The organism is Variovorax sp. Root473, from assembly GCF_001426505.1.
In the GTDB taxonomy this organism is placed as follows: Bacteria; Pseudomonadota; Gammaproteobacteria; order Burkholderiales; family Burkholderiaceae_C; genus Variovorax.
The window spans coordinates 73,123-129,237 of sequence record NZ_LMEV01000014.1 but is presented as its reverse complement, the minus strand read 5'-3'; the positions used below and the strand labels follow the sequence as shown (position 1 = coordinate 129,237).

Genomic DNA, 56,115 nt, shown 5'->3' with positions numbered 1-56,115 from the left:
CGAGAATCCGCATGAAAAGGAAGCGTAAAGGCCTAAGCCTGGGTGAGAAAGGTCGAAGAAGCGGCGAATTCGTGCGGGATGCGTGGGCGTTCACGGGCAGAATCCGCCGTTTCTTGCATTCCGCCTCGCTTCGCGTGGGGCGCGCCACACAAGGAAGCGAAGGTGAATGTAGTCGAGTCCTCCGCACAGCAGCAACTCAAGCAACTGAACGACGCCCGGTCGCTGCTCGCGCGCCTGCAGCATCCCGCCGAACGCGCCGCTGCGAGCTTTCGCCAGGCGGAGTTGTTGAGCGACCTCGGCCGCCGCCGCGAGGCGATCGCCGCCTGCAGCCAGTTGATCGCCGAGTTCGGTGCGCTGCCCGACGCTGCCGTGGTCGTGCCCTGCTGCCAGGCGCTGCGCCTGCTCGCACACGTGCTGCGCCAATTGCATCGCCCGGCCGATGCGTTGGCCACCCTCGACCGCTTGGTCGCCGCGCACGGCCAGCGCAGCGAGCCCGAGATCCGCACGCACATCGCCCACGCGCTCTACCAGCGCGCCTGGCTCATCGACGATGCCGCGGCGCGTTGCGAAGCCTGCGATTTCATGAGCGAACAGCTCGATGCACAGGCCGACGCCGCGCTCGATGCATGGCGCCTCGACGCGCGCCTGCTGAAGGCCGAGATCGAACACCACCGCGGTTTGCCGCAAGACGCATTGGCCACGCTCGACGCAGCCATCGAACGTTTCGAGGGCGCCACCGATCCCGGCGTGGTCCTGCGCGTGGCGCGGGCCCGGCTGGCTGCGGTGCTCAACCTGCGCGAGCTGGCGCAGCACACGCAGGCGCAGGTGCTGTGCCTCCAGGTGGCCGACCCGATCGAGGCCGGCCTGGCCGATGCCGCGCCCGAGCTGCGGCTGGAAGGCGTGCGCGCGCTGGCCCTGTTCTTCGACGGCCTCGGGCTCGACGAGGTGGCGCGCCGCGCCGAGCTGGTCGGCTGGCTGCTCGACCGCTACGGCCACGACGCCTCGGCACAGGTGCGTCGCCTCGCGGCCGTGCGCGCCCACGACTGGGCCGTGGGGCTGCGCGACCAGGGCGACGGCGAGGCCGCGCTGGCCGCCTGCGAGCGCCTGCTCGCCACGTTCGCGCGCGATGGCGACGCCATGGTGCAGCGCACCGTGGCCACCACCTTGCTGCACAAAGGTTTCGTGCTGCTCGACCTGCTGGGGCGGCCCGAGGCCGCGCTCGCGGTGTACGAGCCGCTCGTCGCGGTGTCGCGCGACGGCGCCACGCCCGAAATGCGCGAGCTGCGCGTGAAGGCGATGGCTGGGCGCGAGGCCTGCCTGAAGCGGCTGCGCAAGACCGGCGGCCTCGAGGTCGGCGAGCTGCCGGCCGAACTCTTCGATGCGGCGTGTGACACCGTCCGCGAAGGCCGCAAGCTCGGCGACGCGGGCGCATCGCGCGAGGCCATCGCGCTGTTCGACGAGGTGCTCGCGGCATATGCCGCCTCGCCGCACCCGCTGATGCGCCGCCAGTGCGCGCGCGCCTTGTCGCACAAGACCTTCTGCCTGCTGGCGCTCGAACAGTTCGCCGAAGTTGTCGAGGCCGCCGACGCGATGGACGCGCGCTACGGCGCCGATGCGTCCACCGAGATGCAGTCGCAGGTGGCGCTGTGCCTGCAATACAAGAGCACCGCGCTCGACCGCCTCGCGCGGCCCGCGGACGAGATGCGCGTGCACGACGAGATCGTCGCGCGCTGGGGCAATTCCGAGCTGCCCGACCTGCGCGCGCGCGTGGCCGGCGCGTTGTTTCGCAAGGGCGCCGTGCTGCGCCGTGCGGGCCGGTTTGCCGAAGCCGTGGCCAGCTACGACGAGGTGATTGCGCGCACGGCGATGGCGCGGGACAGCGCCCTGCAGCTGTGGGCCGCCAAGTCGATGATCAACAAGGGCAAGGCCTTCGACAAGATGGACGACCTGCCGGGTCAGGCCAAGACCTACCGCGTGCTGATCGCGCGCTTCGGCGAGTCGGGCGACGCGGCCTTGCGCGGGCGCGTCGCCAATGCCTGCGAATGGCTGGCCGAGGCCGAGGGCCGGCAGGGGCGCGTGGTGGCGCAGCGCGAGGCGCTGGAGCTGGCACTCGGGCGTTTCGGCACCGCGCTGTCGGCCGAGCAGCGCACGCGGCTCACGCGCGAGCTTCAGGCGTTGAAGGCGAAGGCGCTGGGTCGGCGCGCGAAGCAGGCCTTCGACCGGGTGGTGCGACGCAAGGCCTGATCGCCCGCCGCTGGATTGCTTCAGACGTTGAAGTACCAGCGGATCGAATGAAAGAAGATCGGCGCCGCGAAGCACAGCGCATCGACGCGGTCGAGCAGCCCGTTGGCGCCGGTCACGCCCACGCCCTTCTGGCCCCAGTTCGGAATGCCGCGGTCGCGCTTGAGCGCTTTCATCACGAGGTGGCCCATCGAGCCCGCCACGCAGGCAATGATCGACACCGCGAGCGCCTGCCCGAACTTGAACGGCGTGATGAACGAGAACAGCGCGCCCACCAGGCTGGCCACCACGATGCCGATGCCCCAGCTGGTCCAGTTGAAGCTGCGGCTCACGTTCGGCGCAAACGGCGTGCGCTGCATGCGCCGCGAGATCAGGTGCTGCACCAGCACCGAGGTCTGCACCACGAACACCAGGAAGAACACGAGGAACGCGCTCTTGCCTTCGTAGCCCGGGAAGGTCAGCAGCAGCAGCGCAGGCACGTGGCTCATGCCGTAGACGCAGACCATGATGCCCCACTGCAGCTTGGCGTTGCGCTCGAGAAAGTGACTGGGGTCGTTCGCCAGCGCGCTCGCCACCGGAATGGCGAGGAACACGTAGACCGGGATGAACACCGTGAACAGGTCGAAGCGCGCGGTGGCCACCAGCCAGAACTGGATCGGCAGCACCACGAAGAACGCGAGGATCAGGCTGCGGTGGTCGCCGCGCCGCGTCGGCGAGAGCGTGATGAACTCGCGCAGCGCAAAGAACGCGATCAGCGCGAACAGCACGGTGGCCACCGTTTCGCCCAGCGCCCACCCGATCCAGAACACGACCACCATGAACCAGGTGGTGCCCAGCAGCGCGCGCACATGCGCCAGCTCGGCCTGCCACGATTCGTCGTGCACCGGGTTGCGCCGCTCCTTGAAGCTCAGGAAGAAGACCGTGGTGCTCACGATGAAGAGCAGGCCGAAGACGATCAGGAAAAGGGCGGCGACCTGCTGGGTCGGGCTGAGGTTGCGCAGGAACTGGTTCATACCTTCAGACGTCGCGCAAGGCGATCACCGCGGCGCGGGCGCGGTCGAGGAAAGGCCGACGCTCTTCGCCGTCCTCGACGCGGATCGGCGCGCCGAAGGTGACGGAGCACAGGATGGGCACGGGCACGATCTCGCCCTTGGGCATCACGCGCTGCACGTTGTCGATCCAGGCCGGCACGAGCACCACGTCGGGGAACATCGTCGCCAGCGCATACAGGCCCGACTTGAATTTCTGCGGCTCGCCGGTGTGGCCGCGCGTGCCTTCGGGGAAGATGATGATCGAGTCGCCGCTGCGCAGCGCGTCGATGAGCGGGGCGAGTGGATCGGCAGCGGGTGGCTCGGGCGCGGCGACTGGCGCTTCGGGTTCGATGGCCGGCGGCGGTGCGACCGGTGGCGGGGGCGCGGGAAGATCGAGCTGCCCCTGAATCTCCTGCGGAGCCGCGGCCACGGTGATCGTTTCGATCGGCAGCAACGGCTCCATCGACGGCTCGATGCGCTCGGCCGGAGCGATGGGCGCGACGGGCGGCGGTGCTTCCGGCGGCGGCGCAACCGGTGCAGCCCCCGTGGCCGCCCGCTCCACATACACCGCGTTGAACACCTCCGTCGTGATCCAGCGCTTGACCGGCGTGTTGGCCCAGTAGTCGCGCGCCGCGATCGGCCGCGTGATGCTGCGCAGTTCTTCAGGCAGCGCGGCCCAGATCATCACGAGGTCCGCGTGGCTCTGGTGGTTCGCGAAGTAGATGCGCTGCTCGGCTTTCGGCGGACACCCGTACCAGCGCGCCTGCGCGCCGGTGAGCAATCGGACGATTCCCAGCAGCAACCAACCTGTGAGCTTTGCCAGCATATGGAGGCGATGATACGGGCCATGCGATGGCGTTTCGATCTTCTTTCCCTGGCGTGGGCGGTGGCCCTCTTTGTGTTGCTCGTGCTGCTGGCCACCGTCGGCGCGCGCTGGGGCTGGGTGCGAAGTTTCTTCGGCGACGTGCTGGCCGTGGCGTGGGTGTACGTGGTGTTCAAGACCTTCGTCGCCGCGCGCGTGCTGCCGCTTGCGCTGGCCGCCTTCGGCGTGGGGCTGCTGGTGGAGCTGGGGCAGTTCCTTGCGTCGACATGGCACCTGCACATTCCGAACCGCGCGCTGCGCATCGTGCTCGGTGCCACCGCCGACTGGTGGGACGTGGTGGCCTACGCCATCGGCTTCGTCGCCGTGCTGGCGGTGGAAGGCGCGGTGCGCAGGCTCAGGGCAGGTCGACCGCCGGCATCCGCGCCACGATCGTCGATGCCCGCCCATTGATGTACGACGAGTTGGGTCGCCGCTCGAAGAACTTCGGGCTCGGCAGCATCACCGCCAGGCGCGCCGATTCGTAGGCGCTGAGGCGCGCGGCCGGCTTTCTGAAGTAGTACTGCGCCGCGGCCTCGGCGCCGAACACGCCTTCGCCCCATTCGACGTTGTTCAGGTAGATCTCGAGGATGCGCCGCTTGTCGAGCAGCACCTCGAGCAGCGTGGCGAGCACCAGTTCCTGGCCCTTGCGCAGCATGGTGCGTTCGCCCGACAGCAGCAGGTTCTTCGCGAGCTGCTGCGTGATGGTGGAGCCGCCGCGCAGCGGGGCCGGCTGCACCGGCTTGCCGCGTGCCGCCGCGCGCGCCATGCGCTTGGCGGCGAGCTGTTCGGCGCGGGCGTTGCGCTGGCGCGCACGCTCGATGGCTTCCCACTCCACGCCGTTGTGGTCGACGAAGCCGGCGTCTTCGCTGGCGATCACGGCGCGCTTGAGGGAGTCGTTGATCTGTGTGTACGGCACCCAGTCCTGGCGCCATCCGCCGTCGCGGCCCTGCGAGAGGGCGACACGCCAGGCTTCGGAGCGCTGGAAGGCCGTGCTCTGCGGATCGACGACCGCCATGGCCGCGATGCGCACCACGAAGAACAGTTCGAGCGCCAGCCCCGCCACCACGAGGCAGGCGACCAGGCGCAGCAGGCCCTTCATGCGCCGGTGGCGAGCGAAGCGCGCAGCTCGGCCAGCACCTGCGCCGACGGCGGGCGCACGCCGCGCCAGAACGCGAAGGCTTCGGCGGCCTGTTCCACCAGCATGCCGAGGCCGTCGCGCGCGACCGCGCCGTGCGCTTCGGCCCAGGCCATGAAGCCTGCGGCGGCGGGGCCGTACATCATGTCGACGGCCAGCGCGCCGGGGCGCAGCACCTGCGCGCGCACGGGCACCGCGTCGCCCGCGAGGCTGGAGGCGGTGGCGTTGACCACCACGTCGAAGTCGCCCGGCACGTCGTCGAGCGCCCAGGCCTCGAGCGTGGCGCCGTGGCGCAGCGCGAGCGCGGCGTGGCGCTGCACCAGCGCGATGGCCTTGTCGAGCGTGCGGTTGGCCACCACGATCCGGGCGGCGCCCGCGTCGAGCAGCGGGCCGAGCACGCCCGCGGCGGCACCACCGGCGCCGATCAGCAGCAGCGAGCGACCCGCCAGTGGCACACCGGCATTGCGCACGATGTCGTTGACCAGGCCGATGCCGTCGGTGTTGTCGGCATGGATGCTGCCGTCGGCCTCGAAGCGCAGCGTGTTCACGGCCTGGGCCAGCATGGCGCGCTCGCTCGTGTGCTGCGCGAGCGCGGCCGCGTCGAACTTGAAGGGCACGGTGACGTTGCAGCCGCGCGCGGTGTCGCCCTGCGCGGAGGCCTCGCTGCGGAAGGCGGCGAGGCCTTCGGCGAAGGCGCCGATCGGCACCAGGCGCCGGCCGTAGGCCATGGGCTGGCCGCAGAGTTCGGCAAAACGCGCGTGGATGCGGGGCGAGCGGCTGTGCTCGACGGGGTTGCCCATGACGCAGTACTGATCCATGGCCGGTGCTCCGTATTCTGCTGGGGGTGCTGTTGCTATTGGGACGACAGTTCGATGGTCTCGTCGCGCGTGAACTTGAAGCGCGACTGCAGCACGATCTGGTCGGTCTGCTTGCGCATCGCGTCGGTGAACTTGCCGAAGTTGCCGACGCTGCGCACGATGGCCTGGGCACGGCGGTCGAGCGTGGTGTTGCCCGAGCTTTCGTCGACCACGGTGTCGAGCACGCGCCCGTCGTGGTTGATGGTGATCGTCATCTTGAGTTCGCCGTAGAGCTTCTTGCCGGCCGCGGTCGGGAAGTTCTCGGTGCCCTTGACCTCGATGCGCCGGCGCAGCGTGTCGACGTACAGCGCGTAGGCGGCCTCGCGCGTGGCGGGGCTCAGGTAGCGCTTCTTGGGGCGCGCGTTTTCCTCGTTCACGCGGCGCTCGATTTCGGCGAGCAGCGCGACCATCTGGCGGCGCTTTTCTTCGCGCGCAGCGGACTCGGTGGGATCACCGGCCTGGCGCGGATCGGGCACGGGCATGGCGGCGAGCTCGCGCTTGAGCTGCGCCAGCATCTGCATCTGCTGGGCCTGCATGGCCTCGACCTGGCGGCGCGACTCCTCGAACGAGTCGCCCATGGTGGTGAAGCTCGACGGCGGCAGCGGGCTGGTGGCGCGGCCCTTGTCGAGGTCGCCGCCGCCCGCGAGCGTGGTCTGCGCCATCACGCGGGCCGCGGGGTCGGGCTTGTCGTTGGTCTTGCTGTTGACCAGGATCACCTCGAGCGGGGTTTCGCTGAAGACCCGGTTGAACGATTCGGGATCGACGAAGCGCACCGCGAGCAACGCGGCATGCGCGATGACCGACACGCCCAGAGCGATCTGCAGCGTGCTGAGGTCCTTGAGATTCATTCTCGAAACTCCTCCAGGGGGCGGCGCATGTCTCCGGTCGTTCGACCGGGGGTCATGCAGGCGCGGTCGTCGTCGGGTCGGGTGCGGCCTCGCTGTCGCTCAGGTCGACCGCGATAGCGATCGGGCCGGCGACTTCTTCCTCGTCGTCCTCCCCGCCGTCGGCGTCAACGACAGCCGCATCGGCCAGCGGCACGTCGAGGCGTTCGAGCACGGTGCCGCTCACGTCGAGTGCGATCTCGTCGATCTCGCCGAGCTTCACGCGCACGCGCGCGCCGCGCTCCTGCTGGCCGGCCACCGGGAACACCAGCGGCAGCGTGTCGGCACGCACCAGCGCGCCGTTGGGAATGTCCTTGATGACCGTGGCCTCGAGCTCGGTGATGCCCTGCTGCTGCAGGTACTTGAGCGTCCAGAAGCGCTCCATGCCGCCCTGGTAGGCGTTGTACGTGGCGTAGGCCGCGTCGAAGCCCGACAGGATGGAGAACAGGTCGGCGTCCTTCGGCTTGAAGGGTGCGGCCAGCGCGGCGGTCTTGCCGTGGCGCGCGGCCGCGATGATCTGCCACTGGTTCACGAGGTCGGTGTAGCGGCGCAGCGGCGAGGTGCTCCAGGCGTAGCTCTTCACGCCCAGGCCCGCGTGCGGCAGCGCGCGCGTGCCCATGCGCACCTTGATGCCGGGCGCCAGGCTGGCCTGGCTGCGGTACAGGCCCGGCACGCCGAGCTCGCCGAGCCAGCCGCCCCAGCTGCTGTTGGCCAGGATCATGGCCTCGGACACGATCAGGTCGAGCGGCGCGCCGCGCTGGCGCGTGCTGATCTGCACCTGCTCGTTGCCGGTGGGCTCCGCGCCGTCGTTGCCGACGAGGCGGAAGTTGTAGTCGGGCCGGCTGAAGTTCTCGGGCTTGCCGCGCACCACTTCGCGCTGCGCCTTCAGGTGCCTGGCCAGGCGGAACAGGAAGGACAGCGGCGCGCGCAGCTTCGCGGCGGCGTCGGGGGTATTTTCTGAATTGAAGGTGGCGTCTTCGAGCCAGGGCTGCGTGACGACGGCGTCGAGCTGGTCGTGGCGCAGGTTGGCGACGATCGGCACGCGTTCGAGTTTCGTCTCGGTGCCCTGCAGCTCGAGCGTGGCTTCGTCGAAGCGCGCATAGAGCGACACGGCCGGACGGTCGCCGCCTTCGAGCAGCGTGTAGGTGTCGACCACCTCGTCGGGCAGCATGGTGATCTTGTAGCCCGGCATGTACACGGTGGACATGCGCGCGCGCGCCACGGCGTCGATGGCGCTGCCCGGCGCGAGCGCCAGGCCCGGCGCCGCGATGTGGATGCCGACCGTGACGGTGCCGCTGCCCATGCCCTGCACCGACAGTGCGTCGTCGATTTCGGTGGTCTGCGAGTCGTCGATCGAGAAAGCCTGCACGCCTTCGGCCAGCGGCAGGTCGTCGGCGACAGCGGGCGCCGCGAGCGCGGGGAAGCCGGTGCCCTTGGGGAAGTTCTCGAACAGGAAACGGCGCCAGTGGAACTGGTAGGGCGAGTCGATCGCGCCGGCCCGCTCCAGCAGATCGAGCGGCGGGCGCTGCGTGGCGCGCGCGGCATCGACGACGGCCTTGTATTCGGGGGCGTTCTTGTCGGGCTTGAACAGGATCTTGTAGAGCTGCTCGCGGATCGCCGGCGGGCACACGCCCTCTGCCAGCTGGCCGGCCCATTCGACGATCTGCGCCTGGACGGCTTTCTTCTTCTCGATGGCGGCCAGCGCCTGCTGCACGATCTCGGCCGGGGCCTTTTTGAAGCGCCCCTTGCCCGCGCGGCGGAAGTAGTGCGGCGCCTCGAACAGCGCGAACAGCGCGGCGGCCTGCTGCGCCAGCGTGGGCTTGTCGCTGAAATAGTCGGCGGCCAGGTCGGCAAAGCCGAACTCGCCTTCGGCTGCGAATTCCCAGGCGAGGTCGAGGTCCATGGCGGCGGCGAGCGTGCGCGCCTCGGCGATCAGCTCGGCCGGGGACGGTTTCTCGAAACGCAGAACGATGTTGGCGCCCTTGACCTTGACGCGCTTGCCGGTCTCGAGCTCGACCTGTGCCGAGGCTTCGGCTTCCGACAGGATGCGGCCGCCGAGGTACTTGCCGGCTTCTTCAAACAATACAAACATCTGGCGATTCTCCCACGCGGGATCGGGTGGGCTCCCAGGCCAGGGATGCGGCGGAATCGGCTTTGCCGGGCCGCGGGCACGCAGTGCGCGAAGTCTGGGGGTGAGCTTTAGACGGGGTTGATGAACGCCATCACGTCGGCCAGGTGCGCTTTCTCGAAGTCGGAGAGCGCGTGGTCGCCGCCCTCGAGCAGCTTGATGCGGCTGTCGGGGTAGCGTGCCGACATCTCGTGCCAGTCAAGGGCCTCGTCGCCCTTGGCGATGATCGCGAACAGGCGCTCGGGCCGCGTGAGCGCACCGATTTCCATGGCGCGCAATTCCTGGATGAATTCGGGCTGGAAGTAGAAGTGCTCGGCCGGATCGTGCCAGGCGGTCTGGCTGCCGATGTAGCGCGTGAGGTCGCGCGCCGGATGCACCGCGGGGTTGAGCAGCACGGCGCGGCAGCGCGTCATGCCGGCCACGTAGGTGGCGTAGAAACCGCCCAGCGACGAACCGATCACCGCCATCGACTTGCGCGGCCAGTGCGCGATGCCCTTCATCACCATGTCGATGGCATCGTGCGGCGACGGCGGCAGTTGCGGGCACCACCACTCCAGGTTCGGGTGCTCGCGCGCCACATGCTTCGCCACCAGCCGCGCCTTGGTCGAGCGGGGCGACGAACGGAAGCCATGCAGGTACAACAGATGGGTGGTTTGCGGTTCCATGGGAGAAGGTGACCGGCGGCGCGCAGGTTGCGCCCCGTGGCCCGGTTCAGACAATTCTGCATGAGGTCTATGCCGCCGATGACCCGAGGACCCTACAAAGTCCTGCGAAAGGGGTGACAAGGACGTGTCTCGAATTCGAAAGTATTCACGGTGCGGCCACGCAGGGAGCCGGCGACGCGGGGCAGGAAAAAAGATGAGACAAATTTCGTGACGCATCTGGCAGGGGGCATCCCATGAATGAGGGAGGCGGCCCCTCGATGGCACCAGGTGTCGAGGCTTATGCTTCATCCCATGAATACCGAGGCTCAGGATGACGGGATGCCACGCCGCTGGGGCGTGCTCGTGGTCGAGGACGACAGCCGCGCACGCGCCTTCTTCGAGGCCAGCGTGCAGCGCAGCCCGCGCCTGTTCTGGCTCGGCAGCGCCGGCACGGTGCAGGAGGCTCGGGCCTGGCTGGCCGCCACCGCAACCATCCCCGACGTGCTGCTGGTCGACCTCGGCATGCCCGACGGCACCGGGCTCGACGTGATCCGTGACGCCGTTGCCCGCTTTCCCGGCTGCGAGCCGCTGGTGGTGTCGGTCTTCGGCGACGAGGAGAACGTGCTCGCCAGCATCGAGGCCGGCGCCGTGGGCTACATCCACAAGGATGCTGCGCCTGAAGACATCGCGCAGACCATCGTCGAGATGAAGGCCGGCGCCTCGCCGATCTCGCCCATGATCGCGCGCCGCGTGCTTGCCAAGTACCGCAGCCTGCAGGCGGCCGTGCCGGGCACGACCGACGCGGCGCCGGCAGAGTCGGGGCACGGCGAGAGTGACCGCGGCCTGCTTTCGGCGCGCGAGCACGAGGTGCTGACGCTGATCGCGCGCGGCTTCTCGTACGCGGAGATCGCGCGCCTCAAGGGCCTGAGCGTGCACACGGTGCAGACCCACATCAAGAACCTCTACGGCAAGCTCGCGGTGCATTCCAAGAGCGAAGCGGTGTTCGAGGCCACGCGCCTCGGCCTGCTGTCCCACCCGGGCTGAGGGCGGATGCTGCGGCGGCTGGCCTTCCTGTGCCTGCTGGGGCTGGCGGCGCTGCTCGCTGCCGCGGGTGCGGGCGCTGCCGAGGCGCAGGGCCCGATCGAGCTGCGCCATGCCATGGTGGCCACCACCATCGACGGTGTCGTGCAGACCGAAACCGTCGAGCTTTCGTACCACTGGGACCGCCGCCACCGAGGCCGAACCGGCTTTGCGAGCTTCGACCTGCCGTTCCGGGTCGAGACCCTGCCCGAGGTGCCCTGGGGCATCTTCATTCCCCGCGCCGGCAGCGTCTTCGAAGTGCAACTCAACGGCGCGCTGCTGCAGGCCTACGGCGACCTCAGCCAGGGCAACCGCGCCGACTACGCCAAGGCGCCCGTCTACGTGCCGGTGCCCGGACGGCTGCTGAAAGAGGGCGAGAACCTGCTGCAGATCCGCATCCGCGCCGACAGCGAACGGCGCGCCGGCCTGTCGCGCGTCACCATCGGGCCGGCGACGCCGGTGCGCACGGCGCTGTTCGAGCGCGCCTATGCCTGGCGCTTCACGGGGTCGGTGCTGCTGACGGCGTTCAGCCTGATCGTCGGCAGCATCGCGCTGGCGCTGTGGTTCACCCAGGTCGACACCGGTGCGACGGGCCGCAGCCAGCGCGACGCCCTCTATTTCTGGGCCGCAGTTGCCGAGTTCTGCTGGGCCATGCGCGTGGCCGACGCCATGATCCCAGAGCCGCCGCTGCCGTGGCAGCTCTGGGGCGTGCTGATGGCCGGCTGCTACGCAGGCTGGGCCGCCTCCGCCATGATGTTCTGCTATCACCTGGCCGACTGGGCGCAGAACCCGCGCCTGCGCTGGGCGCGCTGGCCGATGGCGGCCGTGGTGGCCGGCACCGTGGTGTTCACCTGGCTGGCGCTGAACCGCGAGGAGCCGCGCTTGCTCACGGGTTGGCTGGCGGTCGAGATCACGATCGTCGTCGGCTTCGTGGTCGCCTTTGCCGTGGCCACGGCGCGCCGGCCCAGTATCGAGCGGCTGCTGGTGGCCGGCGCCGCGCTGGTCACGGTGGCCTTCGGCACGCGCGACTGGCTGGTGATCCGCCTGAGCGATGCCTACGGCGAGACCACCTGGGTGCGCTATAGCTCGGTGCTGTTCGGCGTGGCGCTGCTGCTCATCGTGCTGCGGCGCTTTCACGTTGCCAGCGTGCAGGCGCGCGGCTGGGTCCAGACGCTGGCCGACCGGGTGGCCCAGCGCGAGCGCGAGCTGGCGTCCACCTATGCCGAGCTGGAAGCCGTGGCACGCGACCAGGCGCGCACCCATGAGCGCGAGCGCATCCTGCGCGACATGCACGACGGCGTGGGCTCGCACATCAGCTCGGCCATCCGCCAGCTGCAGTCGGGCCAGACCAGCCCTGACGAACTCCTGCGCACCCTGCGCGACTCGCTCGACCAGCTCAAGCTGTCGATCGACTCCATCCACCTGCCGCCCGGCGATGTCGGCGCGCTGCTGGCGGCGCTGCGCTACCGGCTGGAGCCCCGGCTGGCCGCCGCGGACATCGCCTTCGAATGGGGGGTGGACGAACTGCCGGCGGTGACGCAGCTCGACGCCCATGCCACGCGGCAGCTGCAGTTCCTGCTGTTCGAGGCCATCTCGAACGTGCTGCAGCACGCCCACGCGAGCGCGCTGCGCATCGAGGCCGACGCGCGCGGCGGCGCCGTGCACCTGCGCGTGATCGACAACGGTGTGGGTTTCGACGCCGCCGAGGTGCCGAAGGCGCTGTCCAAGCGCGCCGCCGCCATCGGGGCCCGCTTGACACTGGAAAGCCGACCGGGTCGCACGGTCGTTCAGCTCGGTTTCGGCTGAACGCACGGGCGGGGCGCGGATAATCCGCCCCCATGTCTGCCGTGTTCAATCAGCCCTCCCTGGCGCGTCGTATTGCGCCCATCTTCCAGGGCTTCGACGGCTTCCTGGCCTTTGCCGTGATGCTGCTCGCCTTTGCCGGGCTGCTCACCATGTATTCCTCCGGCTACGACCATGGCTCGCGCTTTCTCGACCACGGACGCAACATGCTGCTGGCCGGCGGCATCATGTTCGTGGTGGCGCAGGTGCCGCCGCAGCGGCTCATGGCATTCGCCGTGCCGCTCTATGCGGCGGGGGTGGCGCTGCTGATCGCGGTCGCGCTGTTCGGCATCACCAAGAAGGGCGCCCAGCGCTGGATCAATGTGGGCGTGGTGATCCAGCCCAGCGAAATCCTGAAAATCGCGATGCCGCTGATGCTGGCCTGGTGGTTCCAGCGCCGCGAAGGCCAGCTGCGCCCGCTTGACTTCGTGGTGGCGACCGTGCTGCTCGCCGTGCCGGTCGGGCTCATCATGAAGCAGCCCGACCTGGGCACCTCGCTGCTGGTGCTGGCGGCCGGGCTGGCGGTGATCTTCTTTGCCGGGCTGCCGTGGAAGCTGATCGTGCCGCCGGTGGTGATCGGCGCGGTGGCCATCACGCTGATCGTGGGCTTCGAGTCGCAGCTGTGCGTCGACGGCGTCGACTGGCGCGTGCTGCACGACTACCAGAAGCAGCGCGTGTGCACGCTGCTCGACCCCAGCAAGGATCCGCTGGGCAAGGGCTTCCACATCATCCAGGGGATGATCGCCATCGGCTCGGGCGGCGTGGGCGGCAAGGGCTTCATGCAGGGCACGCAGACGCACCTGGAGTTCATTCCCGAGCGCACCACCGACTTCATCTTCGCGGCGTACTCGGAAGAATTCGGCCTGATCGGCAACCTGGCGCTGATCGCGGCCTTCATCCTGCTGATCTTCCGCGGGCTGAACATCGCGCTGAACGCGCCCACGCTGTTCTCGCGCCTGCTCGCCGGGGCGGTGACCATGATCTTCTTCACCTACGCCTTCGTGAACATGGGCATGGTCAGCGGCATCCTGCCGGTGGTGGGCGTGCCGCTGCCGTTCATCAGCTACGGCGGCACCGCCATGGTCACGCTGGGGCTGGGGCTGGGCATCCTGATGTCGATCGCGCGAGCCCGGAAGCTGGCACAGAGCTAGAGCCCCCCGGGGCGGCACGGAAGGGGGCGGCTGCCTAGAATGGCAGTCATGATCTCTCGCGAACCCACCATCGAGCGCTTGGCTACAGCGCAACAGCTTCTGCTCACGCCGTTCGGCCTGGACGAATCGCACCTGAGCAAGGCACTGGCCGAGATCACCGCGCACCGCGTGGACGATGCCGACCTGTATTTCCAGTACACCCGCGCCGAGGGCTGGAGCCTCGAAGAAGGCATCGTCAAGACCGGCAGCTTCAGCATCGACCAGGGCGTTGGCGTGCGCGCCGTGAGCGGCGAAAAAACCGCCTTTGCCTACTCGGACGACATCTCCGAGGCGTCGCTGCTCGACGCGGCGCGCACGGTGCGCTCCATTTCCTCCGCCGGCCGCACGGCACGCGTGAAGACCGTGCCGCGCAAGATCGCCTCCAGCCGCTCGCTGTACGGCGGCATCGACCCCATTGCCACGCTCGACAGCACGGCCAAGGTGAAGCTGCTCGAGAAGGTCGAGAAGCTGGCCCGCTCGCGCGACCCGCGCGTGGCACAGGTCATGGCGGGCCTGGCCAGCGAGTACGACGTGGTGATGGTGGCGCGCGCCGACGGCACGCTGGCCGCCGACGTGCGGCCGCTGGTGCGGCTGTCGGTCACGGTGATCGCTGAACAGAACGGGCGCCGCGAGGTCGGGTCGGGCGGCGGCGGCGGGCGCTTTGGCCTGGCTTATTTCACCGACGAGCAGATCGCCGAATACGTCGACCACGCCGTGAAGGCCGCGCTGACCAACCTCGACGCCCGCCCGGCTCCGGCCGGCGAGATGACGGTCGTGCTCGGCTCGGGCTGGCCCGGCATCCTGCTGCACGAAGCCATCGGCCACGGCCTGGAGGGCGACTTCAACCGCAAGGGCTCGAGCGCGTTCGCCGGCCGCATCGGCCAGCGCGTGGCGGCCAAGGGCGTCACGGTGCTCGACGACGGCACCATCGCCGACCGCCGCGGCTCGCTCAACGTGGACGACGAGGGCCACGCCAGCCAGCGCAACGTGCTGATCGAGGACGGCATCCTCAAGGGCTACATCCAGGATTCGATGAACGCGCGCCTCATGAAGGTCAAGCCCACGGGCAACGGCCGCCGCGAGAGCTACGCCCACGTGCCGATGCCGCGCATGACCAACACCTACATGCTCGGCGGCGACAAGGACCCGGCGGAAATCGTCGCCAGCATCAAGAAGGGCCTGTACGCCACCAACTTCGGCGGCGGGCAGGTCGACATCACGAGCGGCAAGTTCGTGTTCTCGGCCAGTGAGGCCTTCTGGGTCGAGAACGGCAAGATCCAGTACCCGGTGAAGGGCGCGACCATCGTGGGCAACGGCCCCGACGCGCTCACCCGCGTGACCATGATCGGCAACGACATGGCGCTCGATTCGGGCGTCGGCACCTGCGGCAAGGAAGGCCAGAGCGTGCCGGTGGGCGTCGGCCAGCCGACCCTTCGCATCGATGGCCTGACGGTAGGTGGAACGGCTTAGGACTTTCGGCACTTGCCGGCTGTTTCCTTCGGTTGCTAAGCTGCGCTCCTTTTTTGCGAACGACGAATCAAGGAGCATTCAATGGGGAACAGGATCAATTCGCCCGCCGTGCTGTGGGCTGTGACCGCCGTGGTGGCGCTGGCCACCGCCGGTTGCGCCTCGCGCGGCGGTTCAGGCAGCCAGCCCGCCGCAGCACCGGCACCCGCTGCTGCAGCGCCCGCGGCGCCCAGCGGCTCCAAGGCCGGCATGGACGCCCGTGGCAGCGTGATCGACTCGTCCAAGGTCGAGGCCGGCAGCGGTCGCACCGTCAAGGGCCTGAACGGCTACGAGGGTGAGATCACCGGCAACCCGGCGCGCAACAGCAAGTTCACGCGGCTGCAGATCGGCATGAGCACCAAGCAGGTCACCGACCTCGCCGGCCAGCCCACCGACCAGGGCGCCTACATCACGGGCAAGGCCTGGATTCCGTTCTATTTCGGCAGCGACCGCCATCGCTTCGAGATGACCTACAAGGGCCAGGGCCGCCTGATCTTCGCGGGCGGCGGCATGGGCGATTTCAGCAGCGGCAATCTGATCTGGATCATCCACAACGCCAACGAATCGGGCTACCGGTAAAAACAACACCGACCCGGTCGCCTGGCCGGGTTTTTGTTTTCCGTGCTACATTCCGCCCACATGTCCGCCCTCCGCGCTTACTTTTTTGCCTACTTTTGGTTCCCGGTTTCCGGCGGACGAGAGGCGAGCGCGTAAAGCAAACGAACACCCTCCCAGAACCGCCGGTGGCTTCCAGCCCCCGGCGGTTTTTTTATGCCCTGACGATTTTTCATTCACACCAACAAGGAAGAGAACCATGAGCACGAACACCCCTCCCGCCGGCGACAGCTGGTATGCGAGCGTCGAAAAAACCAGCAAGACCGACGACGAACGCATCAAGGACATCAACGTGCTCCCCCCTCCCGAACATCTGATCCGCTTCTTCCCGATCCGCGGCACGCCGATCGAAGCGCTGATCTCCGGCACCCGCCGCGGCATTCACAACATCATGGCCGGCAAGGACGACCGGCTGCTGGTGGTCATGGGCCCGTGTTCGATCCACGACCCGGCCGCGGCGCTCGAGTACGCCCGCCGCCTCAAGGCCGAGCGCGACAAGTACGCCGGCACGTTGGAAATCGTGATGCGCGTGTACTTCGAGAAGCCGCGCACCACGGTCGGCTGGAAGGGGCTCATCAACGACCCGTACCTGGACGAGAGCTACCGCATCGACGAAGGCCTGCGCATCGCGCGCCAGCTGCTGATCGACATCAACCGCCTGGGCCTGCCGGCGGGCAGCGAATTCCTCGACGTGATCTCGCCGCAGTACATCGGCGACCTGATCGCCTGGGGCGCCATCGGCGCGCGCACCACCGAGAGCCAGGTGCATCGCGAGCTGGCCTCGGGCCTGTCGGCGCCCATCGGCTTCAAGAATGGTACCGACGGCAACATCCGCATCGCGACCGACGCCATCCAGGCGGCAGCGCGCGGCCACCACTTTCTGTCCGTGCACAAGAACGGCCAGGTCGCGATCGTGCAGACGAACGGCAACCGCGACTGCCACGTGATCCTGCGCGGCGGCAAGACGCCGAACTACGACGCCGCCAGCGTCGAGGCGGCCTGCAAGGACCTCGAAGCCGCCAAGCTGCCGCCCACGCTCATGGTCGACTGCAGCCACGCCAACAGCTCCAAGCAGCATCAGAAGCAGATCGACGTGGCCAAGGACATCGCCGGCCAGATCGCCGGCGGCTCCAATCGCGTGTTCGGCGTGATGATCGAAAGCCACCTGCAGGCGGGCGCACAGAAGTTCACGCCGGGCAAGGACCAGCTGTCGGGCCTCGAGTACGGCAAGAGCATCACCGATGCGTGCATCGGCTGGGACGATTCGGTGCAGGTGCTCGAGACCTTGTCTCAGGCCGTCAAGCAGCGCCGGGGCTGAATCGGTAGTTAGTTAGAGCATGCTGGCCAGGTCGGGCCAGTGGTGCCGCATCGACGCCGCCTCGTCGCTGCCCTGCGGCACCAGCGAGAAGTCCGCGAAGTCGAAGCCCGGCCCGACCATGCAGGCGACCAGCGTGTAGTCGCCGGCCGCATGGCCCTGGATCGGGCGCGCGGCCTGCCACTGGCCGGCGGGCACCACGTGCTGCGGCCGGGTGCCGTGCACATCGACCGGGCCCAGCTTCACGTGGGCCGGCGCGGTCCGCATCGCGGCGTCGCAGGTCCACAGCGCCAGCGGCACGCCTTCCAGGTGCACCCAGACTTCGTCCGACAGCACCCGGTGCCAGCGCGAATGCTGGTGGGCTTCGAGCAGGAAATAGATGCTGGTCAGCGCGCTGCGCGGCGCGCGGCCATCGCCGGGTGCCACGCTCGCGGCCGACCGGAACACCTCGCGGTACCAGCCGCCCTCGGGGTGGGGCTGGAGCTTCAGGGTGTCGATCAGTTGCTGTGCGCGCATGGCGCTCATCATCCGTGGGCGGCGCGCAGGGCGTCCAGCAGTTTTTCGTGCACGCCGCCGAAGCCGCCGTTGCTCATGCAGACGATGTGATCGCCGGGCCGCGCCGCGGCCACCACCTGCTGCACCAGCGGCTCGATGGCGCCGGCGACCTGGGCGCGTGTGCCCATCGGTGCCAGCGCGGCGGCCGCGTCCCAGTCGAGGCCGGCCGTGTGGCAGAACGACAGGTCGGCCGATTCCAGGCTCCAGGGGAGCTGCGCGGCCATCACGCCCAGCTTCATCGTGTTGCTGCGCGGCTCGAAGGCCGCGAGGATGCGCTCACTTTGCTTGCCGGCGTCGTCGAGTTTCTTGCGCAGCCCGTCGAGCGTGGTGCGGATCGCGGTGGGGTGGTGGGCGAAATCGTCGTAGACGGTGATCGCGCCGCCCTGGCCCTCGACCATGCCGCGCAGTTCCATGCGGCGGCGCACGTTGCGAAAGCGCCCGAGCGCGCGGGCCGCATCGGCCGGCGGCACGCCCACATGGTCTGCCGCCGCGATGGCGGCCAGCGCGTTCATCTGGTTATGCAGACCCGAAAGCTCCCACTCGACCCGGCCGACCACCTTGCCGCGGTGCAGCACATCGAAGGCGTCGTGCGTGCCGCGCGCCTGCCATTCCGTGGCCGGACCGCCGTCGCCGAAGCGTGCGAGTTCGCTCCAGCAGCCCTGGGCCAGCACGCGCTGCAGGCTTTCTTCGGTGGCGTTCACCACGAGGCGCCCGGTGCCAGGCACGGTGCGCACGAGGTGATGGAACTGGCGCTCGATGGCGGCCAGATCGTCAAAGATGTCGGCGTGATCGAACTCCAGGTTGTTCAGTACCGCAGTGCGAGGCCGGTAGTGGACGAACTTGCTGCGCTTGTCGAAGAAGGCCGTGTCGTACTCGTCGGCCTCGATCACGAAGGCCGGGCCGTCGCCCAACCGGGCCGACACGCCGAAGTCCAGCGGCACGCCGCCGACCAGGAAGCCGGGCGCCTTGCCGCCCTGTTGGAGCACCCAGGCCAGCATCGAGGTGGTGGTCGTCTTGCCGTGCGTGCCGGCCACGGCCAGCACATGCCGGCCCTGCAGCACGTGTTCGGCCAGCCACTGCGGGCCGCTGGTGTAGGGCTTGCCGGCGTCGAGGATGGCTTCCATCAGCGGGAATTTGGGGCTGCCGTCGGGCAGGCAGGCCCGCGAGACCACGTTGCCGACCACGAACATGTCGGGGGCGAGGTCCAGCTGGTCGGCGCCGAAGCCTTCGATCAGGTCGATGCCGAGCGCGCGCAGCTGGTCGCTCATCGGGGGGTACACGCCGGCGTCGCAGCCCGTGACCCGGTGGCCTGCTTCGCGTGCGAGGGCGGCCACACCACCCATGAACGTGCCGCAGATACCCAGAATATGAATGTGCATCGGCCAATTCTAGGGAGGCGCCGCAGGTGGCCCGGCGGCTTCGCCCCGGGCGCCGTACTGATGTTCATGTGAGGGGCGCGCGCAGCGGGCAAAATGCCCCGATGGACACGTCCAAGCGTGAAATCGCCGCCGTTGCCGCCCGACTCGTCGTCGAGGAGGGGCTCGAGTACGGCCCGGCCAAGCGCCGGGCGCTGCGCGAACTCGGCCTCCCCGCGCGCACCGCGCTGCCCAACAACGACGAGGTCGAGGCCGAGGTGCGCGACTACATCGCGCTTTTCTGTGCCGACACCCAACCCCGGGAACTGCACGCACTGCGCCTGCTCGCGCTCGAGTGGATGGAGCGCATGGCCGTGTTCCGGCCGCATGTGGGCGGCGCGGTCTGGCACGGCACGGCCACGCGTTTGTCAGACATTTATATTCAATTGTTCTGCGATGATTCCAAGTCGGCCGAAATCGCCCTGATCGATCACCATGTGGACTACGAGCCGCGCATGGTGACCGGCTTTCATGGCGAGCAGGTCGAAGCCCTCAGCGTCCACGCGCCGAGCCGGGCGCTGGGCGAGGAAATCGGGGTCCATCTGCTGGTGTACGACCTCGACGACCTGCGCGGCGCCCTCAAGCCCGACGCCCAGGGGCGCGCGCCGCGCGGCGACCTGAACGCGCTGCGCCGACGCATTGAACAAGAAAAGGACCAGTAATGACTTCAACGCCCACACGACGCGGCATGCTGTATGCCGGCGTGGCGGCAGTCGCTGCCGCGGCCGGCATTGCCGGCGCCTGGTGGCGGGAGCGCAATGACAGCGGCGTCGCGTCCACCGGCGGCGAAAAGCTCGATGCCGCCATGTTCTGGGACCAACGCTTCGAGCGCCCCGAGGGCGGCGAACTGGCCCTGACGAGCCTGCGCGGCAAGCCCGTGCTGCTCAACTTCTGGGCCACGTGGTGCCCGCCCTGCGTCGAAGAAATGCCGATGATCGACACCTTTTTCCGCGAACACGGCGCCAACGGCTGGCAAGTGGTGGGATTGGCCATCGATCAACCCAGTGCCGTGCGCAAGTTCCTGCAGCGCACGCCGGTCACCTACCCGACCGCGCTGGCGGGCTTGCAGGGCATGGAACTGGTGAAGAATCTGGGCAATACGGGGGGTGGCCTGCCGTTCACCTTGGTGCTCCATGCCGACGGTTCCGTGCTGGCTCGTAAAATGGGCAAGCTTGAAACGACCGACCTGGACGCGTGGCGACGCCAACTTGTTCACGGTTAGAATCAAAATACACAAGCTGGCGTTAGGCGCCAAACGCCGAAAATCGACGATTTTCGGTCAAGTTCTTTCCTAAAGACCGGCAAAGCTGGCACTGGAGTCCCATGGATCTGCGCAAACTCAAGACACTGATCGATCTGGTGTCCGAATCGAATATTTCCGAACTGGAAATCACCGAGACCGAAGGCAAGGTCCGCATCGTCAAGGGTGGTGGTGCCGCCCCCGTGCAGTACGTGCAGACCCTGGCCGCCGCGCCCGCTGTTGCGGCGCCCGCCGTGGCCGGTGCTGCCGCTCCGGCCGCCGCGGCCCCCGCCGTCGAAGCCGCACCGAGCGGCCATGCCGTGAAGTCGCCGATGGTCGGCACCTTCTACCGTTCGTCCAGCCCGGGCGCCGCGGCTTTCGTCGAAGTCGGCAGCAAGGTGAGCGAGGGCGACACGCTCTGCATCATCGAGGCGATGAAGATCCTCAACGAAATCGAGGCCGACAAGGCCGGCACGGTCACGCAGATCCTCGGCGAAAACGGCCAGGCGGTCGAATACGGCCAGCCGCTGTTCATCATCGAGTAAGCATGTTCAAGAAGATTCTGGTTGCCAATCGCGGCGAGATCGCCCTTCGGATCCAGCGCGCTTGCAGCGAGATGGGCATCAAGGCCGTGATGGTCTATTCCGAAGCCGATCGCGAAGCCAAGTACGTCAAGCTGGCACAGGAAGCCGTGTGCATCGGCCCGGCCCCGTCGGGCCTGAGCTACCTCAACATGCCGGCCATCATCTCGGCTGCCGAGGTGACCGATGCCGAAGCCATCCACCCCGGCTATGGTTTCCTGAGCGAGAACGCCAATTTCGCCGAACGCGTGGAGCAAAGCGGCTTCCAGTTCATCGGCCCGACGCCCGACAACATCCGCACGATGGGTGACAAGGTCTCGGCCAAGCAGGCCATGATCAAGGCCGGCGTGCCTTGCGTGCCCGGCTCGGAAGGCGAACTGTCCGACGACGCCGCCACCAACAAGCGCATCGCCCGCGCGATCGGCTACCCGGTCATCATCAAGGCGGCAGGCGGCGGCGGTGGCCGCGGCATGCGCGTGGTGCACACCGAGGCGGCGCTGGTCAATGCGATCCAGATGACCAAGGCGGAAGCCGGCGCGGCCTTCAACAATCCGGCCGTGTACATGGAGAAGTTTCTCCAGAACCCGCGCCACATCGAAATCCAGATCCTCGCGGACAAGCACAAGAACGCGGTCTACCTGGGCGAGCGCGACTGCTCCATGCAACGCCGCCACCAGAAGGTGATCGAGGAATCGCCGGCGCCCGGCATTCCGCGCAAGCTGATCGAGAAGATCGGCGAGCGCTGCGCGGCGGCCTGCAAGAAGATCGGCTACCGCGGCGCCGGCACCTTCGAGTTCCTGTACGAGAACGGCGAGTTCTACTTCATCGAGATGAACACGCGCGTGCAGGTGGAGCATCCGGTCACGGAGTTCACCACCGGCATCGACATCGTGAAGACGCAGATCATGGTCGCCGCCGGCGAGAAGCTGCCGTTCACGCAGCGCCAGATCGAGATGCGCGGCCACGCCATCGAGGTGCGCATCAACGCCGAAGACCCGTGGAAGTTCACGCCGTCGCCGGGTCGCATCACCATGTGGCACCCACCGGGCGGCCCGGGCGTTCGCGTCGACTCGCACGTGTACACCAACTACTTCGTGCCCCCGAACTACGACTCGATGATCGGCAAGATCATCGTGTATGGCGACACGCGCGAACAGGCGATGGCGCGCATGCGCACGGCGCTGAACGAAACCGTGATCGAAGGCATCCAGACCAACATGCCGCTGCACCGCGAGCTGATGGTCGACGCCAAGTTCATGAGCGGCGGCACCAACATCCATTACCTGGAAGAGTGGCTCGCGGCGCACAAGCGCTGAGTCCACGCGCACGCCCTGTATGTTTGAACTCCGCCTCATGGCGCCGGAAGACCGGGTCGAATGGCTCGGCGACGCGCTCGACGCCCTCGATGCGCTGAGCGTGTCGGTCGAAGACGCCGACGCGCAGACCGATGCCGAGCAGGCGCTGTTCGGCGAGCCCGGCATGCCGCCGCCCAAGGAAGGCTGGCAGCGCTCGCGCGTGATCGCGCTGTTCCCCGACGAAGCTGCCGCCAGCGAGGCCGCGTCGGTGCTCGCGCTGCAGGACCTCTTCGACGGCTGCGCGGTGCTTGGCGTGGGGCCGGTGCCTGACCAGGACTGGGTCCGGCTCACGCAATCGCAGTTCGCACCGGTCGAGATCACGCCCGAGTTCTGGATCGTGCCCACGTGGCACGAGCCGCCCGCGCAAGCCAAGCAGGTGATCCGGCTCGACCCGGGCCTGGCCTTCGGCACCGGCACGCACCCGACCACGCGCATGTGCCTGCGCTGGATCGCGACGCAGGGCGGGGGCGCCTTTGCCGACCAGCGCGTGCTCGACTACGGCTGCGGCTCCGGCATCCTCGCCATCGGCGCGGCCAAGTTCGGCGCGCGCACCATCGACGCCGTCGACATCGACGAGGCCGCGGTCTCCTCGACCCGCCTCAACGCCGAAGCCAACAGCGTGCAATTGAACGCAGGCCTGCCTGAAGCGGCCAAGGGTGAATACCAGACCGTGCTCGCCAACATCCTCGCGACGCCGCTCAAGGTGCTGGCGCCGCTGCTGCGCAGCCATGTGGCTGCCGGCGGTTCGCTGGTGCTGGCCGGCATCCTCGAGCGCCAGGCTGACGAGCTCAAGGCGGCCTATGCGCCGTATGCCGCGCTCGAAGTCAGCGACACCGAGGACGGCTGGATCCTCATGACCGCGCGCTGCTGACGCGCGCGGCCGGGTTCTCGCGCTGTGGGCGCTCCGGGCGCCCGCCTGCGCGGCGAGGGCCCAACCCTACAATCGCCCCGTCATGAGCCTCGTCACGCGTTGTCCCGCCTGCACCACCACCTTCAAGGTGGTGCGCGACCAGCTTCGCATCTCGGACGGCTGGGTGCGCTGCGGTCGATGCAGCCATGTGTTCGATGCCACGCTCGACCTGCAGGAGGCGCCCGATGGTGCCGTGTCCGCGCCTGCTGCGCCGGCACCAGCGCCGACGCCAGTGTCAGCGCCTTCCTCGATGTCATCGATGGCCGCACTGGTGGCCTCGTTCGACGAAGCGCGCATCGACCTGACGTCGGTGCCGCCAGCCGTCGAGGAAGCGGACTTTCTCGACGACGAGTCCGAGCCGCACGCATTGCCGGCTGCGCTCCCGGAAGAAGCTGGCGTGTCGACCGCCGTCGCCACCGTCGCGCCGGCCGCACCGCCACTGCCTTTCTCGCTGACGCTGCCCGCGCACGGGCTGTCTGCAGACGAGCCCTGGTCCGATCTCGATACCCGCGAGCCCGCATGGCGTCCGCCCGCGAGTTCGCTGCCGCCGTTTCCGAACATCGACCTGAACCTCGGCGCGCCGCCGCCCGCGTCGCCGCCGCCCGCGCCACCCTTGCCCGACTTGCCGCGCAGTTCCGCGCTGCGCGGGCTGGTTGCAGTGACCGGTGAGAACGACGACGGCGCGGCTGCGGAGCGCGAGCAGGAAGAGAAGGACCACGACCAGCTCCTGATCCAGAAGGCGCTGCGCCGTGCGCGCGCCAAGTCGGCCAAGATCGCGAATGCCAAGGCCCGCGATGCGCAGCACGAAGAGGCCGCCGCGCCGCTGCCGGGCCCCGGCATCCGTGCCGAAGGCGAGCCGGATTTCTCGCTCTCCGCGACCTTCGAAGCACCTGAAGACCATCCCTTCGCCGAGGAAGACGAGCCTGCCGAAAAAGCCGCCGGCTTCTTGCAACGCAAGGGCGTGCGTCGCCTGCTCGTGGTGCTGGCCGTGCTCTCGGCGTTGGTCCTCATCGTACAGATCGTCCGCCACGAGCGCGACGGCATCGTGGCGCGCCAGCCGAACCTGCGGCCGGCCCTGTCGGCGCTGTGCCAATACACCGGCTGCGAGCTCGCGGCGCTGCGCCAGATCGGCGACATCGTGATCGAAGGCGCGGCCTTTGCACGCGAGAAGAGCGGCGGCAACGACTACCGGCTGAGCTTCACCTTGCGCAATGCCGCGACCGTGCCGCTCGCGATGCCGGCCATCGAGCTGTCGCTGCTCGACACGCAAGAGCAGGCCGTCGTGCGGCGCGTGCTGACTCCTGCGGACTACGGCGCGCCGGGCGTGCTGGCGGCACGCGCCGACCGTGCGGCCTCGCTGCCATTGACCTTGACGGCCAGCGAAGCAGCGGCGCTGCCGCCGATCGCGGGCTACCGCGTCGAAGCTTTCTATCCCTGAGCGGAGCGCCGATACGCGCGCCGTTCGTTCCCTTTTTCATCCAACCTACAGTCCACCCATGGCAGCAGTGATTTGCGGTTCCCTCGCGTTCGACACCATCATGACTTTCGAGGGCCGGTTCGCCGACCAGATCCTGCCCGACCAGCTGCACATCCTGAATGTGTCGTTCCTGGTGCCGGGCCTGCGTCGTGACTTCGGCGGCTGCGCCGGCAACATCGCCTACAGCCTCAACGCGCTCGGCGGCGCGGCGCTGCCGATGGCCACGCTGGGCAGCGACGGTGCCGACTACGCCGAACGCATGCGCACGCTGGGCATCAGCACGGAGTTCGTGCGTCAGCTCGACGACACGTTCACCGCGCAGGCGATGATCATGAACGACACGGACAACAACCAGATCACGGCGTTCCACCCCGGCGCGATGCAGCAGGCGCACATCACGAAGGTGGTGGCGCGTGAGGACATCAGGCTCGGCATCATCGCGCCCGACGGCCGCGAGGCGATGCTGCAGCACGCCGAGCAATTCGCCGCCGCCGGCATTCCCTTCGTGTTCGATCCGGGCCAGGGCCTGCCCATGTTCGACGGCGATGCGCTGCGTCACTTCATCGAACTCGCGAGCTGGGTCGTGGTTAACGACTACGAAGGCAAGATGCTGTCGCAACGCACCGGCTGGAGCCTGGCCGAAATCTCGCACCGCGTGCGCGGCCTCGTGGTCACGCTGGCTGCTGAAGGCTGTGAAGTGTGGACGAACGGCGAGCGCGAACACGTGCCCGGCGTGGTGCCTACGGCGGTGATCGAGCCCACGGGTTGCGGCGACGCATGGCGCGGCGGCCTGCTGTACGGTCTGGAAAAGGAATGGCCGCTGGCCCGCTGCGCAGCCCTGGGCAATCGCATTGGCGCGCTCAAGATTGCGCAACGCGGCCCGCAGAACTATCAGATCGATCGCGCCACGCTCGACCTGTGATTCGCTGACGTGCCTGGCATCGCTTCGGCGATGCGCCAACAGCGGGCGCCCATGAAAAAAGCCCGGCACCTTGCGGTGCCGGGCTTTTTGCCCTTCAGGGCCGCTGAGAATTCACTCAGGGCTTGCTGGCCGTCGGAAACGGCCAGGCTGCCTGGGGATTCAGCGTCGTTTGCGCTGCAGGGGCAGGCGCTACGGCAGCCTTCGCAGGCGCGGCGGCCTTCTTGGCAGCAGGCTTCTTGGCGGCAGCGGCAGGCTTGGCAGCGGGCTTTTTCGCGGCTTTCTTGGCCGCAGCCTTTTTGGCGGGGGCCTTCTTGGCGGCAGCCTTCTTCGCCGGGGCCTTCTTGGCAGCAGCCTTCTTGGCAGGCGCCTTCTTCGCTACGGCCTTCTTGGCAGGCGCCTTCTTGGCGGCGGCCTTCTTAGCCGGAGCCTTCTTGGCAGCAGCCTTCTTTGCCGGTGCGGCCTTCTTCGCTACGACCTTCTTGGCTGCAACCTTCTTGGCCGCGACCTTCTTTGCCGGAGCCTTCTTCGCTACGACCTTCTTGGCGACGGCCTTCTTTGCCGGAGCCTTCTTGGCCGCGACCTTCTTTGCCGGAGCCTTCTTCGCGGCGACAGCCTTCTTAGCCGGAGCCTTCTTTGCAGCGGCCTTCTTGGCCGGCGCTTTCTTTGCAGTTGCCATTTCTATTTCTCCTTGATCAAGTTGAAAAAATCAACCTATTGAAGCACTCCACGCGCGTTGGGAGCGTGAAGTGATTCATGGCGTTGGAATCTGAGCTCCAGCACCATGAACACCTGAGCCCTCGTCCATGCCGCGCTCTTTGGCGCAATCGGTGGCAAGGGCAATTCTTGAATTCATGAATTGTTGTGTATCGAAAAATTCAATCCCAGGAGAGCGCGCCACCCGACTGGTACTCGATCACGCGGGTTTCGAAAAAGTTGCGCTCTTTCTTCAGGTCAATCATTTCGCTCATCCAGGGGAACGGGTTTTCCTCGTTCGGGAAGAGCGTTTCGAGGCCGATCTGCTGCGCACGCCGGTTGGCGATGTAGCGCAGGTAGCCCTTGAACATGGAGGCGTTCATGCCGAGCACGCCGCGCGGCATGGTGTCTTCGGCGTATTTGTATTCAAGCTCGACGGCGCGCATGAACAGCGCCTTGATCTCGGCCTTGAACTCGGCCGTCCACAGGCCGGGATTCTCGAGCTTGAGCTGGTTGATCAGGTCGATGCCGAAATTGCAGTGCATCGACTCGTCGCGCAGGATGTACTGGTACTGCTCGGCAGCGCCGGTCATCTTGTTCTGGCGGCCCAGCGCAAGGATCTGCGTGAAGCCGACGTAGAAGAAGAGGCCTTCCATCAGGCAGGCGAACACGATGAGCGACTTGAGCAGCGTCTGGTCGGTCTCGTGCGTGCCGGTCTTGAAGTTCGGATCGCTGATGGCGTCGATGAACGGGATCAGGAACTGGTCCTTCTCGCGGATCGATGCCACTTCGTTGTAGGCGTTGAAGATCTCGCTTTCGTCCAGGCCGAGCGACTCGACGATGTACTGGTACGCGTGCGTGTGGATCGCTTCCTCGAAGGCTTGGCGCAGCAGGAACTGGCGGCACTCGGGGGCCGTGATGTGGCGGTAGGTGCCCAGCACGATGTTGTTGGCAGCCAGCGAATCGGCGGTCACGAAGAAGCCGAGGTTGCGCTTGATGATGCGCCGCTCGTCATCGGTCAGGCCGTTCGGATCTTTCCAGAGCGCGATGTCGCGCGTCATGTTCACTTCCTGCGGCATCCAGTGGTTGGCGCAGGTGGCGAGATACTTTTCCCAGGCCCACTTGTACTTGAACGGCACCAGCTGATTGACGTCGGTCTGGCCGTTGATGATGCGCTTGTCGGAAGCCTTGACGCGCTGGCCTGCAGGCGCGGCCACCGATGCGGTGGCGGGTTGTGCAAGCGAAGAAGTCGAAGCGGCGACCACGCGACCGGCGGAAGAACCGCTGGTCGATGCGTGGTGCTGCTGCAATCCTTGTTGCATATCCTTTGGTAAGGAGGGCTTGACTTCTTCGTCCCAGGTCAACATAGAAAAATCCAATGCGCAATTATCGGAGCAACGATGTGAGTTGCAAAGTGCTCGTTCACATCGTGCGCCATTTATGGGGTTGTTATGTTGCTCGCATGCATCGCGCGACGTCAGTCAATGCCTTGATTGATTGAACGTCGCGCGCTTTTGCTTTTCGCTTTTGCGAGCACCTCGCTGATCGATCGAAGCGTCTCTTCAATGACGCTTCACTTGCACATCACTGGCAGGCTTCGCAGGTCGGATCGTCGACACCGCAGAACGCGATGTCGGTGGCGGGAATAGCGCTCATCTGTGCCTTCGCTGCTGCAGCGGCGGCTTCGAGTGCGCTCATGCCCGAGGGTGCGTCGTTGCCCGACGACACCGCGTTGAGACGGCCCGATTGCACCGTCGACTTTTCAGCGTGGGTTGCGCTCTGCGTGCGCAGGTAGTACGTGGTCTTCAGGCCGCGCAGCCAGGCAAGCTTGTAGGTGTCGTCGAGCTTCTTGCCCGAGGCGCCGGCCATGTAGATGTTGAGCGACTGCGCCTGGTCGATCCACTTCTGGCGACGCGCGGCGGCTTCGACCAGCCACGTGGTTTCGACTTCGAATGCGGTGGCGTACAGCGCCTTCACGTCCTGCGGCACGCGGTCGATGGGACGCAGCGAACCGTCGAAGTGCTTCAGGTCCATGACCATCACGTCGTCCCACAGGCCCAGGCGCTTCAGGTCGCGCACCAGGTAATGGTTGATCACGGTGAACTCGCCTGACAGGTTCGACTTGACCGAGAGATTGCCGAAGCAGGGCTCGATCGAGGCATCCACGCCGATGATGTTCGAGATGGTTGCGGTGGGGGCGATGGCCACGCAGTTGGAGTTGCGCATACCGTCGGCCTTGATCTTCTGGCGCAGCGTGTCCCAGTCGAGAGTGGACGAACGGTCCACTTCGACGTAGCCGCCGCGGGCCTTCTCGAGCAGGTCGAGCGAGTCGATCGGCAGGATGCCCTTGTCCCACAGCGAGCCCTTGTAGCTCGAGTACTTGCCGCGCTCGCGCGCCAGCTCGGTCGATGCCCAGTAGGCGTGGTAGCAGATGGCTTCCATCGATTCGTCGGCGAACTGCACGGCTTCCTGCGAGGCGTAGGGAATGCGCAGCTCGTACAGCGCATCCTGGAAGCCCATGAGGCCCAGGCCCACCGGACGGTGGCGCAGGTTGGAGTCGCGTGCCTTCTTCACGGCGTAGTAGTTGATGTCGATCACGTTGTCGAGCATGCGCATCGCGGTCGAGATCGTGCGCTTGAGCTTCTCCTGGTCGACCTTGCCGTCCTTCAGGTGCTGCAGCAGGTTCACCGAACCCAGGTTGCACACGGCGGTTTCGGTGTCGCTGGTGTTCAGCGTGATCTCGGTGCACAGGTTCGACGAGTGCACGACGCCGGCGTGCTGCTGCGGCGAGCGCACGTTGCAGGCGTCCTTGAACGTGATCCAGGGATGGCCGGTCTCGAACAGCATCGTGAGCATCTTGCGCCACAGGTCCGACGCCTGGATGGTGCGCGCGGGCTTGATCTCGCCGCGGGCGGCCTTCTCTTCGTAGGCGACGTAGGCCTTTTCGAAGTCGGCGCCGAACAGGTCGTGCAGGTCAGGCACGTTGGAGGGCGAGAACAGCGTCCAGGTGCCCTTTTCCATCACGCGGCGCATGAACAGGTCGGGGATCCAGTTGGCGGTGTTCATGTCGTGCGTGCGGCGGCGGTCGTCGCCGGTGTTCTTGCGCAGCTCCAGGAACTCCTCGATGTCGAGGTGCCAGGTTTCCAGGTACGTGCAGACCGCGCCCTTGCGCTTGCCGCCCTGGTTCACGGCCACGGCCGTGTCGTTCACCACCTTCAGGAACGGCACCACGCCCTGCGATTCGCCGTTGGTGCCCTTGATGTGGCTGCCGAGCGCGCGCACGCGGGTCCAGTCGTTGCCCAGGCCACCCGCGAACTTCGAGAGCAGCGCGTTTTCCTTGATCGACTCGTAGATGCCGTCCAGATCGTCGGGCACTGTGGTCAGGTAGCAGCTGGACAGCTGCGAGCGCAGCGTGCCGGCGTTGAAGAGCGTCGGCGTGCTCGACATGAAGTCAAACGACGACAGCACTTCGTAGAACTCGATGGCGCGCGCTTCGCGGTCGATCTCGCCCAGCGACAGGCCCATGGCCACGCGCATGAAGAAGGCCTGCGGCAGTTCGATGCGGGTCTTGCGCACATGCAGGAAGTAGCGGTCGTACAGCGTTTGCAGGCCCAGGTAGTCGAACTGGTTGTCGCGTTCGGCCTTGAGGGCCGCGCCCAGGCGGGGCAGGTCGTACTGCAGCAGCTTCTCGTCGAGCAGGTCGTTCTCCACGCCCTTCTTGATGAACTGCGGGAAGTAGTCGGCGTAGGCGGTGGCGCGGTCGACCGGCATCACTTCGCGGCCGATGATTTCCTTGAAGATCGTGTGCAGCAGCAGGCGCGCGGTGGCGAAGGTGTAGTCGGGATCTTTTTCGATCAGCGTGCGGGCTGCCAGGATCGAGGCCTTGTAGACCTCGTCGAGCGGCACGCCGTCGTACAGGTTGCGCATCGTCTCGGCGACGATCGGCGCGGCGGTGATGCTGTCGCCCAGGTTCTCGCAGGCCGATTCGATCAGGCCCTTGAGCTGGTTCAGGTCGAGCGCCACGCGTTCGCCGTTGTCCAGCACGTGCAGCGTCGGCGTGGCCGGTGCTTCCTGTTCGACCTGCTTGGAACGCTCCTGGGTGCGGCGTTCGCGGTACAGCACGTACGCACGTGCGATTTCGTGGTGGCCGCCGCGCATCAGGCCGAGCTCGACCTGGTCCTGCACGTCTTCGATGTGGAAGGTGCCGCCGCCCGGGCGCGAACGCACCATGGCGCGGATCACGCCTTGCGTCAGCGTGTCGACGGTCTCGCGCACGCTGGCGGAAGCCGCGCCCTGCGTGCCGTGCACGGCCAGGAAGGCCTTCATCATCGCGATGGCGATCTTGTTCGGCTCGAAGGGAACCACGGCGCCGTTGCGGCGAATGATCTGGTAGTGGGCGAGGTTCTGACCGGTGGGCGAGCCCGCAGTGTCTTGTTGCTGCTGCGGCGTCGCGGGGACGGCGCGGGGGGTCGACGGGGTGTTCAGTGCAGTTTGCATTCGCTTCCTCTCGGTTGTGCAATTCTTGTTCGGGGCAAGGGCCTCGCGGGCCTTGCGTCGGCGTTGTTGCCGAACGGGAAGACACTATATCTAGGGTGTCTGCGCCCCACAAGCCACTACAGGTAGTGTTTTTCTAGGAGTGCGTCCCCTGCGGGATTGCTCAGGACTCAGCGCATCACCGGCGATGCCGCATGAATACTGGTCCATGGTGGCGCAATCCACATGGGGCGCGGCTTGCAAGGCGATTTGGGCCTGCAGCCCGCATGGTTGCTACGTCGCCCGCCTCCGCTTGCGAGATTGCTGCGATGCGAGAGCGCCGCATCGCGAGGGGCCCCTCGATTGAAAAAATTAGCGCGCCACCACCTGCTCGGGAAACATATGTGGACTCCAGCCGAGCTGTTCGCGCAGCACGCGCCAGTCGAAACCAGCGCCGGGATCTTGCTTGCGGCCGGGCGCGATGTGCTCGTGGCCCGCGATGTGGGCGATGCGGTAGTGCTGCGCGAGCGCGGCGCAGAGGCTGGCCAGCGTTTCGTACTGCGCCTCTTCGAAGCGCTCGCCCTCGAGGCCTTCGAGTTCGATGCCGACCGAATCGTCGTTGCAGTTGCTGCGTCCGCGCCACGACGACACGCCGGCATGCCAGGCCCGGTCTTCGCAGCTCACGAACTGCCAGAGATCGCCGTTGCGGCGCACATAGAAATGCGAGGACACCTCGAGCCCGCGGATCGACTGGAAGTAGGGATGCGTGTCCCAGTCGAGCTGGTTGCTGAAGAGCTGCTGCACGGCGTCGCCGCCGTATTCGCCCGGCGGCAGGCTGATCGAGTGCAGCACGATCAGGTCGGTCTGCGCGCCGACGGGGCGCGGGCCGAAGTTGGGCGAGGGCAGGGCCTTGGCGAAGCGGTACCAGCCGGCGCGCCAGAGTCCGTCGTCGCCGGCCGGTGGGGTGACGGCGTCGTCAGTCGTCGGCATGCGCGGTGGTGCCGTCGTCGCCGTTGGGCGTGGAGATGCCCAGGCGCGCGATGCGGTAGCGGATCTGGCGCAGGCTCATGCCGAGCCGCGCGGCGGCGGCCGTGCGATTGAAGCCGCTTTCGTGCAGCGCGCGCACGAGGATCTCGCGCTCCTGCTGGTCGAGCCAGGCTTGCAGGTCGGACGGCAACGGCGGCGGTGCGGGCTTGGGCTCGGCGGCCGGTACCGTCGCAGGCGCCACCACGGGTGCGGTCGTGGGCTCGGTCGGTGCGGCGTCGCTGCGGGTCGCGGTCGGCAGCGTGCCCATCAGGTCGATGTGCAGCTCGTCGCCGTCGTTCAGCGCCACGGCGCGGTGCAGCAGGTTCTCGAGTTCGCGCACGTTGCCGTCGAGCGGATGCTGGGCCAGGCGCTGCAGCAGCGCGTCGGACAGGCGCGGCGCGGGCAGGCCACCGTCTTGCGCGATGCGCGCAAGCAGCGCGGTGCACAGCGCTGGCAGGTCTTCGCGGCGCTCGCGCAGCGCGGGCACCGCGATCTCGATCACATTGAGCCGATAGAACAGGTCTTGCCGGAAGCGGCCGGCCAGCACCTCGGCGTGCAGATCCTTGTGGGTGGCGCTCACGATGCGCACGTCGACCGCGTCTTCCTGCGTCGAGCCGATGGCGCGCACGCTGCGTTCCTGGATGGCGCGCAGCAGCTTCGACTGCATGGCCAAGGGCAGGTCGCCGATCTCGTCGAGGAACAGCGTGCCGTCGCGCGCCGCCTGGAAGTAGCCGTCGCGGTCTTGCGCCGAGCCGGTGTACGAGCCCTTCTTGGCGCCGAAGAACTCGGCTTCGAGCAGGTTCTCGGGAATCGCGCCGCAGTTCACCGCGACGAACGGGCCTTCGCTGCGCTGGCTGCAGCCGTGCACGGCGCGCGCGACCAGCTCCTTGCCGGTGCCCGACTCGCCGCGCACCAGCACGGGCGCCATGCCGCGCGCCACCTTGGCGATGCGCGACTTGACGAGGCGCATCGGCTCGGAGTCGCCGACCAGCCGGTCGAGCGCGGTGGCGCCGCTGCGCGTCACGGCCAGTGCGTCGGGGCGTTCGCCGCCGCGGCCAGCGGCTTGCGGCACCGGCTTCTGCGGCACGACCACCGCGGCGCGGTTGGCCTGCACGGCCGACGCGACCACGGCGCGGAACTGCTTCAGGTCGACCGGCTTCGTGAGGTAGTCGAAGGCGCCGGCCTTCAGCGCCTCGACCGCGTTCTCGGCCGAGCCGTAGGCGGTCATGACCACACAGCGCTCGCTGCGCTGGTCTTTCTGGATGCGATGGATGATCTCCATGCCTTCGCCGTCCGGCAGCCGCATGTCGGTGATCACGGCATCGAAGCGGCCGGCCTCCAGGTGCTGCCAGGCTTCGGACACGCTGCCCGCCGCCTCCACCCGGTAGCCCTCGCGCAGCAGCGTGAGTTCGTAGAGCGTGCGCAGGTCGGGCTCGTCGTCGATGACGAGGATCTGCGCGGGGCGCGGGGCGGCGGCGGAAGGCGGAAGGGAGCTCACGGCCACTATTGTGTCAGCCGGTTTTCGCTCGGTGCGAAGCTGACGAAGAATTCGTTGCCCTCGGGGCCGCCCGGCACCAGCGCGCGGCGTTCATAGCCGATCGTCGCGCCGTGGCGCCGGCACAGCTCGCGGCACAGGAACAGGCCCAGGCCGCTGGAGCGGCTCTCGGACGAGAAGAAGGGTTCGAACAGGTGGCGCTGCACCGCCGGCTCCAGCGGCGCGCCGTCGCTCCACACCAGCAACGCGGCACGCTGCACGCCGGCGCGTTGCAGCGTGGTGATGACCTGGATCGCGCCCTCGCGCTGGCTCGCGTAGCGCGCGGCGTTGTCCAGCAGGTTCACCAAGAGGCGGCGCAGGTGCTCGGCCTCGAAGCGCACCTCGCTGCCCGGCGCGTCGAGCGCAATGCGCACGCCCTTGCGCTGGGTCTGGCGCACCCATTCCTCGGCCAGGATCTGCGCGGCGGGGTCGAGCACCAGCTGTTCGCCCAGCGACAGCACGCGCTGCTGGCGCGCGCGCGAAACGTCGAGCACGTCGTCCACGATGCGCGCCAGGCGCTGCGCGTTGTGCTGCACCATGTCGGTCAGCTTGCGGTGCGCCGGATCGGTCAGGTCTTCGTTGAGCAGCGCGCTGGCCTGCGCGATGGCGGCCAGCGGGTTGCGGATTTCATGCGCCACCGCGGCCGACATGCGGCCCATCGCGGCGAGCTTTTCGGTGCGGATGCGGGCTTCGAGTTCGCGCAGGTCCTGCAGGAACATCACGCACAGGCTGTCGGCGCGGCGGTCGTCGGTGGGCGTGAGCCGGGTGCGCACGCGCACCTCGCGCGCCGCGCCGCGGGCCTGCGCCACCGGGATTTCTTCGGTCTGCGGCGCGCGCCGCGCGAAGGTCTGGCGCGCCAGCGCGGCCAGGGCATGCCAGGCCGGCTGGGTGTGCAGCGGGAACGGCAACGCCAACTGCGCCAGGCCCTGACCGAGGATCGCGTCGGCGGCCGGATTGGCTGCGTGCACCAGGCCCTCGGCGTCGATCACCAGCACGCCTTCGCTGAGGGTTTCGATGACCAGGTCGTTGACCTGCGCCTGCATCTGCGCGTGGCTGCGGCTGCGCTGCGCCACGGCCTCTTCGCGTGCCAGCCGGCGTGCCAGTTCGTGCGCGAGCAGCGCCACCACGAACAGCCCGGTGCCGGTGAGCGCCGCCTGCACGAAGCGCGCCGAAGGATCTCCGGGTTGCTGCAGCCAGTGCCAGCCGGCGTCGGCCAGCAGCAGCAGCGTCACGGTGGCCGTGGTGCCCAGGCCCACGAGCAGCGTGCCGAGCACCGCGCTCATCAGCACCGGCAGCGCGAACAGCGGCGTGTAGTTGACGCTGCCGCCCTGCAGCACCTGCAAGGCGCTGAAGATGCCCAGGTCGACGCCGATGGTCAGCAGCCAGAGGGTGGAGAAGCCGCGGATCGGCGGCTCGAAGTGCGCGTAGCGCATCTCCAGCCAGGCCAGCACGAAGTACCCGCCCGACAGCACGATCGGCAGCGGCTGCACGGCCTGTCCGATGGCGAAGGCCACGCCCTGCAGCAGGACCAGCACCAGCGCCACGAAACAGCGCGCCGCCATGAAGCCGCGCCACAGCCGCAGCAGCGCCGTGCTGTCGCCGGCGCCCAGGTCGAGCACGTCCCAGTCGGTGGCCGGCTCGCCGCGCGACCGGCGCAAAGAACTCATGAAGCGGTGCCGGCCTGGCGGTGCGCGGCGCTGCAGTACGCCGTGCCATCGGGCCCGGGAAGTGCGTCGGCCGCGGGCAGGTGCAGCCCGCAGTGGGCGCAGCGCACCATGGCCTGCGGCGGACCGACGGCCGGCGTGCGTTGCTGTGCCTTCCTGGCGCGTTCCTGTTGCGCGTCGCGCATCTCTTCGCGCCGGTTCTTGCGCCAGAGCCAGATCGCGACCCACACCACCGCAAAGACAAGCAGGTACTTCATGCGGGCAGGCGCGTCAGCACGACCTCGAGCACGAAGCGCGAGCCGACGTAGGCCAGCAGCAGCAGCGCCGCGCCCGCGTACAGCACGCGCCGCGCCGTGCGACCGCGCCAGCCGAAGCGCGCGCGGCCCGTCAGCAGCACGGCGAAGCTGAGCCAGGCGAGCACCGAGAAGATGGTCTTGTGGTCCCACTTCCAGGCGCGGCCGGCGGCGCCGTAGAGCTGTTCGCTGAACAGCAGGCCGGCCAGCAGCGTGGCCGACAGCAGCACGAAGCCTGCGGTGACGAAGCGGAAGGTAAGCCGTTCGAGCGTGAGCAGCGGCACGCCGGCCTGTGCATCGGCACTGGCCAGGCGAATCTGCTTTTCAGCCCGCGTGATCAGCCAGGCGTGCACCACGGCGGCGCCGAACAGACCGTACGAGGCGATGCCCAGCGCCAGGTGCAGCGGCAGCCAGGGCGAGGCGCTGACATGCAGCGGCGTGCCCGGAAACAGCAACGCCAGCAGCACCGCCGCCGCGCCCAGCCAGGCGAGCGCGCGGCGCGCCTTCAATTGCGGGTACAGGCGGCTTTCGACCGCGTAGACCGTGAGCACCAGCCACGCCGTGACCGACAGCGCCGGCGCGAAACCGAAGCGAGGGTCGCCGCCGATCAGCCCGTGGCCCAGCACTGCAGCATGCAGCAGCCATGCGATGCCGAGCGCCCATTGGGTGGTCTGGCGGCTGAGCCGCGCACCGGCGGCAGCGGCAAAGCCGTAGGCTGCCGCGGTGGCGATGCCCAGCGCCACGCCGAGTGGGGAGGGGATCGCTAAAATCATCGGTGGAGTGTATAGGCTCGCCCCCAGGCTTCGCGCACGTCGTGCCGCTTCGCCCACCCCTTGCCGGGGGCAGCATCCGCGGTCCGGCACAGCCGGTTGCGCGGGTTCCACGACAGAGCGAGCCCGCGTCCGCTTCCAGGTTTTCACGACTTTCTATCGGTCCGCTACCGCGGACAACAAGGTATTTCCTCCATGGCCACCGCCCTCACTGAAAAGTTCTCCCGCCTCGTCAAGACGATGAGCGGCCAGGCCCGCATCACCGAAAGCAATGTGCAGGACATGCTGCGCGAGGTGCGCATGGCGCTGCTGGAGGCCGACGTGGCGCTGCCCGTGGTGCGCGACTTCGTCGCCCGCGTGAAGGAGAAGGCGCTCGGCCAGGAAGTGCTGGGCTCGCTCAAGCCGGGCCAGGCGCTGGTCGGCATCGTCAACCGTGAACTCGCCGCGACCATGGGCGAGGGCGTGTCCGACATCAACCTCGCGGCCCAGCCGCCGGCGGTGATCCTCATGGCCGGCCTGCAGGGCGCCGGCAAGACCACCACCACCGCCAAGCTGGCCAAGCACCTGATCGAGAAGCGCAAGAAGAAGGTGCTCACCGTGTCGGGCGACGTGTACCGTCCGGCCGCCATCGAGCAGCTCAAGACGGTCACCAGGCAGGCCGGCGCCGAGTGGTTCCCGAGCACGCCCGACCAGAAGCCGCTGGACATCGCGCGCGCCGCGCTCGACCACGCCAGGCGCCACTATTTCGACGTGCTGCTGGTCGACACGGCCGGCCGCCTGGCCATCGACGAAGTGCTGATGACCGAAATCAAGCAGCTGCACGCGGCGCTCGACCCGGTCGAAACCCTGTTCGTGGTCGATGCCATGCAGGGCCAGGACGCGATCAACACCGCCAAGGCCTTCAAGGAAGCGCTGCCGCTGACCGGCATCATCCTGACCAAGACCGACGGCGACTCGCGCGGCGGTGCGGCGCTGTCGGTGCGCCAGGTCACGGGCGTGCCGATCAAGTTCGCCGGCACGAGCGAAAAGATCGACGGACTGGAGGTGTTCGATGCCGAGCGCCATGCGGGCCGCATCCTGGGCATGGGCGACATCGTCGCGCTGGTCGAGCAGGTCACGGCCGGCGTCGACGTCGAAGCGGCGCAGAAGCTCGCGGCCAAGGTCAAGAGCGGTGCGGGCTTCGACCTCAACGACTTCCTCGGCCAGCTGCAGCAGATGAAGCAGATGGGCGGCCTCTCCAGCCTGATGGACAAGCTGCCCCAGCAGATGGCCGCCAAGGCCAGCGAGGCCGACATGACCCGCGCCGAGCGCGACATCCGCCGCAAGGAGGGGATCATCCAGAGCATGACGCCGCTGGAGCGCCGCAAGCCCGAACTGCTCAAGGCCACGCGCAAGCGCCGCATCGCGGCCGGCGCGGGCGTGCAGGTTCAGGAAGTGAACCGCCTGCTCAACGAGTTCGAGCAGATGCAGGGGATGATGAAGAAGATGAAGGGCGGCGGCCTCATGAAGATGATGAAGAAGATGGGCGGCATGAAGGGCATGGGCGGAATGCCCGGCATGGGCGGAGGCGGCGGCAAGCTGCCGTTCTAGGCGAACGTTCCCGCTCTCTGCATATAAAGAAGGCCCGCCGGTGTGAACCCGCGGGCCTTCTTTCTTTTTCGGGCCCGACACGCGCCATGAAAAAAGCCGACCCGGAGGTCGGCTTCTTGCCGGTGCCTTGTCTTCAGCGCATCAGGCGGTGGCCAACGCAGCGGGACGCGCCAGGCGCAAGGCATGCATCCACGCACGACGCAGCACGGCGGGCGAACGCGATTCCTCGGGAATCAGCAGGAAGCCGCGGTCGCGCAGCGTGGTGCCCAGCGCGATCTGGCTGGTCAGCACGGTCAGCGGAATCGCCAGCAGCAGCGGCAGGCCGACAGGCATGAGCCAGACCAGCGCGCTCGGGTCGATCATGGCGACGCCGACGGCCAGCATGGCGATCACCAGCGTCATCGGGGCCAGCTGCGAAGCCGCGACCTTCCACGGCACGGCGGCGGCTTCACGCGGGGGCGACTTCCAGTCGAGCTTGATGCCGGTGAGGGCGACGAGCACGAACAGCGAGTGGGCCAGCATGCGCACCGGGGCTTGCACGATGGCCAGGCCGGCTTCGAGCACCGAGCTCTTCACGAGGCCCCAAGTGCCGCCGTACTGGCGTTGCTCGCCGCGCATCAGCACGGCGGCGATGCCCAGCACGCGCGGCAGGAACAGCAGGCACAGGGTCCAGAGCCACAGGCCGGCGAGTTCGGCGGGCAGCACGCTCCAGCTCGACACGAGGCTCGAGCCGCTCAGCCACAGGGCGGTGCCCAGTGTCAGGAATGCGAGCCACAGCGGGGCCGAGGCATACGCCATGGTGCCGGTCACGAACATCGCGCGGTGCACCGGGTGGATGCCGGGCTCGGCCATCAGGCGGGCGTTCTGCAGGTTGCCCTGGCACCAGCGGCGGTCGCGCTGCAGCTCGGCCAGCAGGTCCGGCGGTTGCTGTTCGTAGCTGCCAACCAGGTCGGACACCAGCCACACGTGGTAGCCGGCGCGGCGCATCAGCGCGGCTTCGACGAAGTCGTGCGACATGATGCCGCCCGACATGCCGCCGGTGCCCTTGATGGGGGCCAGCGCGCAGTGCTTCATGAAGGCTTCGACGCGGATGATCGCGTTGTGGCCCCAGTAGTGCGACTCGCCGAGTTGCCAGAACTGCATGCCCAGTGTGAACAGGCGGCCGGTGACGCGCGAGGCGAACTGCTGGGCGCGGGCGTGCAGCGTGACGTGGCCGATGGCCTGCGTCGCGGTCTGGATGATGCCGGCGGTGGGGTTGGCTTCCATCAGCTTGACCATCGAGGCCAGGCAGTCGCCGCTCATGACGGAGTCGGCGTCGAGCACGACCATGTAGCGGTAGTCCTTGCCCCAGCGGCGGCAGAAGTCGGCGACGTTGCCGGCCTTGCGGTGCGTGCGGCGGGTGCGCAGGCGGTAGTACACCTCGACCTGTGGCTGGTTCGGGCTCTCGGCCAGCGCGGCGCGCAGGTCTTCCCAGGCGGCGCGCTCGGCGGCGGCGGTCTCGGGGTTGTAGCTGTCGGACAGCACGAACACGTCGAACTGCTTGGCGTGGCCCGTGGAGGCGACCGATTCGCAGGTGGCGCGCAGGCCGGCGAACACGGTGGCCACGTCCTCGTTGCAGATCGGCATGATGATCGCGGTGCGTGCCTCGGGGTTCATCGGGTGGTGGGCCACCTGTTTTGCCGAGAGGGCGTGCTTGTCACCGCGCACGGACACATAGAAGCCCATGAGCGCGGTCACGAAGCCGGTCACGACCCAGCCCGAGAGCAGGCCGTACAGGCCGATCTGGCCATACTCGAGCCAGACGTTGTCGTAGTCGGGTTGCACGCTGGCGAACAGCGACGACGCGATCACGGTGCTCAGCAGCGTGAGCAGCATGAAGGCGAGGCGGCGCTGGCCGGCGGCGCGTTCCCAGGCCTGCGGGGCCGGGGCGGCTTGCGTGGCGGCGGGAGCGCGGCCGGCGCCCAGGCGCACGAGCAGGGCAGTGCCAATGCTGTTCCAGAAACCGCGCCAGGGACGCGGTGCCATGGAACCGCGGTTGACCGGCGGTGCCGTGACGGCGTTGGGGTGGCGTTCCTCGCGCAGCGCGCTGCGGCGCGCGAAATCGGATTCGGCGAGGACGTTGAGTTGGGAGAAGTCGTTCGGCTTCATCGTTTCATTCACCAACGTTGCTTGTCGAGGGGGGTGTCGCCAATGGCCGGAAGGCGCTTGAAGACGCAGTCCGTGGCGGCGCCGCCGACGCCCGGGAGCGCGGTCAGCGAATGGCCCGCGGCACGGGGCCGCGAGGAGGAAAACTGCTTTTGACGCAGGCCGTCGCGCTGCGGACGCAGTGCGAAAGATGGGCTGGTAAGTGCTGTCATGCCAGTACAGGGGCAAACCCTGTGCCAGCCTGGAAAAACGCTTTCAGATCAACGACTTGGAGAGACTTGGAACCGTTTTCCGTGGGGGATGGGCCTGCCGGGCCCCCGAAACCCCCATTTTTGTCGCCGAATCCCGACAAGCCGGGGAGGCCCTCGGGAAACAGCCTTTCAAATCAACGACTTAGGCCTGTCGCTACTCGGCGACAGGGTCGCCACCGGGAGCGACAACGTCGGCCTTGAAGTTGCCCGGCGTGAGCTCGTGCTTCTGGAGCAGGCGGTAGAACTCGGTGCGGTTGCGGTCGGCCAGACGGGCGGCGTCGGCCACGTTGCCGTCGGTCAGCTTGAGCAGGCCGACGAGGTAGTCGCGCTCGAAACGCTGCTTGGCCTCGGCATAGGTGAGCACCTCCACGCTCGGCACGCGCAGCGCGCGCTGCACCAGCGCCAGCGGGATCAGCGGCGAGCCCGACAGCGCGCAGACCTGCTCCACCACGTTGTAGAGCTGGCGCACGTTGCCCGGCCACGCGGCGGTGGTCAGCGCCTTCAGCGCCTCGGGCGCGAAGCCCGACAGCCGCTTGCCGTATTTGGTCGACAGCTTCTGCAGGAAGTGGTTGGCCAACAGCGGAATGTCCTCGCGCCGCGCCGACAGCGGCGGCAGCGTGAGCGTCACCACGTTCAGGCGGTAATACAGGTCTTCGCGGAACTGGCCGGCTTCCATCGCGGCGTCCAGGTCGCGGTGGGTGGCCGAAACGATGCGCACGTCGACCTCGATCGACTGGCTCGCGCCCAGCGGGCGTACCGCGCGCTCCTGCAGCACGCGCAGCAGCTTGACCTGCAGCGCGGGGGGCATGTCCCCGATTTCGTCGAGCAGCAGCGTGCCGCCGTCGGCCTGCTGGAACAGGCCCTTGTGGTTCGCGTGGGCGTCGGTGAAGGCGCCCTTCATGTGGCCGAACAGCTCGGATTCGAGCAGCGCCTCGGGAATGGCGCCGCAGTTGACCGCCACGAAGGGCCTGTCGGCGCGCGCGCTGGCCTTGTGGATCGCGCGTGCCAGCAGTTCCTTGCCGGCGCCGGAGTCGCCGCGCAGCAGCACGGACGCGTCCGACTTCGCGACCATGCGCGCCTCGGCCAGCAGCTCGGCCATGCGGTTGCTGCGGCTCACGATTTCCGAACGCCAGCTGTCGTCGCCGGTCTTGCTCGGCGTGGCCGCCGGGGCGCCGAGCGCCAGCGCCTGCGAGATCTTCTCGAGCAGTTCGCGCGCGTCGTAGGGCTTGGTGAGGTAGGTGAACACGCCGCGCGCCGTGGCCTCGACCGCGTCGGGGATGGTGCCGTGCGCGGTCAGCAGGATGACTGGCAGCGTCGGGTGGCGCTTGCGGATCTCGTCGAACAGCTGCAGGCCGTCGCGCCCGGGCAGGCGCACGTCGCTGAGCACCAGCTGCGGGTGCTCGATCTCGAGCTGGGTGAGCGCGGTCTCGGCCGACGTGACGGCCGTGACCTGGTAGCCCGCCGACACCAGCCGCATCGAGAGCAGCCGCAGCATGTCCGGGTCGTCATCGACCACGAGGAGGCGGGCGCCCGCTGTACTCATCGATGTACCTCCGTGCTTCGCACGTCGGTGCGAGCTTGTCTGTGGCGGCGCGGCACGGTGTTCATGGATTCGTTCTGCCCCCGCTGGGGGCAGTGACGGGTGCTGACGAGTTGGGCCGGGCGAAGCTGCGCTCGATGGCGCGCAGCGCCTCGATGCGCTCGTTGAGCTGGTCGATGCGGCGCTGGCTGTCGCGCAGCTGCTGCACCTGCTTGTCGCGGTCGTCCTCGACGCGGCGCTGCTCGATGTAGCGCGCCGCCAGCGCCCGCGCGAGCGGATGCAGCGGCTGGGCCTCGGGCGCGGGGTTGCCGATCACGCGCTGCAGCAGGCCCAGCGCGCGCGCCAGGTCGGCCGGCACGCGGGTCTGCGCGAGCAGGATCGCGAGCTGCATCTGCGCCGCGGGCGTGTCGCCCTGTTCGCCGACGCGCGAAATTTCTGCGCTCAGGTCGGCGCCGCCCAGCGGGCGCACCTTGTCGGCATAGGCCAGCATGGCCGTGAGGGGGCCCTGCGTGAGCTGCGTGAAGAGCGAGGCCGGCTGCGTGGCGGGCGCGCGAGGCTCGGCCTCGACCGGCACCACGCGCGGCGCGGCCACGGGCGGCGGCAGCGCGTCGGCTTCGGCCGGCGGCTTGGGCTGGGAGGCGCAGGCTGCCAGCAGCAGGATGCATGGCACGGCCATGGCCCCGGCGAAGGTGGATCTGCGGACGAACGAAAGGAACATGGGTCGAAAAGGCGCGGGGCGGTGTGGGTGGGGGTGTCCGGGGTCAGGTCGTGCGCGGCAGTTCGATGCGAAAGCGTGCACCGGGGCCGTCCGGCAGCAGGGCGATGCGGCCCCCATGGGCTGCAATGTACTCCTGCACGATGGAAAGTCCGATGCCGGTGCCTTTCACCGTGTGCTCGGGCTGGCGCTCGCCGCGGAAGAAGGGTTCGAAGATGCGGTCGCGGTCGCCCGTGGCAATGCCGGGACCGGCATCGCACACGTCGATGTGCACCGCCTCGGGCGTGCCCGACACGGCCAGGGTGATGACGCCGCCCGCGGCCGAGAAGCGGATCGCGTTCGACAGCAGGTTGGCGATGGCGGTGCCGAGCTTGGTGCGGTCGACCGTGAGGGCGATCGGCTCGCCCTCGGCGCGCACGCGCAGGCCGTGTGCCTGCCACTGCAGGCGCTGGGCCTCGATCTGCTCTTCGATCAGCGGCAGCAGCTCTGTGCGCTCGCGGCGCAGCTCGCGCGCCTCGAAAGCGGCGGCGTTGAAGCGCAACAGCGCCTCGATCTGGTTCTGCAGCGACACGGTGTTCTGCTGCAGGATCTGCGCCACCTCGAGCTGCGCCGGGTTCAGTGGCCCGGTCACGCCGTCCTCGAGCAGCGAGACGCCTTCGCGCAGCGCCGCCAGCGGCGTCTTCAGCTCGTGCGACACGTGGCGCAGGAAGCGCGCCTTGTCGGCGTCGAGTTCGGTCAGCCGCAGCCGCAGCCATTCGAGCTGCTGAGACACACGCCGCACGTCGGCGGGGCCGCGAATGTCGATCGGTTCGTCGAGCCGGTTCTGGCCCAGGCCGACGATGGCGTTTTCCATCCGCTTGAAGGGGCGCGCCAGCCAGATGCCGAAGGCCAGCGCCAGCGACACGGCCAGCACGCTGGCGGCCACCACCTCGCGCATCAGTCGGCGGCGCGCGTTCTCGATGCGCTTGGCCAGCGCGTCGTTCTGCGTTTCGATCAGGAACTGCGCCTGCTGGGCGATGTTGGTGTTGAGCGCGTCGAGTTCGCGGAACTGCATCGCCATCGTGCTTTCGCGCGCCAGGGCGCTGTCGGGGCTGCCGCTGAGCAGCCCTTCGATCACGCCGAGCTGGCCGCGCCACATGTCGATGCCGGCGGCCGGCAGGCCGTTGCGCTCCAGGCGCTCCAGCACCTGATGTGCTTCGCGCGCGGCCTCGTCGAAGCGCCGGCGCAGCACGGCGTCGTTGAGCACGAGCGACTGGCGACCCGCACGTTCCATGGCCGCGCTGCGCTCGGCCAGCGACTGCGAGGCGCCCGACAGGCGCAGCGCGCGCGCCGCGGCGTCGCGGCTTTGCGTGACGAGCGCGTCGTACTGCAGCACCGAGCGCAGCGCCACGCCCACCAGCAGCGCGGTGATGAGCAAAAAGGCAAACAGCAGGAGCTGCTGGAACGAGCCCCGGACGGAGGGACGTTTCGCCATCAGTGGGCGAGCGTCGTGGCGGCGGCCGCCAGGGCCGATTCGCGCGTGACCACCTCGCCGCGCAGCGTGTACGCCAGCGAGCGGGTGATGCGCAGGTCGGCCATCTGGCCCACGAGGCGGGCGTCGCCCTCGAAGTTGACGACACGGTTGCAGGCGGTGCGGCCCATGAGCTCGTTCGCGTCCTTGCGCGAGGCGCCCTCGACCAGCACGCGCTGCGTGCTGCCCACGAGCGCGTCGCCGAAGCGGCGCACGTTGCCGTCGATCACGCGCTGCAGCGTCTGCAGGCGCGCCAGCTTCACCTCGTGCGGCGTGTCGTCGGCCAGCGCGGCGGCGGGCGTGCCGGGACGCGGGCTGAAGATGAAGCTGAAGCTGTTGTCGAACTGGCAGTCGTCGATGAGCTTCATCATCTTGTCGAAGTCGGCGTCGGTCTCGCCGGGGAAGCCGACGATGAAGTCGCTGCTGAGCGCCAGGTCGGGGCGGATGGCGCGCAGCTTGCGCACCGTGCTCTTGTATTCCATGGCCGTGTAGCCGCGCTTCATCGCCATGAGGATGCGGTCGCTGCCGTGCTGCACCGGCAGGTGCAAATGCGAGACGAGCTGCGGCACCTTGGCATAGGCCTCGATGAGCCGGGGCGTGAACTCGTTCGGGTGGCTGGTGGTGTAGCGGATGCGCTCGATGCCGGGGATCTCGGCCACGTACTCGATGAGCAGCGCGAAGTCGGCAATTTCGGCGGTCTCGCCCATCTTGCCGCGGTAGGCGTTCACGTTCTGGCCCAGCAGCGTGATCTCGCGCACGCCCTGGTCGGCCAGGCCGGCGATCTCGACCAGCACGTCGTCCAGCGGGCGGTTCACTTCCTCGCCGCGGGTGTAGGGCACCACGCAGTAGCTGCAGTACTTGGAGCAGCCTTCCATGATCGACACGAAAGCGGTCGCGCCTTCGACGCGCGCCGGCGGCAGGTGGTCGAACTTCTCGATCTCGGGGAAGCTGATGTCGACCTGCGGGCGGTCCAGGCGCTCGCGGTCGTTCAGCATCTCGGGCAGGCGGTGCAGCGTCTGTGGGCCGAACACGATGTCGACATACGGTGCGCGCGCGATGATGGCCTGGCCTTCCTGGCTGGCCACGCAGCCGCCCACGCCGATCTTCACGCCCTTGGCCTTCAGGTGCTTCACGCGACCGAGGTCGGAGAACACCTTCTCCTGCGCCTTCTCGCGCACCGAGCAGGTGTTGAACAGGATGAGGTCGGCCTCGTCCACGTTCTGCGTGGGCTCGTAGCCCTGCGCGGCGTGGAGCACGTCGGCCATCTTGTCCGAGTCGTACTCGTTCATCTGGCAGCCGAAGGTCTTGATGAATACTTTTTTCATGGGGGAGCTCTCTGTGCCCTTCGAAAGGAGGAAGGGCTGCGGGGCGCGCGTGGCGCCCGCGGATTCTTGCTTGCTTGCGGCGTGGCCGCGTTACTGCGTGTTCACCGTGTCGTTCGAGACGAACGGCCAGATGTTCAGGAACGGCTTGTTCAGCGATTCGCGGCTGGCCAGGGCCTCGTCGGGTGTCAGGATCCAGACCTCGCGCAGCAGCCCGGCGGCGTCGCGCGTGTAGTTCACAAGGTACTTCTGGCCGACGATGGCGCCGGGCATCACCAGCATGTTCTGCGGGCTGCGGATGCGCGCACCGGCGCCCAGGCGGTCGGCCCGGCCGTCGAGCTCGACGTCGGGGGCGCTGGTCACCATGAACTTGCCGCGCAGCGTGCCGACCGGGAAGTTGCGCCCGCCATTGAGCGACTCGTTCTGGGTCTGCGGACGGGGCACCTCGTCCTGGGCGCTGGCGTGGAGGGAGAAAAGACCTGCGGCGCCGGCAAGGGCGGCGCAGAGGGCGAGGGAAGTGAGCGTTTTCGTGGGTGCCTTGCAGCGGTTCATGGGGTATATCCAGAGGCTGTGGACCGGCGATTTTAGCGAGGGGGTGTTTTCCCTCATGCCGGGGCAGCGGGTGGTGAAGGGCTTTTCGGCGGGCCTGCTTTACATTTCTTTACGGCGCCCATGAACACTGCGCGTCGGCCACTGCTGCAATAGTTGCTGTCAGCCCAAAGTGCACAAGAACCCATGAAGAAAACTGCCGCCTTCGCCCTCGCGGGCGTGTTGATCGTAGCCGTCGCGGGCGGTTGGTGGCGCATGTCGGGCGATCGGCCCGTCACGAAAGACGCCAAGTCCCCGAGCGCCGGGCCGGCCGCCGCGCTGGTCACGCTGGCCACGGCCGAAAGGCAGGACGTGCCGGTCACCGTGCAGGTCAATGGCAGCGTGGTGTCGCTCAACAGCGTCGATCTTCGCCCGCAGGTCACGAACACGGTGAGCGCGGTGCACGTGAAGGAAGGCCAGTTCGTGAAGGAAGGGCAGCTGCTCTTCACGCTCGACGACCGCAACGACCAGGCGAACCTCGCCCGCGCCCGGGCCCAGCAGAAGAAGGACGAGGCCACGCTGGCCGACCTGGAGCGCCAGTACCGGCGCAGCCAGGAGCTGCTCGCGCAGAACTTCATTTCCAAGAGCGCGAGCGACGCCACGCTGTCGCAGTTCGAAGCGCAGCGCGCCGCCGTGGCGGCCGACCGCGCGGCAGTGCAATCGGCGCAGGTGGCGTTGGGCTATGCCACGCTGCGCGCGCCCATCGCCGGGCGCATCGGCGCCGTCAACATCTACCCGGGCACGCTGGTGCAGCCCACGCTGTCGCTGGTCACCATCACCCAGCTCGACCCCATCGCCGTGAGCTTTCCGGTGCCCGAAGGCAACTTGCAGGACTTGCTGGCCGCGGCACGCACGCGCGCCAAGGTCGAGGCGCTGGTCACGGGCCGGCGCGAGCCGCTGTTCGGCACGCTCGACTTCGTCGACAACACGGTCGACCCGCAGATCGGCACGGTGCGCGCCAAGGCCGTGTTCGCCAACGCCGACCAGAGCCTGTGGCCGGGCCAGTTCGTCAACACGCGCATCACGGTGCGCATGCTGGGCGGCGTCACCGTGGTGCCGGCCGCGGCGCTCATGATGCTGTCCGACGGCGCCACGTTGTACGTGGTCGATGCCGAGCGCAACGCGGCGCGCCGCCAGGTCAAGGTGCTCCACACCTTCGGCACGAAGGTCGCCGTGAGCGGCGTGACGCCCGGCGAGCAGGTCGTGATCGAAGGCAGCCAGAACGTGCGCCCGGGCGGCAAGGTGCGCGTCGACGTGAAAGCGCCAGCCGGACCGGCTGGCCCGGGTGGGGCGCCCGCCAACGGCACCACGGGCGTCACGCCCGGCAGCGCGGCCTCGTCGGACGTCCAGCCGGCGCGGGAACGCGCATGAACATTTCAGAGCTCTGCATCCGCCGTCCGGCGATGACGGTGCTGCTGTCGGCGGCCGTCGTGGTCATTGGCATCTTTGCGTACTTCAGCATCCCGGTCGCGGCGCTGCCGAGCTACAACACGCCGGTCATCAACGTCAACGCGCAGCTGCCGGGCGCGAGCCCCGACACCATGGCGAGTTCGGTCGCGCTGCCGCTCGAAAAGCAGTTCTCGACGATTCCCGGCCTGCAGACCATCAGCTCGGTGAACACCCAGGGCGTGACCTCGCTCACGCTTGAATTCGTCAGCAGCCGCGACATCGATGCCGCTGCCGTCGACGTGCAGGCCGCGCTGCTGCGCGCCCAGCGCCAGCTGCCGCAGGAGCTGACGCAGCTGCCCTCGTACCGCAAGGTGAATCCGGCCGACGCGCCGGTGCTGTTCATCGCGCTGATCTCGCCGTCGATGAACCCGTCGGAGCTCAACGACTACGCCGAGAACCTCATTTCGCCCACGCTCTCGACCATCGACGGCGTGGCCCAGGTGGGCGTGTACGGGCGCAAGGCCTTCGCGGTGCGCATCAAGGCCAACGCCGACCTGCTCAACGCGCGCAACATCACGCTCGACGAGCTGGCCAAGGCCGTGAACTCGGCCAACGCCAACACGCCGGTCGGCACGCTCGACGGCCCGCGCCAGACGCTCACCATCCAGGCCAACCGCCAGCTCATGAAGGCGGCCGATTTCGCCAAGCTCATCATTGCGCAGCGCAATGGCGCGCCGGTGCGGCTCGATGAAGTGGCCACGCTGGAAGACAGCTTCGAGTCGGTCAAGACCGCCAGCAGCTTCAACGGCCAGGACTCGATTTCGCTCGCCGTGCAGCGCCAGCCCAATGCCAATACCGTGCAGGTGGTGGACGCCGTGCGCGCGCTCATTCCGCGCTTCAAGGCCGAGTTGCCGCAGTCGGTCGAGATCCACATGGTCAACGACCGCTCGCTCTCGATCCGCGAGGCGGTGCACGACGTGCAGCTCACCTTGCTGGGCACCATCGCGCTGGTGGTGCTGGTGATCTTCCTGTTCCTGCACCGGCTGGTGGCCACGCTGATTCCGGCAGCCACCATTCCGATCTCGCTGATTGGCGCCGTGGCGCTGCTGTACGCCTTCGGCTACAGCCTGGACAACGTCTCGCTGCTGGGCATCACGCTGGCCGTGGGCCTGGTGGTGGACGACGCCATCGTGGTGCTCGAGAACATCATGCGCTACGTCGAGAAGGGCATGGAGCCGATGGCCGCCGCGCTGCGCGGTGCGCGCGAGGTGGGCTTCACCATCGTGTCGATCTCGATCTCGCTGGTGGCCGTGTTCATCCCGATCTTCTTCATGCCGGGCGTGATCGGCCTGCTGTTCCACGAGTTCGCCGTGGTGGTGGCGCTGGCCGTGCTGGTGTCGGCGGTGGTGTCGCTCACGCTGGTGCCGATGCTGGCGAGCCGGCTGCTCAGGCACGTGCCGCGCAAGGAAGGCGCAGGCCACCTCGACCACGAGGAAGAACACCCTGAGCCCGGCACGGCCATCGGCCGGGCCTTCGAGCGCGGCTACCGCGCGGTGCACGGCACCTACATGCGCACGCTCGACTGGACGCTCGCGCACCGTGCGCTGATGCTGGCCATGGCGGGGCTGACCTTCGTCGTCACGGCGTGGCTCTTCATCAGCATCCCCAAGGGCTTCTTCCCCGAGGAAGACATCGGCCAGATCCAGATCACCACCGAAGCGGCCGAAGACATTTCCTTCACCGCCATGAAGGCGCTGCAGGCGCGCGTGGCGGCCGCGCTGCAGGCCGATCCGAGCGTGGCCTATGTGAGTTCCTTCGTCGGCGTGGGCGGCCCGACCGCCACGCAGAACTCGGGCCGGCTGTTCGCGGTGCTCAAGCCGCGCAGCGAGCGTCCCAAGATGTCGAAGGTGCTCGAGTTGCTGCGCCAGCGTTTCCGCGAAATCCCGGGCGTGGCCGTCTACATGCAGCCGGTGCAGAACCTGCGCCTGGGCGGGCGCCAGAGCAAGGCGCGCTTTCAGTACACGCTGCAGAGCGTGAACGCCGGCGAGATGGTGCCGTGGTCGACGAAGCTCATGGAGCGCATGCGTGCCGACCCCGACTTCCGCGACGTGACGAGCGATTCGCAGAACCGCGGCCTGCAGGCCACGCTGGAGATCGACCGCGACAAGGCCGGCGTGCTCGGCGTGGCCGTCGGCGACCTGCGCACCGCGCTGTACAACGCGTACGGCGACCGCCAGATCGGCAGCATCTACGGCGCGAGCAACACCTACCAGGTGATCCTGTCGGCGGCCGACAGCGACCGCCAGTTCGAGGAAGACGTGGCGCGGCTGTCGGTGCGCAGCACCACCGGCAAGCTCGTGCCGCTGTCGGCCTTCTCGACCGTCAAGCGCACCGTGGGGCCGACCTCGGTCAACCACCAGGGGCAGCTGCAGGCGGTGACGGTGTCGTTCAACCTCGGGCCCGAGGTGCCGCTGGGCAACGCGACCGCGAAGATCGACCGCTTCAAGGAAGAGCTGAAGATGCCGCAGTCGATCATCACCACCTACGGCGGTGATGCGGCGGTGTTCCAGAGTTCGCAGTCGAGCCAGGCCGTGCTGCTGGTGCTCGCGGTGCTGGTCATCTACGTGCTGCTGGGCGTGCTGTACGAGAGCTACATCCACCCGATCACCATCCTGGCGGGCCTGCCCTCGGCGGCGGTGGGGGCGCTGCTTTCGCTGAAGATCTTCGGCTTCGACCTCACGCTGATCGCCACCATCGGCATCCTGCTGCTGATCGGCATCGTGAAGAAGAACGCGATCATGATGATCGACTTCGCCCTCGACGCGCAGCGCACCGAGGGCATGAAGCCGGTCGACGCGATCCGCGAGGCCTGCCGGCTGCGCTTCCGCCCGATTCTCATGACCACGCTGGCCGCACTGATGGGCGCGCTGCCGCTCGCGCTGGGCCTGGGCGCGGGCGCCGAGCTGCGCCAGCCGCTGGGCGTGGCGGTGGTGGGGGGGCTGATCTTCTCGCAGGTGATCACGCTGTACATCACGCCCGCGATCTACCTGGCGCTCGACCGCTACAGCGGCAGCGGGCCGATGGTGGAGTTGCCAGGGGAGGCGAAGGCCGAGGCGGCAGCTGGGCATGCCGCGTCGCACGCCTGACGGCGATTCAAAAGATGCCGGATGGTCACGCGCGTGAACCATCCGGCCTGAAAGAACTTTTGCAGTCCTGCGAAACGTCACACCCGGGCAATCGCCCATTGAAGGCGCTCTGGCCTTCTCTTTGACGCCCCTGCGTTTTCTCCTCCTACCCTCGTCCCGTCCATGTGTGTGACGGGCTGAATGATCGCGAGGGGGGGGCGGTCTTGACGGTATCCAGCGATACAGGAAGCGGGTTTTTCTTACGATGATGTATCGCGGAAACGACGCAGGGCCGGTGCGTCAGGAATGCTGACTTGCCGGGCCCGCGTTTCGATGAGCCCGTGTCCCGCCAGCGAATTCAACGTGCGGGTGACGGTGACGCGGCTCAATGCCGTCATGGCGCCGATTTGCTCATGCGTCAGGTCGACCGTGCATTGTTTCGACGCCTGCGCCGACGGCAGGCGCGCTACGCGCAGCAGCAGATCGATGATCCGCTCCTTGGGCGCCGACGAGGCCACGCCGGCCAGCTTGGCGACGATCATGTGGTTCTTGAATCCGAGCAGCTGGATCAAGGAGGTCGCGAGCTCGGGGAGCGCCGAGAACTGCTGCGCGACATCTGCTGGGCGATAGCGGCTGAGGACGGCTGGCGCAACAACGCGCGTCGTCGTCGGCCGGGGGCTGTCGGCGAATGCGGGACCTTCGCCAAAGATCGCCCCGGGTCCAAAGATCTCGAGCAGGAACTCCGAACCGTTGCTTCGGTGGATCGTGGAATGAACGAAACCTGACCGCAACAGATAGAAGTAGTCATGCCGTTCGCCTTCGCGCGCGATGGTGTCGCCGGCCTCCAGGGTGACAAAGCTTCCCAGCTGCGTGGCTTGAATCCACGGCGCAGACAGCGTCTGGGAGGCATCCCAGCTGGCGTACGCCGAGGGGGTCGAGTGGGTTCGTTTCATGGGGGCGTCTTGCCCGGAACGGAGAAAGGCAAGCAGCCCATCGCGCCTTGTCCTTCGCGCTAGGTCGTGGACTCGTCGAGCGGTGTGTCCGCGGCCAGGTGGCTGATGTCGCTCCAGCCGACGAGGCTGAAGCCCTCGGGTGTCCACAGCATGCGGTTGATTGCCGCGTTGCCGAGCTGCCAGGTGCGCGGTGCCTGCAGCTCCTGGCGCGTGGCGGCGCGGTAGAGCACATCCATCACGCCGCCGTGGGCCACCAGCACCACCAACTCGCCCGGATGGCGCGCGGCGATGGCCGAGGCGGTGCGGGTCACGCGGTCGCGAAAGGTCAGCAGGCTCTCGCCGCCGCCCTCGGGTTCGAACTCGGGATCGCGCTCGCGCCAGCGGCGGGCGTCCTCGGGCAAGGTGGCCTCGATCTCGGCGAAGCTCATGCCCTCGAAGCGGCCGAAGGCACGCTCGCGCAGGCCCAGGTCGGGCTGCACGTCGAGGCCGTGGGGCGCGGCGATGGCCTGGGCGGTCTGCCAGGCGCGCGAGAGGTCGCTGGCGTACACCGCCGCAATCGGCTCGTCGGCCAGCGCCCGTCCGGCGCGCTGCGCCTGCCACAGGCCCGTAGCGTTGAGGCCGATGTCGAGGTGGCCCTGGATGCGGGTGTCGACGTTCCAGGCGGTTTCGCCGTGGCGCACGGCGATCAGGCGGGTGAGGTGGACTTCCATCCGTCCGAATTCTAGAAGTGCATCATTTCCTGGCAGCCGGCGCGAGCTCGATGTTCACGCGGCGCTCGCCCGGCGGCGGGTTCGGAAAGCCCTGCAGCGCGGCCTCGAACATCACCGGCAGGATCGCCGCGCTCGCGCTGTAGGGGCCGTCGTTGCGCGCGCGGGTCTCGTACACCACGCGGTGGCTTCCGCCCGCCTCGCGCAGCACGACGCTCACCTCGCGCTGGTACCAGGGGTTGGCCGGCGGCGTGAACATCGGGCCACCGTACCAGCCCCCGCCATGCCAGCGGTGGCCGTAGTAGCCGCCGTAGCCGTAGCCCCACGGGCCGGGCCCGTACAGCCACGGATCGGCCCAGGGCGACAGCGCCGCCGTGACGCGCGCGCCGATCTGCGCCGTGTACTGCGGCCTGGTGTCGTCGCGGCGCAGGCCGACCTTGTCGAACGCGGCCGCGGCCATGGCCTCCAGGCCGTCCTGGCGCGCCGTGTCGGCCTGCTGCGAAGGCAGGCGCTCGAAGCGGTAGGTGGCGCCAGGCGGCACGGTCGTGCCCGGCGTGGCAAAGCTCTTGACGTTGCTGTCGACCACCCAGGAGGTGGCGCAGCTGCTCAGGGCTGCTGCTAAAAATAGAGCTGAAAACGCACGATACATAAGGGTCTCCGGGCCAAGTGCCCTAAATTCCCCTGGGTTGCCCGAGTCAGCCTTGAACGATGCGCAGGGCCGAGGGTGCCTGGGAGAGCAGGTCGAAAGCGGGCGTGTCGAAGGCCTTGTCGCCGTTCTCGTCGGCCACGCCCGTCGCCTTCAGACCCTGGAAGTCGTGCAGCGTTCCGTCGAGCAGGTGCGAAGGCACGACGTTCTGCAGTGCGGTGAACATGTTTTCGACGCGGCCGGGGTACTTCTTGTCCCACTCGCGCAACATCTCGCCGACCTGCTTGCGCTGCAGGTTTTCCTGGCTGCCGCACAGCGTGCAGGGAATGATGGGGAACTCGCGGTGCTGCGCCCAGCGCACCGTGTCTTTTTCGGCCACGTACGCCAGCGGGCGGATCACGATGTGCTTGCCGTCGTCGCTCACCAGCTTGGGCGGCATGCTCTTCAACTTGCCGCCGAAGAACATGTTGAGGAAGAAGGTCTGCAGCATGTCGTCACGGTGGTGGCCCAGCGCGACTTTGGTGGCGCCCAGCTCGTCGGCCACGCGGTACAGGATGCCGCGGCGCAGCCGGCTGCACAGGCCGCAGGTGGTCTTGCCCTCGGGGATCACGCGCTTGACGATGCTGTAGGTGTCCTGGTTCTCGATGTGGAAGGCCACGCCCAGGTCGCTCAGGTACTTGGGCAGCACTTCTTCGGGAAAGCCGGGCTGCTTCTGGTCGAGGTTGACCGCGACGATGTCGAAATGGATGGGCGCGCGTGCCTTCATCTTGAGCAGGATGTCCAGCAGCGCGTAGCTGTCCTTGCCGCCCGAGACGCACACCATGACCTTGTCGCCCTCTTCGATCATGTTGTAGTCGACGATGGCCTGCCCGACCTGGCGGCACAGGCGCTTCTCGAGCTTGTGCGTTTCGCGCTCGATCTTCAGCGAGTTGGGGGGCGCGCCGGCTTCGGGCGTTTCGTCGATCCAGACGGCGTTCATTGGGTGGCTACTTCGGGCAAATCGGGGGAAAGACCCCCGATTTTGCCTTGGATCACCATTCCCCGGCTTCGATGCGGATGGCGACCTCGCAGTCGTCGAAGATTTCGAGCTTGGCGATCTTCACGCGCACGCCCCGCACGCCGGGCAGTTGCAGCAGGCGCTGTGCGAGCTTGCCGATGAGGCTTTCGAGCAGGTTGACGTGCTCGGCGGTGCACTCGTCGATGATGATGCGGCGCACCTTGCGGTAGTCCAGCACGTGGAAGATGTCGTCGTCCTGCGGCAGCAGCGGCTGCGGGCCGAGGTTGAGCTCGGCGTCTACCAGAATCGGCTGCGGCGCGGTTTTTTCCTGCTCCAGGATGCCCAGGTTGGCGTCGAAGCGCAGGCCCTGGAGGGTGAGTGTCTGGTGGCCGTGCGGTGTGTTCGTGGACATGGTGGTGGTGCTCGTCACATGAGCGAGAAATCGCGCTCGAATTTCATCAGGTGCTGGCCGCCGTCCACCAGCAGCGTGGTGCCGGTGATCGAGCGGTTTTCCAGTGCGAATTTCACCGTGGCGGCCACGTCCTCGGAGGTGGACGAGCGGCCCAGCGGCGACAGCTTGTGCAACTGCGCGAACCTGTCGTCGTCGAGCATGTGGCTCGCCAGCGTGAGGCCGGGCGCCACGCCCACCACGCGCACGCGCGGTGCGAGCGCCAGCGCGAGCATGGGGGTGGCGGCTTCGAGCGCGGCCTTGGAGAGCGTGTAGCTCAGGAAGTCCGGGTTCGGGTTCCAGAGCTTCTGGTCGAGCAGGTGCACCACGGCGCCCTGTGCGTCGCGCCGGGCCAGGTGCTCGTGCAGTGCCTGCGCCAGCAGGATGGCCGCACCCGTGTTGCTGCGCGCGTGGCGCTCCATGAGCGCGTAGCTGAAGCTGGCGGCATCGTCGTGCTCGAAGAGGGCGGCGCTGTGCACCACCGCATCCACCGTGCGAAAGCGTGCCGCCACGCGCGGCAGCAGGGCGCGCGTGGCCTGCTCGTCGGCCAGGTCGGCCTCGAACAGCGCCGAGTCGCCCGAGCGCGCGGCGCAGTCGGCCACGGTCTGCTCGGCTTCGGCGCGCGAGCTGCGGTAGTGCACCGCCACCTGCCAGCCGCCCGTCGCCAGCGCCAGCGCGATCTCGCGGCCCAGCCGGCGGCCCGCACCTGTGACGAGGACGGTGCGGCGGCGATCGGGGGAGGAGGGTGGGATGGCACGCATGCGAGGGAAGAAAACGAGGAGGAAGAGGACAATGGCGCCGTGACGACGCCAACCACAAACAGTTTACCCATCGCCCTTGACCATCTGATTGCCCGTTCCGTCGAACGCGCGGGCGGATGGATCGGCTTCGACCGCTTCATGGCCCTGGCCTTGTATGCGCCGGGGCTCGGCTATTACGCCAACACTTCGGCCAAGTTCGGCCACATGCCTTCATCCGGCAGCGACTTCGTGACCGCGCCCGAGTTGACGCCGATGTTCGGCCACACGCTCGCGGTGCAGGTGCTCGAAGCGCTGGAGAAAACCGGCACCGACACGGTGTGGGAATTCGGCGCGGGCTCGGGGGCGCTGGCGGTGCAGCTGCTGCATGCGCTGGGCGAGATGGGACGCAGGGATGTGCGCTATCGCATCGTCGACCTGTCGGGCACCCTGCGCGAGCGGCAGCAGCAGGCGCTCGCGGGGCATGCGGGGCGGGTCGAATGGCTCGGGGAATTGCCTGAGGCGATGGAGGGCGTGGTGGTCGGCAACGAGGTGCTCGATGCGATGCCGGTGCAGCTGCTGGCGCGGGTGAAGGGGGCGTGGTTCGAGCGCGGCGTGGTGCGCAATCCGGCGGGGGACGGGTGGACGTGGGTGGACCGGCCGACTGATCTTCGGCCGCCGGTCGAGGTGCCTGGGGTGCATGACTACCTCACGGAAGTGCATCCGCAGGCGCAGGCGTTCATTGCGACGCTGGCGGACCGGCTCGAGAAGGGCGCGGCGTTTCTCATCGACTACGGATTTCCCGAGGGCGAGTACTACCACCCGCAGCGGCACATGGGGACGGTGATGTGCCATCGGGGGCACCAGGCGGATGGCGATCCGCTGTCGGAGGTGGGCTACAAGGACATCACGGCGCATGTGGACTTCACCGGGATTGCCGTGGCGGGGCAGGAGGCGGGGCTTGCTGTTCTTGGCTACACGAGCCAGGCGCGGTTTCTTCTGAACTGCGGGATGTTGGGGTTGATGGAACGCGGGACTGTGGCGCAGCGAGGGATGGCGGCTCGGTTGATTCATGAGCATGAGATGGGGGAGTTGTTCAAGGTGGTGGGGTTTGCTGTGGGTGAACCTTGGGACGCTGTCGGGTTCGCTGAGGGGGATCGGAGTCACACCCTCTGAGGGGTTGCTTCCCGAGGCCGGGTCTCGCCCCGGCGGGC

At 68.1% G+C, this 56,115-nt stretch carries 49 protein-coding genes (1 of these 49 only partly in view); 19 read left to right on the top strand and 30 right to left on the bottom strand.

What is annotated here, in order from left to right; genetic code table 11:
- Positions 1 to 13 carry the 5' end (the start) of a crossover junction endodeoxyribonuclease RuvC gene (ruvC, locus tag ASD34_RS08515; protein WP_056575671.1) on the bottom strand. It extends 536 nt beyond the left edge of the window, so the window shows 13 of its 549 coding nt (coding positions 1-13); its start codon is at positions 11 to 13; its stop codon lies beyond the left edge, outside the window.
- Between the two features lie 149 nt (positions 14 to 162).
- On the opposite strand from ruvC, the gene ASD34_RS08510 reads away from it, so the two are divergent.
- Positions 163 to 2,244 carry a hypothetical protein gene (locus ASD34_RS08510; protein WP_056575667.1) on the top strand — a complete coding sequence of 694 codons (2,082 nt, stop codon included), beginning with the start codon at positions 163 to 165 and terminating at the stop codon, positions 2,242 to 2,244.
- 20 nt (positions 2,245 to 2,264) lie between these two features.
- Here the strand turns inward: ASD34_RS08510 and ASD34_RS08505 are convergent, their stop codons facing one another.
- Together ASD34_RS08505 and ASD34_RS08500 are read right to left on the bottom strand one after the other, a co-directional pair.
- Positions 2,265 to 3,254: a phosphatidate cytidylyltransferase gene (locus tag ASD34_RS08505; protein WP_056575664.1), complete on the bottom strand. Its 990-nt coding sequence runs from the start codon at positions 3,252 to 3,254 to the stop codon at positions 2,265 to 2,267.
- A gap of 4 nt (positions 3,255 to 3,258) precedes the next feature.
- Positions 3,259 to 4,098 carry a lysophospholipid acyltransferase family protein gene (locus tag ASD34_RS08500; protein WP_056575661.1) on the bottom strand — a complete coding sequence of 280 codons (840 nt, stop codon included), beginning with the start codon at positions 4,096 to 4,098 and terminating at the stop codon, positions 3,259 to 3,261.
- A gap of 9 nt (positions 4,099 to 4,107) precedes the next feature.
- Here ASD34_RS08500 and ASD34_RS08495 point away from each other — a divergent pair, with 9 nt between their 5' ends.
- Entirely contained in the window at positions 4,108 to 4,545 is a 438-nt protein-coding gene (locus ASD34_RS08495) for a DUF2809 domain-containing protein (RefSeq protein WP_056576187.1), read from the top strand.
- Here ASD34_RS08495 and mtgA read toward each other — a convergent pair.
- From mtgA to ASD34_RS08470, 5 genes are all read right to left on the bottom strand, one after another.
- The gene (gene mtgA, locus ASD34_RS08490) at positions 4,490 to 5,233 is read right to left on the bottom strand and encodes a monofunctional biosynthetic peptidoglycan transglycosylase (protein ID WP_056575658.1); all 744 of its coding nucleotides are present in this window, start codon (positions 5,231 to 5,233) and stop codon (positions 4,490 to 4,492) included. The genes ASD34_RS08495 and mtgA overlap by 56 nt on opposite strands.
- Positions 5,230 to 6,087, bottom strand: coding sequence for a shikimate dehydrogenase (gene aroE, locus ASD34_RS08485; protein ID WP_056575655.1), 858 nt, complete (start codon positions 6,085 to 6,087; stop codon positions 5,230 to 5,232). Before aroE ends, mtgA begins: the two co-directional genes overlap by 4 nt.
- A 35-nt stretch (positions 6,088 to 6,122) precedes the next feature.
- A complete protein-coding gene (locus ASD34_RS08480; protein WP_056575653.1) occupies positions 6,123 to 6,974 on the bottom strand; it encodes an energy transducer TonB in 852 nt (283 codons plus the stop codon).
- A gap of 52 nt (positions 6,975 to 7,026) precedes the next feature.
- Positions 7,027 to 9,102, bottom strand: coding sequence for a ribonuclease catalytic domain-containing protein (locus ASD34_RS08475; protein WP_056575650.1), 2,076 nt, complete (start codon positions 9,100 to 9,102; stop codon positions 7,027 to 7,029).
- Positions 9,103 to 9,209: 107 nt separating this feature from the next.
- Positions 9,210 to 9,803, bottom strand: coding sequence for a YqiA/YcfP family alpha/beta fold hydrolase (locus ASD34_RS08470; protein WP_056575647.1), 594 nt, complete (start codon positions 9,801 to 9,803; stop codon positions 9,210 to 9,212).
- A gap of 279 nt (positions 9,804 to 10,082) precedes the next feature.
- On the opposite strand from ASD34_RS08470, the gene ASD34_RS08465 reads away from it, so the two are divergent.
- From ASD34_RS08465 to ASD34_RS08440, 6 genes are all read left to right on the top strand, one after another.
- Positions 10,083 to 10,826, top strand: coding sequence for a response regulator transcription factor (locus tag ASD34_RS08465; protein ID WP_056575644.1), 744 nt, complete (start codon positions 10,083 to 10,085; stop codon positions 10,824 to 10,826).
- Between the two features lie 6 nt (positions 10,827 to 10,832).
- A complete protein-coding gene (locus ASD34_RS08460; protein ID WP_056575641.1) occupies positions 10,833 to 12,668 on the top strand; it encodes an ATP-binding protein in 1,836 nt (611 codons plus the stop codon).
- Positions 12,669 to 12,700: 32 nt separating this feature from the next.
- Complete coding sequence (gene rodA / locus ASD34_RS08455) at positions 12,701 to 13,855, top strand: rod shape-determining protein RodA (RefSeq protein ID WP_056575638.1); 1,155 nt, start codon at positions 12,701 to 12,703, stop codon at positions 13,853 to 13,855.
- A 48-nt stretch (positions 13,856 to 13,903) separates the two neighbouring features.
- The gene (tldD, locus tag ASD34_RS08450) at positions 13,904 to 15,364 is read left to right on the top strand and encodes a metalloprotease TldD (RefSeq protein WP_056575635.1); all 1,461 of its coding nucleotides are present in this window, start codon (positions 13,904 to 13,906) and stop codon (positions 15,362 to 15,364) included.
- 81 nt (positions 15,365 to 15,445) lie between these two features.
- Complete coding sequence (locus ASD34_RS08445) at positions 15,446 to 15,979, top strand: hypothetical protein (protein ID WP_082548553.1); 534 nt, start codon at positions 15,446 to 15,448, stop codon at positions 15,977 to 15,979.
- A 235-nt stretch (positions 15,980 to 16,214) separates the two neighbouring features.
- The gene (locus ASD34_RS08440) at positions 16,215 to 17,333 is read left to right on the top strand and encodes a 3-deoxy-7-phosphoheptulonate synthase (RefSeq protein ID WP_056575631.1); all 1,119 of its coding nucleotides are present in this window, start codon (positions 16,215 to 16,217) and stop codon (positions 17,331 to 17,333) included.
- 12 nt (positions 17,334 to 17,345) lie between these two features.
- On the opposite strand, the gene ASD34_RS08435 is transcribed toward ASD34_RS08440, so the two are convergent.
- Together ASD34_RS08435 and mpl are read right to left on the bottom strand one after the other, a co-directional pair.
- Positions 17,346 to 17,855, bottom strand: a complete 510-nt coding sequence (locus ASD34_RS08435; RefSeq protein ID WP_056576181.1) for a cupin domain-containing protein — start codon at positions 17,853 to 17,855, stop codon at positions 17,346 to 17,348.
- Entirely contained in the window at positions 17,855 to 19,264 is a 1,410-nt protein-coding gene (gene mpl / locus ASD34_RS08430) for a UDP-N-acetylmuramate:L-alanyl-gamma-D-glutamyl-meso-diaminopimelate ligase (protein ID WP_056575626.1), read from the bottom strand. The genes ASD34_RS08435 and mpl overlap by 1 nt, the downstream gene beginning before the upstream one ends.
- 101 nt (positions 19,265 to 19,365) lie before the next feature.
- Here mpl and ASD34_RS08425 point away from each other — a divergent pair, with 101 nt between their 5' ends.
- From ASD34_RS08425 to ASD34_RS08395, 7 genes are all read left to right on the top strand, one after another.
- Positions 19,366 to 19,962, top strand: a complete 597-nt coding sequence (locus ASD34_RS08425; protein WP_056575623.1) for a hypothetical protein — start codon at positions 19,366 to 19,368, stop codon at positions 19,960 to 19,962.
- On the top strand, positions 19,962 to 20,522 hold the full coding sequence (locus tag ASD34_RS08420) for a TlpA family protein disulfide reductase (RefSeq protein WP_056575620.1): 561 nt from the start codon (positions 19,962 to 19,964) through the stop codon (positions 20,520 to 20,522). The genes ASD34_RS08425 and ASD34_RS08420 overlap by 1 nt, the downstream gene beginning before the upstream one ends.
- 101 nt (positions 20,523 to 20,623) lie before the next feature.
- Positions 20,624 to 21,085: an acetyl-CoA carboxylase biotin carboxyl carrier protein gene (accB, locus tag ASD34_RS08415; protein ID WP_056575617.1), complete on the top strand. Its 462-nt coding sequence runs from the start codon at positions 20,624 to 20,626 to the stop codon at positions 21,083 to 21,085.
- Between the two features lie 2 nt (positions 21,086 to 21,087).
- Positions 21,088 to 22,437, top strand: a complete 1,350-nt coding sequence (gene accC, locus ASD34_RS08410) for an acetyl-CoA carboxylase biotin carboxylase subunit (RefSeq protein WP_056575613.1) — start codon at positions 21,088 to 21,090, stop codon at positions 22,435 to 22,437.
- A gap of 19 nt (positions 22,438 to 22,456) precedes the next feature.
- Entirely contained in the window at positions 22,457 to 23,347 is an 891-nt protein-coding gene (gene prmA / locus ASD34_RS08405) for a 50S ribosomal protein L11 methyltransferase (RefSeq protein WP_056575610.1), read from the top strand.
- Between the two features lie 82 nt (positions 23,348 to 23,429).
- On the top strand, positions 23,430 to 24,824 hold the full coding sequence (locus ASD34_RS08400; RefSeq protein WP_056575608.1) for a zinc-ribbon and DUF3426 domain-containing protein: 1,395 nt from the start codon (positions 23,430 to 23,432) through the stop codon (positions 24,822 to 24,824).
- A 58-nt stretch (positions 24,825 to 24,882) separates the two neighbouring features.
- Complete coding sequence (locus ASD34_RS08395; protein ID WP_056575604.1) at positions 24,883 to 25,785, top strand: carbohydrate kinase family protein; 903 nt, start codon at positions 24,883 to 24,885, stop codon at positions 25,783 to 25,785.
- A gap of 115 nt (positions 25,786 to 25,900) precedes the next feature.
- Here ASD34_RS08395 and ASD34_RS08390 read toward each other — a convergent pair whose 3' ends face one another.
- The 8 genes from ASD34_RS08390 to ASD34_RS08355 form a co-directional block, all read right to left on the bottom strand.
- Positions 25,901 to 26,461, bottom strand: coding sequence for a histone H1-like DNA-binding protein (locus tag ASD34_RS08390; RefSeq protein ID WP_056575601.1), 561 nt, complete (start codon positions 26,459 to 26,461; stop codon positions 25,901 to 25,903).
- A gap of 199 nt (positions 26,462 to 26,660) precedes the next feature.
- Positions 26,661 to 27,845 (bottom strand): ribonucleotide-diphosphate reductase subunit beta, encoded by a 1,185-nt coding sequence (locus ASD34_RS08385; protein ID WP_056575597.1) that lies wholly within the window; start codon positions 27,843 to 27,845, stop codon positions 26,661 to 26,663.
- 217 nt (positions 27,846 to 28,062) lie between these two features.
- Positions 28,063 to 30,975 carry a ribonucleoside-diphosphate reductase subunit alpha gene (locus ASD34_RS08380; protein ID WP_056575595.1) on the bottom strand — a complete coding sequence of 971 codons (2,913 nt, stop codon included), beginning with the start codon at positions 30,973 to 30,975 and terminating at the stop codon, positions 28,063 to 28,065.
- A gap of 348 nt (positions 30,976 to 31,323) precedes the next feature.
- A complete protein-coding gene (gene ampD, locus ASD34_RS08375) occupies positions 31,324 to 31,941 on the bottom strand; it encodes a 1,6-anhydro-N-acetylmuramyl-L-alanine amidase AmpD (protein ID WP_056575592.1) in 618 nt (205 codons plus the stop codon).
- A complete protein-coding gene (locus tag ASD34_RS08370) occupies positions 31,928 to 33,475 on the bottom strand; it encodes a sigma-54-dependent transcriptional regulator (protein WP_056576178.1) in 1,548 nt (515 codons plus the stop codon). Before ASD34_RS08370 ends, ampD begins: the two co-directional genes overlap by 14 nt.
- A 5-nt stretch (positions 33,476 to 33,480) precedes the next feature.
- Positions 33,481 to 35,178 (bottom strand): two-component system sensor histidine kinase NtrB, encoded by a 1,698-nt coding sequence (locus ASD34_RS08365; protein WP_056575589.1) that lies wholly within the window; start codon positions 35,176 to 35,178, stop codon positions 33,481 to 33,483.
- Complete coding sequence (locus tag ASD34_RS08360; RefSeq protein WP_056575585.1) at positions 35,175 to 35,432, bottom strand: PP0621 family protein; 258 nt, start codon at positions 35,430 to 35,432, stop codon at positions 35,175 to 35,177. The genes ASD34_RS08365 and ASD34_RS08360 overlap by 4 nt, the downstream gene beginning before the upstream one ends.
- Positions 35,429 to 36,241 (bottom strand): inner membrane protein YpjD, encoded by an 813-nt coding sequence (locus tag ASD34_RS08355; protein ID WP_056575582.1) that lies wholly within the window; start codon positions 36,239 to 36,241, stop codon positions 35,429 to 35,431. The genes ASD34_RS08360 and ASD34_RS08355 overlap by 4 nt, the downstream gene beginning before the upstream one ends.
- Positions 36,242 to 36,433: 192 nt before the next feature.
- Between ASD34_RS08355 and ffh the strand changes: the two genes are divergently transcribed.
- Complete coding sequence (gene ffh / locus ASD34_RS08350) at positions 36,434 to 37,828, top strand: signal recognition particle protein (protein ID WP_056575580.1); 1,395 nt, start codon at positions 36,434 to 36,436, stop codon at positions 37,826 to 37,828.
- 141 nt (positions 37,829 to 37,969) lie between these two features.
- Here ffh and mdoH read toward each other — a convergent pair whose 3' ends face one another.
- The 6 genes from mdoH to ASD34_RS08320 form a co-directional block, all read right to left on the bottom strand.
- Positions 37,970 to 39,976, bottom strand: coding sequence for a glucans biosynthesis glucosyltransferase MdoH (mdoH, locus tag ASD34_RS08345; protein ID WP_056575577.1), 2,007 nt, complete (start codon positions 39,974 to 39,976; stop codon positions 37,970 to 37,972).
- A gap of 402 nt (positions 39,977 to 40,378) precedes the next feature.
- Complete coding sequence (locus ASD34_RS08340) at positions 40,379 to 41,767, bottom strand: sigma 54-interacting transcriptional regulator (protein WP_056575574.1); 1,389 nt, start codon at positions 41,765 to 41,767, stop codon at positions 40,379 to 40,381.
- A gap of 61 nt (positions 41,768 to 41,828) precedes the next feature.
- Positions 41,829 to 42,440: a hypothetical protein gene (locus ASD34_RS08335; RefSeq protein WP_235510011.1), complete on the bottom strand. Its 612-nt coding sequence runs from the start codon at positions 42,438 to 42,440 to the stop codon at positions 41,829 to 41,831.
- Positions 42,441 to 42,525: 85 nt separating this feature from the next.
- Complete coding sequence (locus tag ASD34_RS08330) at positions 42,526 to 43,953, bottom strand: sensor histidine kinase (protein WP_056575568.1); 1,428 nt, start codon at positions 43,951 to 43,953, stop codon at positions 42,526 to 42,528.
- Positions 43,953 to 45,314: a tRNA (N6-isopentenyl adenosine(37)-C2)-methylthiotransferase MiaB gene (miaB, locus tag ASD34_RS08325; RefSeq protein WP_056575564.1), complete on the bottom strand. Its 1,362-nt coding sequence runs from the start codon at positions 45,312 to 45,314 to the stop codon at positions 43,953 to 43,955. The genes ASD34_RS08330 and miaB overlap by 1 nt, the downstream gene beginning before the upstream one ends.
- A gap of 90 nt (positions 45,315 to 45,404) precedes the next feature.
- Positions 45,405 to 45,863: a hypothetical protein gene (locus ASD34_RS08320; protein WP_056575562.1), complete on the bottom strand. Its 459-nt coding sequence runs from the start codon at positions 45,861 to 45,863 to the stop codon at positions 45,405 to 45,407.
- Positions 45,864 to 46,046: 183 nt separating this feature from the next.
- Here ASD34_RS08320 and ASD34_RS08315 point away from each other — a divergent pair, with 183 nt between their 5' ends.
- The gene (locus tag ASD34_RS08315; protein WP_235510010.1) at positions 46,047 to 47,270 is read left to right on the top strand and encodes an efflux RND transporter periplasmic adaptor subunit; all 1,224 of its coding nucleotides are present in this window, start codon (positions 46,047 to 46,049) and stop codon (positions 47,268 to 47,270) included.
- Positions 47,267 to 50,434 carry an efflux RND transporter permease subunit gene (locus ASD34_RS08310; protein WP_056575559.1) on the top strand — a complete coding sequence of 1,056 codons (3,168 nt, stop codon included), beginning with the start codon at positions 47,267 to 47,269 and terminating at the stop codon, positions 50,432 to 50,434. Before ASD34_RS08315 ends, ASD34_RS08310 begins: the two co-directional genes overlap by 4 nt.
- Before the next feature lie 239 nt (positions 50,435 to 50,673).
- Here ASD34_RS08310 and ASD34_RS08305 read toward each other — a convergent pair whose 3' ends face one another.
- The 6 genes from ASD34_RS08305 to ASD34_RS08280 are packed head-to-tail and all read right to left on the bottom strand — an operon-like array spanning position 50,674 to position 54,925.
- On the bottom strand, positions 50,674 to 51,366 hold the full coding sequence (locus tag ASD34_RS08305; RefSeq protein WP_056575555.1) for a Crp/Fnr family transcriptional regulator: 693 nt from the start codon (positions 51,364 to 51,366) through the stop codon (positions 50,674 to 50,676).
- 59 nt (positions 51,367 to 51,425) lie between these two features.
- Positions 51,426 to 52,076 carry a histidine phosphatase family protein gene (locus ASD34_RS08300; protein WP_056575551.1) on the bottom strand — a complete coding sequence of 217 codons (651 nt, stop codon included), beginning with the start codon at positions 52,074 to 52,076 and terminating at the stop codon, positions 51,426 to 51,428.
- Between the two features lie 22 nt (positions 52,077 to 52,098).
- Complete coding sequence (locus tag ASD34_RS08295) at positions 52,099 to 52,722, bottom strand: DUF4136 domain-containing protein (RefSeq protein WP_056575548.1); 624 nt, start codon at positions 52,720 to 52,722, stop codon at positions 52,099 to 52,101.
- A gap of 46 nt (positions 52,723 to 52,768) precedes the next feature.
- Positions 52,769 to 53,698 carry a tRNA 2-thiocytidine(32) synthetase TtcA gene (gene ttcA / locus ASD34_RS08290; protein WP_056575545.1) on the bottom strand — a complete coding sequence of 310 codons (930 nt, stop codon included), beginning with the start codon at positions 53,696 to 53,698 and terminating at the stop codon, positions 52,769 to 52,771.
- A gap of 52 nt (positions 53,699 to 53,750) precedes the next feature.
- Positions 53,751 to 54,128: a dihydroneopterin aldolase gene (locus ASD34_RS08285; protein WP_056576172.1), complete on the bottom strand. Its 378-nt coding sequence runs from the start codon at positions 54,126 to 54,128 to the stop codon at positions 53,751 to 53,753.
- 14 nt (positions 54,129 to 54,142) lie between these two features.
- Positions 54,143 to 54,925, bottom strand: a complete 783-nt coding sequence (locus ASD34_RS08280) for an SDR family oxidoreductase (RefSeq protein ID WP_056575542.1) — start codon at positions 54,923 to 54,925, stop codon at positions 54,143 to 54,145.
- 39 nt (positions 54,926 to 54,964) lie between these two features.
- On the opposite strand from ASD34_RS08280, the gene ASD34_RS08275 reads away from it, so the two are divergent.
- Positions 54,965 to 56,077 carry a class I SAM-dependent methyltransferase gene (locus ASD34_RS08275; protein WP_056575539.1) on the top strand — a complete coding sequence of 371 codons (1,113 nt, stop codon included), beginning with the start codon at positions 54,965 to 54,967 and terminating at the stop codon, positions 56,075 to 56,077.
- The last annotated feature ends 38 nt before the right edge of the window (positions 56,078 to 56,115 follow it).

Excerpts from the sequence above, each read along its gene's own strand:
- ASD34_RS08505 (WP_056575664.1), bottom strand. The coding sequence starts at position 3,254 with ATGAACCAGTTCCTGCGCAACCTCAGCCCGACCCAGCAGGTCGCCGCC.
- ASD34_RS08500 (WP_056575661.1), bottom strand. The coding sequence starts at position 4,098 with ATGCTGGCAAAGCTCACAGGTTGGTTGCTGCTGGGAATCGTCCGATTG.
- ASD34_RS08495 (WP_056576187.1), top strand. The coding sequence starts at position 4,108 with ATGATACGGGCCATGCGATGGCGTTTCGATCTTCTTTCCCTGGCGTGG.
- mtgA (WP_056575658.1), bottom strand. The coding sequence starts at position 5,233 with ATGAAGGGCCTGCTGCGCCTGGTCGCCTGCCTCGTGGTGGCGGGGCTG.
- aroE (WP_056575655.1), bottom strand. The coding sequence starts at position 6,087 with ATGGATCAGTACTGCGTCATGGGCAACCCCGTCGAGCACAGCCGCTCG.
- ASD34_RS08480 (WP_056575653.1), bottom strand. The coding sequence starts at position 6,974 with ATGAATCTCAAGGACCTCAGCACGCTGCAGATCGCTCTGGGCGTGTCG.
- ASD34_RS08475 (WP_056575650.1), bottom strand. The coding sequence starts at position 9,102 with ATGTTTGTATTGTTTGAAGAAGCCGGCAAGTACCTCGGCGGCCGCATC.
- ASD34_RS08470 (WP_056575647.1), bottom strand. The coding sequence starts at position 9,803 with ATGGAACCGCAAACCACCCATCTGTTGTACCTGCATGGCTTCCGTTCG.
- ASD34_RS08465 (WP_056575644.1), top strand. The coding sequence starts at position 10,083 with ATGCTTCATCCCATGAATACCGAGGCTCAGGATGACGGGATGCCACGC.
- ASD34_RS08460 (WP_056575641.1), top strand. The coding sequence starts at position 10,833 with ATGCTGCGGCGGCTGGCCTTCCTGTGCCTGCTGGGGCTGGCGGCGCTG.
- rodA (WP_056575638.1), top strand. The coding sequence starts at position 12,701 with ATGTCTGCCGTGTTCAATCAGCCCTCCCTGGCGCGTCGTATTGCGCCC.
- tldD (WP_056575635.1), top strand. The coding sequence starts at position 13,904 with ATGATCTCTCGCGAACCCACCATCGAGCGCTTGGCTACAGCGCAACAG.
- ASD34_RS08445 (WP_082548553.1), top strand. The coding sequence starts at position 15,446 with ATGGGGAACAGGATCAATTCGCCCGCCGTGCTGTGGGCTGTGACCGCC.
- ASD34_RS08440 (WP_056575631.1), top strand. The coding sequence starts at position 16,215 with ATGAGCACGAACACCCCTCCCGCCGGCGACAGCTGGTATGCGAGCGTC.
- ASD34_RS08435 (WP_056576181.1), bottom strand. The coding sequence starts at position 17,855 with ATGAGCGCCATGCGCGCACAGCAACTGATCGACACCCTGAAGCTCCAG.
- mpl (WP_056575626.1), bottom strand. The coding sequence starts at position 19,264 with ATGCACATTCATATTCTGGGTATCTGCGGCACGTTCATGGGTGGTGTG.
- ASD34_RS08425 (WP_056575623.1), top strand. The coding sequence starts at position 19,366 with ATGGACACGTCCAAGCGTGAAATCGCCGCCGTTGCCGCCCGACTCGTC.
- ASD34_RS08420 (WP_056575620.1), top strand. The coding sequence starts at position 19,962 with ATGACTTCAACGCCCACACGACGCGGCATGCTGTATGCCGGCGTGGCG.
- accB (WP_056575617.1), top strand. The coding sequence starts at position 20,624 with ATGGATCTGCGCAAACTCAAGACACTGATCGATCTGGTGTCCGAATCG.
- accC (WP_056575613.1), top strand. The coding sequence starts at position 21,088 with ATGTTCAAGAAGATTCTGGTTGCCAATCGCGGCGAGATCGCCCTTCGG.
- prmA (WP_056575610.1), top strand. The coding sequence starts at position 22,457 with ATGTTTGAACTCCGCCTCATGGCGCCGGAAGACCGGGTCGAATGGCTC.
- ASD34_RS08400 (WP_056575608.1), top strand. The coding sequence starts at position 23,430 with ATGAGCCTCGTCACGCGTTGTCCCGCCTGCACCACCACCTTCAAGGTG.
- ASD34_RS08395 (WP_056575604.1), top strand. The coding sequence starts at position 24,883 with ATGGCAGCAGTGATTTGCGGTTCCCTCGCGTTCGACACCATCATGACT.
- ASD34_RS08390 (WP_056575601.1), bottom strand. The coding sequence starts at position 26,461 with ATGGCAACTGCAAAGAAAGCGCCGGCCAAGAAGGCCGCTGCAAAGAAG.
- ASD34_RS08385 (WP_056575597.1), bottom strand. The coding sequence starts at position 27,845 with ATGTTGACCTGGGACGAAGAAGTCAAGCCCTCCTTACCAAAGGATATG.
- ASD34_RS08380 (WP_056575595.1), bottom strand. The coding sequence starts at position 30,975 with ATGCAAACTGCACTGAACACCCCGTCGACCCCCCGCGCCGTCCCCGCG.
- ampD (WP_056575592.1), bottom strand. The coding sequence starts at position 31,941 with ATGCCGACGACTGACGACGCCGTCACCCCACCGGCCGGCGACGACGGA.
- ASD34_RS08365 (WP_056575589.1), bottom strand. The coding sequence starts at position 35,178 with ATGAGTTCTTTGCGCCGGTCGCGCGGCGAGCCGGCCACCGACTGGGAC.
- ASD34_RS08360 (WP_056575585.1), bottom strand. The coding sequence starts at position 35,432 with ATGAAGTACCTGCTTGTCTTTGCGGTGGTGTGGGTCGCGATCTGGCTC.
- ASD34_RS08355 (WP_056575582.1), bottom strand. The coding sequence starts at position 36,241 with ATGATTTTAGCGATCCCCTCCCCACTCGGCGTGGCGCTGGGCATCGCC.
- ffh (WP_056575580.1), top strand. The coding sequence starts at position 36,434 with ATGGCCACCGCCCTCACTGAAAAGTTCTCCCGCCTCGTCAAGACGATG.
- mdoH (WP_056575577.1), bottom strand. The coding sequence starts at position 39,976 with ATGAAGCCGAACGACTTCTCCCAACTCAACGTCCTCGCCGAATCCGAT.
- ASD34_RS08340 (WP_056575574.1), bottom strand. The coding sequence starts at position 41,767 with ATGAGTACAGCGGGCGCCCGCCTCCTCGTGGTCGATGACGACCCGGAC.
- ASD34_RS08335 (WP_235510011.1), bottom strand. The coding sequence starts at position 42,440 with ATGGCCGTGCCATGCATCCTGCTGCTGGCAGCCTGCGCCTCCCAGCCC.
- ASD34_RS08330 (WP_056575568.1), bottom strand. The coding sequence starts at position 43,953 with ATGGCGAAACGTCCCTCCGTCCGGGGCTCGTTCCAGCAGCTCCTGCTG.
- miaB (WP_056575564.1), bottom strand. The coding sequence starts at position 45,314 with ATGAAAAAAGTATTCATCAAGACCTTCGGCTGCCAGATGAACGAGTAC.
- ASD34_RS08320 (WP_056575562.1), bottom strand. The coding sequence starts at position 45,863 with ATGAACCGCTGCAAGGCACCCACGAAAACGCTCACTTCCCTCGCCCTC.
- ASD34_RS08315 (WP_235510010.1), top strand. The coding sequence starts at position 46,047 with ATGAAGAAAACTGCCGCCTTCGCCCTCGCGGGCGTGTTGATCGTAGCC.
- ASD34_RS08310 (WP_056575559.1), top strand. The coding sequence starts at position 47,267 with ATGAACATTTCAGAGCTCTGCATCCGCCGTCCGGCGATGACGGTGCTG.
- ASD34_RS08305 (WP_056575555.1), bottom strand. The coding sequence starts at position 51,366 with ATGAAACGAACCCACTCGACCCCCTCGGCGTACGCCAGCTGGGATGCC.
- ASD34_RS08300 (WP_056575551.1), bottom strand. The coding sequence starts at position 52,076 with ATGGAAGTCCACCTCACCCGCCTGATCGCCGTGCGCCACGGCGAAACC.
- ASD34_RS08295 (WP_056575548.1), bottom strand. The coding sequence starts at position 52,722 with ATGTATCGTGCGTTTTCAGCTCTATTTTTAGCAGCAGCCCTGAGCAGC.
- ttcA (WP_056575545.1), bottom strand. The coding sequence starts at position 53,698 with ATGAACGCCGTCTGGATCGACGAAACGCCCGAAGCCGGCGCGCCCCCC.
- ASD34_RS08285 (WP_056576172.1), bottom strand. The coding sequence starts at position 54,128 with ATGTCCACGAACACACCGCACGGCCACCAGACACTCACCCTCCAGGGC.
- ASD34_RS08280 (WP_056575542.1), bottom strand. The coding sequence starts at position 54,925 with ATGCGTGCCATCCCACCCTCCTCCCCCGATCGCCGCCGCACCGTCCTC.